Annotated in this window: 54 protein-coding genes (2 of these 54 cut by a window edge); 25 read left to right on the forward strand and 29 right to left on the reverse strand. The window is 66.0% G+C overall.

Going from position 1 to position 56,227, the window contains the following annotated elements; genetic code table 11:
• The 8 genes in view from PotMrB4_RS26105 to PotMrB4_RS26140 are tightly spaced (at most 54 nt apart) and all read right to left on the reverse strand, a layout consistent with a single transcriptional unit that may run on beyond the window.
• Positions 1-541, reverse strand: the beginning of a protein-coding gene (locus tag PotMrB4_RS26105) for an SPOR domain-containing protein (protein ID WP_172434849.1). The gene continues 1,127 nt to the left of window position 1, outside the view; the window shows 541 of its 1,668 coding nt (coding positions 1-541); its start codon is at positions 539-541; the stop codon falls past the left edge of the window.
• Between the two features lie 10 nt (positions 542-551).
• Complete coding sequence (aroB, locus tag PotMrB4_RS26110; RefSeq protein WP_142013730.1) at positions 552-1,655, reverse strand: 3-dehydroquinate synthase; 1,104 nt, start codon at positions 1,653-1,655, stop codon at positions 552-554.
• Positions 1,656-1,707: 52 nt separating this feature from the next.
• On the reverse strand, positions 1,708-2,226 hold the full coding sequence (aroK, locus tag PotMrB4_RS26115; RefSeq protein ID WP_074973697.1) for a shikimate kinase AroK: 519 nt from the start codon (positions 2,224-2,226) through the stop codon (positions 1,708-1,710).
• A 5-nt stretch (positions 2,227-2,231) separates the two neighbouring features.
• Positions 2,232-4,358: a type IV pilus secretin PilQ gene (gene pilQ / locus PotMrB4_RS26120; protein ID WP_172434850.1), complete on the reverse strand. Its 2,127-nt coding sequence runs from the start codon at positions 4,356-4,358 to the stop codon at positions 2,232-2,234.
• Between the two features lie 54 nt (positions 4,359-4,412).
• Positions 4,413-4,943 (reverse strand): type 4a pilus biogenesis lipoprotein PilP, encoded by a 531-nt coding sequence (gene pilP, locus PotMrB4_RS26125; protein WP_172435161.1) that lies wholly within the window; start codon positions 4,941-4,943, stop codon positions 4,413-4,415.
• On the reverse strand, positions 4,943-5,566 hold the full coding sequence (pilO, locus tag PotMrB4_RS26130; RefSeq protein ID WP_142013726.1) for a type 4a pilus biogenesis protein PilO: 624 nt from the start codon (positions 5,564-5,566) through the stop codon (positions 4,943-4,945). The genes pilP and pilO overlap by 1 nt, the downstream gene beginning before the upstream one ends.
• Entirely contained in the window at positions 5,563-6,135 is a 573-nt protein-coding gene (gene pilN / locus PotMrB4_RS26135; protein ID WP_172434851.1) for a type 4a pilus biogenesis protein PilN, read from the reverse strand. The genes pilO and pilN overlap by 4 nt, the downstream gene beginning before the upstream one ends.
• Positions 6,135-7,199 (reverse strand): pilus assembly protein PilM, encoded by a 1,065-nt coding sequence (locus PotMrB4_RS26140; RefSeq protein ID WP_074973682.1) that lies wholly within the window; start codon positions 7,197-7,199, stop codon positions 6,135-6,137. The genes pilN and PotMrB4_RS26140 overlap by 1 nt, the downstream gene beginning before the upstream one ends.
• A 373-nt stretch (positions 7,200-7,572) precedes the next feature.
• On the opposite strand from PotMrB4_RS26140, the gene PotMrB4_RS26145 reads away from it, so the two are divergent.
• Positions 7,573-9,804 (forward strand): penicillin-binding protein 1A, encoded by a 2,232-nt coding sequence (locus PotMrB4_RS26145; RefSeq protein ID WP_394354048.1) that lies wholly within the window; start codon positions 7,573-7,575, stop codon positions 9,802-9,804.
• Between the two features lie 105 nt (positions 9,805-9,909).
• Here PotMrB4_RS26145 and PotMrB4_RS26150 read toward each other — a convergent pair whose 3' ends face one another.
• From PotMrB4_RS26150 to rpmE, 3 genes are all read right to left on the reverse strand, one after another.
• On the reverse strand, positions 9,910-11,178 hold the full coding sequence (locus PotMrB4_RS26150; protein ID WP_172434852.1) for a malic enzyme-like NAD(P)-binding protein: 1,269 nt from the start codon (positions 11,176-11,178) through the stop codon (positions 9,910-9,912).
• 99 nt (positions 11,179-11,277) lie between these two features.
• Positions 11,278-12,711, reverse strand: coding sequence for a M48 family metalloprotease (locus PotMrB4_RS26155; protein ID WP_172434853.1), 1,434 nt, complete (start codon positions 12,709-12,711; stop codon positions 11,278-11,280).
• A gap of 156 nt (positions 12,712-12,867) precedes the next feature.
• The gene (gene rpmE / locus PotMrB4_RS26160) at positions 12,868-13,080 is read right to left on the reverse strand and encodes a 50S ribosomal protein L31 (RefSeq protein ID WP_003453200.1); all 213 of its coding nucleotides are present in this window, start codon (positions 13,078-13,080) and stop codon (positions 12,868-12,870) included.
• Positions 13,081-13,274: 194 nt separating this feature from the next.
• Between rpmE and PotMrB4_RS26165 the strand changes: the two genes are divergently transcribed.
• The 10 genes from PotMrB4_RS26165 to PotMrB4_RS26210 all read left to right on the forward strand — a co-directional run bounded on the left by PotMrB4_RS26165 (position 13,275) and on the right by PotMrB4_RS26210 (position 26,018).
• On the forward strand, positions 13,275-15,494 hold the full coding sequence (locus PotMrB4_RS26165) for a primosomal protein N' (protein ID WP_142013721.1): 2,220 nt from the start codon (positions 13,275-13,277) through the stop codon (positions 15,492-15,494).
• Positions 15,495-15,617: 123 nt separating this feature from the next.
• Complete coding sequence (argS, locus tag PotMrB4_RS26170) at positions 15,618-17,357, forward strand: arginine--tRNA ligase (protein WP_142013718.1); 1,740 nt, start codon at positions 15,618-15,620, stop codon at positions 17,355-17,357.
• 7 nt (positions 17,358-17,364) lie between these two features.
• Positions 17,365-18,075: an SPOR domain-containing protein gene (locus PotMrB4_RS26175; RefSeq protein ID WP_044406706.1), complete on the forward strand. Its 711-nt coding sequence runs from the start codon at positions 17,365-17,367 to the stop codon at positions 18,073-18,075.
• Positions 18,076-18,172: 97 nt separating this feature from the next.
• A complete protein-coding gene (gene hslV / locus PotMrB4_RS26180; protein WP_044406703.1) occupies positions 18,173-18,703 on the forward strand; it encodes an ATP-dependent protease subunit HslV in 531 nt (176 codons plus the stop codon).
• A gap of 29 nt (positions 18,704-18,732) precedes the next feature.
• Positions 18,733-20,070 (forward strand): ATP-dependent protease ATPase subunit HslU, encoded by a 1,338-nt coding sequence (gene hslU / locus PotMrB4_RS26185; protein WP_044406700.1) that lies wholly within the window; start codon positions 18,733-18,735, stop codon positions 20,068-20,070.
• A 71-nt stretch (positions 20,071-20,141) separates the two neighbouring features.
• The gene (locus PotMrB4_RS26190) at positions 20,142-20,513 is read left to right on the forward strand and encodes a gamma-butyrobetaine hydroxylase-like domain-containing protein (protein ID WP_074973668.1); all 372 of its coding nucleotides are present in this window, start codon (positions 20,142-20,144) and stop codon (positions 20,511-20,513) included.
• 290 nt (positions 20,514-20,803) lie between these two features.
• Positions 20,804-22,483, forward strand: a complete 1,680-nt coding sequence (gene phaC, locus PotMrB4_RS26195) for a class II poly(R)-hydroxyalkanoic acid synthase (protein WP_172434854.1) — start codon at positions 20,804-20,806, stop codon at positions 22,481-22,483.
• A gap of 152 nt (positions 22,484-22,635) precedes the next feature.
• Positions 22,636-23,493 (forward strand): poly(3-hydroxyalkanoate) depolymerase, encoded by an 858-nt coding sequence (gene phaZ, locus PotMrB4_RS26200; RefSeq protein ID WP_044406694.1) that lies wholly within the window; start codon positions 22,636-22,638, stop codon positions 23,491-23,493.
• A gap of 168 nt (positions 23,494-23,661) precedes the next feature.
• A complete protein-coding gene (gene phaC, locus PotMrB4_RS26205) occupies positions 23,662-25,344 on the forward strand; it encodes a class II poly(R)-hydroxyalkanoic acid synthase (RefSeq protein ID WP_044406691.1) in 1,683 nt (560 codons plus the stop codon).
• A 56-nt stretch (positions 25,345-25,400) separates the two neighbouring features.
• The gene (locus tag PotMrB4_RS26210) at positions 25,401-26,018 is read left to right on the forward strand and encodes a TetR/AcrR family transcriptional regulator (RefSeq protein ID WP_044406688.1); all 618 of its coding nucleotides are present in this window, start codon (positions 25,401-25,403) and stop codon (positions 26,016-26,018) included.
• A 47-nt stretch (positions 26,019-26,065) separates the two neighbouring features.
• On the opposite strand, the gene PotMrB4_RS26215 is transcribed toward PotMrB4_RS26210, so the two are convergent.
• From PotMrB4_RS26215 to PotMrB4_RS26225, 3 genes are all read right to left on the reverse strand, one after another.
• Positions 26,066-26,887, reverse strand: coding sequence for a phasin family protein (locus tag PotMrB4_RS26215; RefSeq protein WP_172434855.1), 822 nt, complete (start codon positions 26,885-26,887; stop codon positions 26,066-26,068).
• A gap of 10 nt (positions 26,888-26,897) precedes the next feature.
• A complete protein-coding gene (locus tag PotMrB4_RS26220; protein WP_044406681.1) occupies positions 26,898-27,338 on the reverse strand; it encodes a phasin family protein in 441 nt (146 codons plus the stop codon).
• 111 nt (positions 27,339-27,449) lie between these two features.
• Complete coding sequence (locus PotMrB4_RS26225) at positions 27,450-27,725, reverse strand: polyhydroxyalkanoic acid system family protein (RefSeq protein ID WP_044406678.1); 276 nt, start codon at positions 27,723-27,725, stop codon at positions 27,450-27,452.
• Between the two features lie 127 nt (positions 27,726-27,852).
• Between PotMrB4_RS26225 and ubiE the strand changes: the two genes are divergently transcribed.
• From ubiE to PotMrB4_RS26285, 12 genes are all read left to right on the forward strand, one after another.
• A complete protein-coding gene (gene ubiE, locus PotMrB4_RS26230) occupies positions 27,853-28,623 on the forward strand; it encodes a bifunctional demethylmenaquinone methyltransferase/2-methoxy-6-polyprenyl-1,4-benzoquinol methylase UbiE (protein ID WP_044406675.1) in 771 nt (256 codons plus the stop codon).
• Positions 28,623-29,240 (forward strand): ubiquinone biosynthesis accessory factor UbiJ, encoded by a 618-nt coding sequence (locus PotMrB4_RS26235; protein WP_044406672.1) that lies wholly within the window; start codon positions 28,623-28,625, stop codon positions 29,238-29,240. Before ubiE ends, PotMrB4_RS26235 begins: the two co-directional genes overlap by 1 nt.
• Complete coding sequence (ubiB, locus tag PotMrB4_RS26240; protein WP_044406669.1) at positions 29,237-30,832, forward strand: ubiquinone biosynthesis regulatory protein kinase UbiB; 1,596 nt, start codon at positions 29,237-29,239, stop codon at positions 30,830-30,832. The genes PotMrB4_RS26235 and ubiB overlap by 4 nt, the downstream gene beginning before the upstream one ends.
• 73 nt (positions 30,833-30,905) lie before the next feature.
• The gene (gene hisI, locus PotMrB4_RS26245) at positions 30,906-31,307 is read left to right on the forward strand and encodes a phosphoribosyl-AMP cyclohydrolase (RefSeq protein WP_044406666.1); all 402 of its coding nucleotides are present in this window, start codon (positions 30,906-30,908) and stop codon (positions 31,305-31,307) included.
• Positions 31,300-31,635 (forward strand): phosphoribosyl-ATP diphosphatase, encoded by a 336-nt coding sequence (locus PotMrB4_RS26250; RefSeq protein ID WP_044406663.1) that lies wholly within the window; start codon positions 31,300-31,302, stop codon positions 31,633-31,635. The genes hisI and PotMrB4_RS26250 overlap by 8 nt, the downstream gene beginning before the upstream one ends.
• Positions 31,636-31,659: 24 nt before the next feature.
• Positions 31,660-31,923, forward strand: a complete 264-nt coding sequence (locus PotMrB4_RS26255) for a twin-arginine translocase TatA/TatE family subunit (RefSeq protein ID WP_044406660.1) — start codon at positions 31,660-31,662, stop codon at positions 31,921-31,923.
• A 6-nt stretch (positions 31,924-31,929) separates the two neighbouring features.
• Complete coding sequence (tatB, locus tag PotMrB4_RS26260; protein WP_172434856.1) at positions 31,930-32,424, forward strand: Sec-independent protein translocase protein TatB; 495 nt, start codon at positions 31,930-31,932, stop codon at positions 32,422-32,424.
• Positions 32,421-33,206: a twin-arginine translocase subunit TatC gene (gene tatC / locus PotMrB4_RS26265; RefSeq protein ID WP_172434857.1), complete on the forward strand. Its 786-nt coding sequence runs from the start codon at positions 32,421-32,423 to the stop codon at positions 33,204-33,206. The genes tatB and tatC overlap by 4 nt, the downstream gene beginning before the upstream one ends.
• Positions 33,203-33,910 (forward strand): 16S rRNA (uracil(1498)-N(3))-methyltransferase, encoded by a 708-nt coding sequence (locus PotMrB4_RS26270; protein ID WP_142013704.1) that lies wholly within the window; start codon positions 33,203-33,205, stop codon positions 33,908-33,910. Before tatC ends, PotMrB4_RS26270 begins: the two co-directional genes overlap by 4 nt.
• 86 nt (positions 33,911-33,996) lie before the next feature.
• Positions 33,997-35,916 (forward strand): methyl-accepting chemotaxis protein, encoded by a 1,920-nt coding sequence (locus PotMrB4_RS26275; RefSeq protein WP_172434858.1) that lies wholly within the window; start codon positions 33,997-33,999, stop codon positions 35,914-35,916.
• Between the two features lie 205 nt (positions 35,917-36,121).
• Positions 36,122-38,062 carry a HAMP domain-containing methyl-accepting chemotaxis protein gene (locus tag PotMrB4_RS26280; protein WP_172434859.1) on the forward strand — a complete coding sequence of 647 codons (1,941 nt, stop codon included), beginning with the start codon at positions 36,122-36,124 and terminating at the stop codon, positions 38,060-38,062.
• A gap of 55 nt (positions 38,063-38,117) precedes the next feature.
• Positions 38,118-38,540, forward strand: a complete 423-nt coding sequence (locus tag PotMrB4_RS26285; protein WP_069565327.1) for a UPF0158 family protein — start codon at positions 38,118-38,120, stop codon at positions 38,538-38,540.
• A gap of 490 nt (positions 38,541-39,030) precedes the next feature.
• Here the strand turns inward: PotMrB4_RS26285 and PotMrB4_RS26290 are convergent, their stop codons facing one another.
• The 6 genes from PotMrB4_RS26290 to pip form a co-directional block, all read right to left on the reverse strand.
• Positions 39,031-39,711, reverse strand: a complete 681-nt coding sequence (locus tag PotMrB4_RS26290) for a hypothetical protein (protein ID WP_172434860.1) — start codon at positions 39,709-39,711, stop codon at positions 39,031-39,033.
• A gap of 201 nt (positions 39,712-39,912) precedes the next feature.
• Entirely contained in the window at positions 39,913-40,647 is a 735-nt protein-coding gene (locus tag PotMrB4_RS26295; protein WP_044405493.1) for an amino acid ABC transporter ATP-binding protein, read from the reverse strand.
• A complete protein-coding gene (locus PotMrB4_RS26300; RefSeq protein ID WP_074973645.1) occupies positions 40,640-41,602 on the reverse strand; it encodes an amino acid ABC transporter permease in 963 nt (320 codons plus the stop codon). The genes PotMrB4_RS26295 and PotMrB4_RS26300 overlap by 8 nt, the downstream gene beginning before the upstream one ends.
• Positions 41,603-41,696: 94 nt before the next feature.
• Positions 41,697-42,488, reverse strand: a complete 792-nt coding sequence (locus PotMrB4_RS26305; protein WP_044405490.1) for a transporter substrate-binding domain-containing protein — start codon at positions 42,486-42,488, stop codon at positions 41,697-41,699.
• A 157-nt stretch (positions 42,489-42,645) separates the two neighbouring features.
• Complete coding sequence (gene dtd / locus PotMrB4_RS26310) at positions 42,646-43,083, reverse strand: D-aminoacyl-tRNA deacylase (RefSeq protein ID WP_044405489.1); 438 nt, start codon at positions 43,081-43,083, stop codon at positions 42,646-42,648.
• The gene (pip, locus tag PotMrB4_RS26315) at positions 43,083-44,057 is read right to left on the reverse strand and encodes a prolyl aminopeptidase (RefSeq protein ID WP_044405487.1); all 975 of its coding nucleotides are present in this window, start codon (positions 44,055-44,057) and stop codon (positions 43,083-43,085) included. Before pip ends, dtd begins: the two co-directional genes overlap by 1 nt.
• Before the next feature lie 95 nt (positions 44,058-44,152).
• On the opposite strand from pip, the gene PotMrB4_RS26320 reads away from it, so the two are divergent.
• Positions 44,153-44,584 (forward strand): hypothetical protein, encoded by a 432-nt coding sequence (locus PotMrB4_RS26320; RefSeq protein ID WP_172434861.1) that lies wholly within the window; start codon positions 44,153-44,155, stop codon positions 44,582-44,584.
• 155 nt (positions 44,585-44,739) lie between these two features.
• Here the strand turns inward: PotMrB4_RS26320 and hutG are convergent, their stop codons facing one another.
• The 8 genes from hutG to hutC form a co-directional block, all read right to left on the reverse strand.
• On the reverse strand, positions 44,740-45,543 hold the full coding sequence (hutG, locus tag PotMrB4_RS26325) for an N-formylglutamate deformylase (protein WP_172434862.1): 804 nt from the start codon (positions 45,541-45,543) through the stop codon (positions 44,740-44,742).
• Entirely contained in the window at positions 45,536-46,744 is a 1,209-nt protein-coding gene (hutI, locus tag PotMrB4_RS26330) for an imidazolonepropionase (RefSeq protein ID WP_172434863.1), read from the reverse strand. The genes hutG and hutI overlap by 8 nt, the downstream gene beginning before the upstream one ends.
• 87 nt (positions 46,745-46,831) lie before the next feature.
• Positions 46,832-48,226 (reverse strand): amino acid permease, encoded by a 1,395-nt coding sequence (locus PotMrB4_RS26335; RefSeq protein WP_172434864.1) that lies wholly within the window; start codon positions 48,224-48,226, stop codon positions 46,832-46,834.
• A 76-nt stretch (positions 48,227-48,302) separates the two neighbouring features.
• The gene (gene hutH, locus PotMrB4_RS26340) at positions 48,303-49,835 is read right to left on the reverse strand and encodes a histidine ammonia-lyase (RefSeq protein WP_044405477.1); all 1,533 of its coding nucleotides are present in this window, start codon (positions 49,833-49,835) and stop codon (positions 48,303-48,305) included.
• A gap of 6 nt (positions 49,836-49,841) precedes the next feature.
• The gene (gene hutU, locus PotMrB4_RS26345; protein WP_160482137.1) at positions 49,842-51,512 is read right to left on the reverse strand and encodes a urocanate hydratase; all 1,671 of its coding nucleotides are present in this window, start codon (positions 51,510-51,512) and stop codon (positions 49,842-49,844) included.
• A 38-nt stretch (positions 51,513-51,550) separates the two neighbouring features.
• A complete protein-coding gene (locus tag PotMrB4_RS26350) occupies positions 51,551-52,876 on the reverse strand; it encodes a YjiH family protein (protein WP_172434865.1) in 1,326 nt (441 codons plus the stop codon).
• Between the two features lie 319 nt (positions 52,877-53,195).
• Positions 53,196-53,768: a HutD/Ves family protein gene (locus PotMrB4_RS26355; protein WP_165664929.1), complete on the reverse strand. Its 573-nt coding sequence runs from the start codon at positions 53,766-53,768 to the stop codon at positions 53,196-53,198.
• Positions 53,765-54,517, reverse strand: coding sequence for a histidine utilization repressor (gene hutC, locus PotMrB4_RS26360; protein ID WP_069559931.1), 753 nt, complete (start codon positions 54,515-54,517; stop codon positions 53,765-53,767). Before hutC ends, PotMrB4_RS26355 begins: the two co-directional genes overlap by 4 nt.
• 162 nt (positions 54,518-54,679) lie before the next feature.
• Here hutC and PotMrB4_RS26365 point away from each other — a divergent pair, with 162 nt between their 5' ends.
• Positions 54,680-56,038 carry a formimidoylglutamate deiminase gene (locus PotMrB4_RS26365; protein ID WP_172434866.1) on the forward strand — a complete coding sequence of 453 codons (1,359 nt, stop codon included), beginning with the start codon at positions 54,680-54,682 and terminating at the stop codon, positions 56,036-56,038.
• 16 nt (positions 56,039-56,054) lie between these two features.
• On the opposite strand, the gene PotMrB4_RS26370 is transcribed toward PotMrB4_RS26365, so the two are convergent.
• Positions 56,055-56,227, reverse strand: the end of a protein-coding gene (locus tag PotMrB4_RS26370) for a lipocalin family protein (RefSeq protein WP_172434867.1). It continues 379 nt past the right edge of the window; the window shows 173 of its 552 coding nt (coding positions 380-552); its start codon lies beyond the right edge, outside the window; the stop codon is at positions 56,055-56,057.

Genomic DNA, 56,227 nt, shown 5'->3' on the forward strand with positions numbered 1-56,227 from the left:
AGCGTTCTTCACCATCGGCGACCAGTTCCAGGCGCGGCAGCAGCGAGGAGTCGGCGAAGAGGAAGACATGGGGACGCGATTCGCCGCTGCCGGCCGCCAGGGCCAGCAGGTTGTCGACGCCGGTGTCGTCCAGGTCCTCGGCATCATCGACGAGGAGGTAGACCTCCTGGCCGGTCAGGGCCAGTTGGCCGACCTGGGCGAGGATGGAGCGGCTGTCTGCCTGCGGAATGCCGAGCGCCTGGGCGATGAGGCGCATCAGACCACCGGCCTCGGCGGCGCCGCGCGCGGACACGACCACGCTCTGCACGGCCTGCTTGTTGGTGCTGGCAACCAGGGCCTGGCGCAGCAGGGTCTTGCCGGCGCCGTTGGGCCCGGTCACGACCAGCAACAGCTGGCTGTAGCGGGCCAGGTGGTGCAACTGGCCGAGGACGGGCTTGCGCTGGGCCGGGTAGAACTTGAAGCCGGGGACCCGCGCGGCGAACGGGTCATGGGTGAACTGGTAATGGGCCAGGAAGGCCTCTTCAGCGTGCAGGCTGCTCATGGGACTGTTTTTACTCTCCAAGCTCTTCGGCCAGGGCGCGGTAATCGGCGCTCAGGGTCTCGTCCAGAATGTTGCCCGGGTAATCGGCGGTGACTACCGCCTCTCCGAGCCGGCTCAGCAGCACAAGGCGCAACTGGCCATCGATCACTTTCTTGTCTACGGCCATGTGCTCCAGGAAATGGGCGGGAGTCATCTCCTGGGGCGGTACGATCGGCAGGCCCGCTGCACGCAGAAGGCGCATGGAGCGGTCGCGCTCTGCGGCGTCGATCCAGCCGAGGCGACGGGACATTTCCAGGGCCATGACGGTCCCGGCGGCTACCGCCTCACCATGCAGCCAGACGCCGTAGCCCATGTGGGTCTCGATGGCGTGGCCGAAGGTATGCCCCAGGTTGAGGGTGGCGCGGATGCCGGATTCGCGTTCATCGGCACCCACTACGCGGGCCTTGGCAGCGCAGGAGCGCTCGATGGCCTCGGTCAGCGCCGTCGGCTCGAGGGCCAGCAGAGCCTCCATGTGCGTTTCCAGCCAGTCCAGGAATGGCGCATCGCAGATCAGGCCGTATTTGATCACTTCGGCGAGCCCGGCGGAGAGTTCGCGAGGCGGCAACGTGCGCAGGGTCGCAGTATCGATCAGCACGGCCTTGGGCTGGTAGAAGGCACCCACCATGTTCTTGCCGAGGGGGTGGTTGATGCCGGTCTTTCCACCGACCGAGGAATCCACCTGGGACAGGAGGGTGGTCGGGACCTGGATGAAGTCGACGCCACGCTGGTAGCAGGCGGCGGCAAAGCCGGCCATGTCGCCGATGACGCCGCCACCCAGCGCGATGATGGTGGTGCGGCGGTCATGACGTGCGGTGAGCAGGCCGTCGAAGATGAGCTGGAGGGTTTCCCAGTTCTTGAAGGACTCGCCATCAGGCAGAACGATTGGCTGGACCTTGTAGCCGGCGAGGGTCTGGGTCAGCCGTTCGAGATAAAGCGGGGCGACGGTTTCGTTGGTGACGATGGCCACCTGCTTGCCCGCGATATGCGGCGCAAACAGCTCGGCCTTCGACAACAGGTCGGCACCGATGTGGATGGGATAGCTACGCTCGCCGAGATCGACCTGAAGTGTCCGCATGAGGCCCCCACTATGAAAAAGGGCACTAGGATAGCGCAGTTCCGCCCGCCCTTTAACGGGGCGGAAGGCCCTGTAGTCGCTCAAGTATTTCCTGCACCACCATCCGCGGCGGACGTTCATCGGTCTCGATGATGATGTCGGCGATCTCACGGTAGAGCGGATCACGAATGGCCATGAGGTCACGGAGGACCTTGGCCGGATCTGCCGTCCGCAGAAGCGGCCGGTTGCGGTCCTTGGACGTCCTGCCGATCTGCTGGTCGACAGAGGTGTGGAGGTAAACCACCCGACCGCCCGATCGCAGCGCTTCACGGTTGGCAGGCCGAAGCACGGCCCCCCCACCCGTCGCCACGACCAGCCCATCGGCTTCGCAAAGCTCCTGGATCATGGCCTGTTCGCGGTCACGGAAGCCCTGCTCCCCCTCCACATCGAAAATCCAGGGAATATTCGCCCCAGTTCGCTGTTCGATCTCCTTGTCGGAGTCCTTGAACGGCAAACGGAGTTCCTTGGCAAGCAAACGCCCGATGGTGCTCTTTCCAGCTCCCATCGGGCCAACGAGGATCAGATTGTGCACTGATATCAGCGACTCACAGCGATAGCCTGGTTGTTCATGATACGCGGAGTCAGGAATACCAGCAGCTCGGATTTCTTGTCTTGGACTATGTCTCTTCTGAACACACGCCCTACAAACGGCAGGTCACCGAGGAACGGCACTTTGTCCACAGATTTAGTCTGTGTATTAGAGAAGACACCGCCAATTACGATTGTCTCGCCATCACTCACCAACACTTTGGCATTTACCTCGTTCTTATTGATCGGAGGCACACCATTGAGTTGGTTTGCAAAGTCCGGAGCATCCTTATTGACCTTAACCTCCATGATGATCCGATTGTCTGGCGTAATTTGCGGAGTGACCTCCAGAGAAAGAGCGGCTTCTTTAAAAGTCGTGGTAGTCGCCCCACTGGAACTAGCTTCCTGATATGGAATCTCCGCGCCTTTCAGAATTTTTGCAGTCTCCTTGTCAGAGGTAACTACTTTAGGCTGGGAAACAATCTCGCCGTTACCGGTCTTCTCCATAGCGGAAAGCTGCAAATCGAGGATTGCATGACTGGAAATGAAGCCTATACCGATGCCAGAGGTGCTATTAGAAACCCCCATATCGACGAAGGGAGTCGGGCTATTATTAGTAACAGGCAGTGAGCACTGGCCCTGAAAAGGACCACAGGAAGCACCAGCGACACCATCCTTAATCCCAACATTACCGCTCTTCCCGAAATTCCGCCAATTTCCATTACTGTAAGCGCCACCCCACCTCACCCCCAGAGCCTTATCGTAATCAACATTAGCCTCAACAATACGGGCTTCAATCATTACTTGGCGCACAGGAATATCAAGCTGAGTAACAATACGACGCAATTCATCCAGCTTCTCTTGAGTCTGGTAAGCGATAATACTGTTGGTCCGATCATCAACAGTTATCGAACCGCGCTCATCTGTAACATTCGGCTCACCACTAGTAACAGACTGAAAGAGCTTGGCGATATCAGCAGCTTTGGCGTAGTTGACCTGTATGAGCTCGCGGCGCAGCGGAGCCAATTCGGAAATCTGCTTCTGAGACTCCAGTTCTTGGCGTTCACGGGCAGCGATCTCGTCCGCCGGTGCAACCAGCAGCACGTTACCGACCTTGCGCTTGTCCAACCCCTTGGTTTTCAGGACGAGGTCAAGTGCCTGATCCCAAGGTACATTCTGCAGGCGGAGCGTGATGTTGCCTTGTACGGTATCGGACGCAACCAGGTTCAGATCGGTGAAGTCAGCGATCAGCTGCAGTACCGAGCGGACATCAATATCCTGGAAATTGAGCGAGAGCTTTTCGCCGGAATAGGCAAAGCGCTCGGTCTTGCGCTTCTCCATATCTTCTTGGGTAAGCGGTTTGATACTGACAGTCAGCTTGTTTTCAGTCTGGTAGGCCAGGTAGTCGTAGAAGCCCGCCGGCTCGATCACGATACTGGCATCACCCGAGCTGCCAGAGGCACTGACGAACTGGACCGGGGTCGCGAAATCCTTTACATCAAGACGAACACGCAGAGACTCCGGGATTTGAGTCTTGGAAAAGTCCAGGCGGATCTTTCCACCCTGCTCCTGGATGTTGGGACTCACACTGGGGTCGGATAGGGTAATGACGACATTACCTTCGCCCTGCTCGCCTCTCTGGAAATCAATGTTGCTGATTGCCTTGCCCGCAGGCGCGAACGCTTTGACAGGTGCGACAGGCTGTGACGGAGCCGCTACCAGCGCACTGGTGCGTGCAGCCTGTTGAGCAGCGCCGGCAGCGTCGCCAACCAGAACGTAAAGGTTGTTACCCTCGACTCGCGTGCTGTAAGGCACCAACGTCGACAGGTTGATGATCATGCGAGTGCGATCTTTTGCCTCGACAAGAGTGACGCTCCGAGCATTACCTACCCCGAGCTCGCGGTTCTTGCTGCCAAGTTTGTTGGCAACGCCAGGCAGGTCCAATGCGATCCTTGCAGGCTGCTCAATCGTGTAGCCTCTCGGCTGTACAACGGGGCCGTCGAAACCGAGTTTCAGCTCGACCTTTCCGCCCGGCAGGGCCGCGACGTCTAGGGCCTTGAGGTCAGCAGCCAGCAACATAGGTGAAAACATGGCCGCCAGAAGAGAAAGTCCAAGGCGCGTTAGGGAGCTGTTCATTGTCAAATTCCGTTGTGCAGACCGGTGTTTGTAGTTCATAAAGTCACCCCGCCCTTAAGAGCGTTCCATGAGCGTGAGACTCCGAGGACGCTCAAGCCAGCCACCCTCTCCATCCGGGACGATCTCGACGACATCGATCTTGCCTTCGCTGATAGAAACAACCTTGCCGTCATTTCGCCCCAGATAATCGCCAACCTTGATCCGGTGCACCCCTCCTGCCCCACGGACCAACGCGAACATCCCACCGTTATTGGAAAGCGTACCCACCATTTCGAAGGTCTCGATATTGAACCCTTCGAGGAATTGCTTGACCCGGGTTTCATCCGGGTGGACATCCTTGCTGCCTTTCACCTTGTTAGCCAGATCGATTTTCACCGGAGGCTGGAAGGGACTCCGTAGTGCAGCGGCACTATAAGTAAAGGCCTCATAGGGCTGAAACTTCGGCAACGGCTCAATGGTCCCCTTGGGACGCGCACGAACCTCATCCATGTAGGTCTGAAGATCCGAGAAATCACCGCTATTCCCGCACCCCGACAAACTGGAAAACACCACTAAGGCAAGAACAGCCTTGGAGCTGACGCGCATCATTTCTGCAGCCCCTTGTCGTTGTATCGGTAAGTTTTGGCCAAAATACTCATACGCAGTTTGGAAGTACTTTCCGGGCTGAGCGGAGCAATACTGAAATCATGCAGTGTGACAATACGCGGCAAGCTGGCGACGCCACTCACAAATGTCGCTAAGTCGTGATAGCTGCCCACTACCGATATCTGGATAGGCAGTTCGATATAGAACTGCTGAACCACTTCCGGCTGGAGCTTGATCTCTTCGAACTCCAAACCACTACCCAGTCCAGTGCGCGTAATGTCCTCAAGCAAACCAGGAACTTCGGTGTCGCTTGGAAGCTGACGAAGAAGCGCGCCGAAGGAAGTCTCCATTTCCTTCATCTGGTCCTTGTAGGCTTCTAGGTTAGCGGCCTGGAAAGCCTTGGTGGTGAACTGCTGCTTCAGCGACTCTTCTTCAGCACGCTGCTGGTCGAGCTGCACCTCAAGATCCTTGAGGTGAAAGTTGTAACCCAGTGCCAAGATCGCAGCCATCACCAAAATGCAGGCTATGACCTTAACGGCAGACGGCCAGGAACCGACGTTATTCAGGTCAAGATCGTTGAGGTCGATCTTGCGCAGACTTTCCAGAGAATCAGCCAGACTCATTTCTTGGCTCCGGCATTGTCCGCAGCAGGCTGTGTCTGCTGCACGGTCAGTTGAAACACGTTCGCTTGATCAACAGCACCGGCGGTGATCGCCTTGACTTCTGTCAGGTTCGGTGCGGTCAACCACTCGGAGGCATCCAGATTCCGCATCAAGTTGGAAACACGGTTGTTGGATTCAGCTGCTCCAGTGATGGCAATACTGGACCCTGACATCTTCACGGTCGTGAAATACACACCATCGGGCAGAGTGCGAACAAGCTGATCAAAGACACGACCAATGATCGGGCGGTTGCCCTGCAGGTCCTGAATGATCTTCATACGTTCCAGCAACTGCTGCCGGCGTGTCTTGAGCTCGCTGATTTCCTTGATACGCGTATCCAGAACGGAAATTTCCTTGCGTACGAATTCATTCCTGGCGTTCTGGTTATCGATCTCGCCATTGAGGTATTGGTCGCCAAGGAACACGAGGCCTGCAGAAATAACGACCACACCGCCCAAGGCCACTAGGAATCGCTGCTTGCGCTCTTCCCGCAGCTGCTCACGCCACGGTAGCAGGTTAATACGCGCCATCAGTCGAAGCTCCTCATTGCCAAGCCACAAGCGATCATCAAGGCCGGCGCATCACTTGCCAGCGCACCTGCGTTGACTTTGCCGCTCAGTGCCATGTCGGCGAAGGGGTTTGCGACCAGCGTCGGCGTTCCGATCTTCTGCTGGATCAGGCGATCTAAATCGGGAATAGAGGCTGTACCGCCGGCCAGGAGGATGTAGTCGACATCGTTGTACTGACCCGCTGCGAAAAAGAACTGCAGCGACCGCGAGACTTGCTGGACAACTGCCTCTTTGAACGGTTGCAAAACCTCGCTGTCGTAGTCATCCGGAAGACCGCCCTGCTTCTTGGCCAAACCCGCTTCCTCGACAGACAGGCCATAGCGGCGCTGAATTTCTTCGGTCAACTGGCGACCTCCGAACAACTGCTCGCGACTGTATATGGTGCGACCATTATTCAAGACGCTCAGGGTGGTCATCGTCGCGCCGATGTCCACGATCGCAACCGTCAGGTCCTCCGATCCATTCCCCAGCTGGGAAGCAAGGAGCCCATAGGCGCGCTCAAGCGCATAGGCCTCGACATCCACGACTTTCGCGGTGAGCCCGGCGAGAGCAAGCGCTGCCTCGCGCACTTCAACGTTCTCGCGACGGCAGGCTGCCAGCAGCACATCCATTCGCTCGGGGTTTCGTGCAGAAACGCCCTGAACCTCGAAATCGATGGCTACTTCTTCAAGGGGATAAGGAATGTACTGATCAGCTTCGATCTTGAGCTGGTTCTCCAGCTCGTCATCGGACAACCCCGCATCCATCTCGATCGTCTTGGTGATGACGGCCGAACCCGCCACAGCAACGGCTACCAGCTTGGAGCCTGCCTTCGCCTTGGCGACCACACGCGACAGTGCCTGGCCGACGCCTTCCAGCTCAGCAATGTTCTTTTCGACGACAGCATTTGGCGGGAGCGGCTCGACGGCGTAGGCCTCTACCTTGTAGCGGCCACCCGAGCGACTCAATTCGAGGAGCTTGACCGAGGTCGAGCTTATGTCGATCCCCAGCAGCGAATTCGCTTTCTTGTTGAAGAGCCCTAGCACGACCGATTTCCTATCAGCGTCCGTGACTTACGGACGATTTATGTTTTTCCACATTAAATAACAGTCTTGACAGAAGCGCAAATGGCTCCCCGGGAAAAAAAACGCTTATAATGTGATCAGTTTTTCCCTTTTCAGATCTGTTTTCGCTTAACTCATTCTTTTGCCTGGAAATCCAAGAATCTTGATACGCCTGCTGAAGTTTTTCTGGTGGTCTTGCGTTGCTGTTTTTTGTGGGCTGTTGCTCAGTTTCAGCGGCGCTTATCTCTACCTTAGCCCGAGTCTTCCGTCTGTCGATTCCCTACGCAGCATCCAGCTGCAGATACCGCTGCGCGTGTATAGCAGCGATGGGAAGCTGATCGCCGAGTTCGGCGAGATGAGGCGGGCACCGATCCGTTTCGCGGACATCCCCCCGGAATTCATCCAGTCCCTGCTGGCGGCGGAAGACGACAACTTTGCCAACCATTATGGCGTCGACCTCACGAGCCTGGTGCGCGCTGCCACTCAATTATTGAAAAGCGGGCATATCCAGAGCGGCGGCAGCACCATCACCATGCAGGTGGCGAAGAACTACTTCCTCACCAGCGAGCGGAGTTTCTCCAGAAAGATCAACGAGATACTTCTTGCCCTGCAGATCGAACGAGAGCTCAGCAAAGACGAGATCCTTGAGCTCTACGTCAACAAGATCTACCTGGGCAACCGCGCCTACGGCATCGAAGCCGCTGCACAGGTCTACTACGGCAAGTCGATCCGGGAGCTGAGCCTGGCCCAGATGGCCATGATCGCCGGCCTTCCGAAGGCGCCTTCTCGCTTCAACCCACTGGTCAACCCGACCCGCAGCAAGGAGCGCCGCGACTGGATCCTCGGGCGCATGTTCAAGCTAGGCAAGATCGACCAGGCGCGCTACCAAGCCGCCATCAGCGAACCGATCGACGCGAGCTACCATGTTCCGACCCCAGAAGTGAACGCACCCTACATCGCAGAGATGGCGCGCGCCGAGATGGTCGGACGTTACGGCAGCGATGCCTACACCGAAGGTTTCCGCGTCACTGTCACGACACCGAGCGACCTGCAGGAAGCCGCCAACGTCGCCCTGCGCAGCGGCCTGATGGAGTACGACCAGCGCCACGGCTATCGCGGCCCGGAAACCCGACTTCCCGGCATGACCCGCGAAGGATGGGGTCAGGAGCTTGCCAAGCAGCGCACGATTGGCGGCCTTGAGCCCGCTATCGTCACCCAGGTCGAGCAGAGCGGCATCCTCGTGCTGACTCGCAGCGGCAATGAAGAGGCAGTCAGCTGGGACAGCATGAAGTGGGCACGCCCCTACTTGAACACCAACAGCCTCGGCGCCCGCCCGCGCCAGCCGGCAGACGTGGTACAGGTCGGCGACCTGATCCGCGTACTGCGCCAACCCGACGGTGCCCTACTGTTCAGCCAGCAGCCTTCAGCCCAGAGCGCCCTGGTTTCACTCGACCCTTACAGCGGCGCCATCCTCTCCCTGGTCGGCGGCTTCTCGTTCGAGCAGAGCAACTACAACCGCGCCACCCAGGCCAAGCGCCAACCCGGCTCGAGCTTCAAACCCTTCCTTTATAGTGCAGCGCTGGATAACGGCTTCACTGCCGCCAGCCTGGTCAACGACGCCCCCATCGTCTTCGTCGACGAATACCTGGACAAGGTGTGGCGCCCCAAGAACGACAACAACACCTTCCTCGGCCCCATCCGCATGCGGGAAGCGCTGTACAAGTCGCGCAATCTGGTTTCCATCCGCCTTCTGCAGGCCGTGGGGATCGACTACGCGATCAATTACATCAGCCGTTTCGGCTTCAACAAGGATGAACTGCCGCGCAACCTCTCCCTCGCCCTGGGCACTGCCACCCTCACCCCGATGGAGATCGCGACCGGCTGGAGCACCTTCGCCAACGGCGGTTACAAGATCCAGCCCTACCTCATCGAGCGAATCGAAAACCGGGAAGGCAAGGTCATCTTCACCGCCAACCCGCCCCGCGTACCACAGGACGACAAGCCCAGCGCCAGCATGGCCCAGGTCAACGCAGCGCCCGACACCCAGCTCAACCATGATGCAACCGCGGAGCCGGCCACCGCCGAACGCATCGTCGATGCCCGCACCACCTACATCCTGACCAGCATGCTGCAGGACGTAATAAAGCGCGGCACCGGTCGACGCGCCCTGGCCATGGGGCGTGGCGACATCGCGGGCAAGACCGGCACCACCAACGAGTCCAAGGACAGCTGGTTCTCCGGCTACAACGCCGACTACATCACCACGGTTTGGGTCGGCTTCGACCAGCCCGAGAGCCTGGGCCGGCACGAATACGGCGGCACGGTCGCCCTGCCGATCTGGATGAGCTACATGAGTGCAGCCCTGAAGGACAAACCGGAGCACGTCCAGCCAGAACCCGAGGGGATTCTCACGCTGCGCATCGACCCCCTGAGCGGGCGTGCAGCAACACCGGGAACGCCCAATGCATTCTTCGAACTGTTCAAGAGCGAAGACTCGCCCCCGCCCATGAGCGAACTCGACCCGGGCTCCAGCATTCCAGGCAGCCCCCTGCCAGCGGACGAAGCTGCCCCTATCGATCTGTTCTGAGCAAACGAGAAGAGCCCGCGATCAGCGGGCTCTTCCTTTCCAGCCGAACACATCCACCAGACATGAAAAACCCGCCAGCAGGCGGGTTCTTCACATCAGCGGCGATCAGCCCTGAAACACATCATCCACCGATTTCAGCGGGTAGTGCTTCGGATAAGGCAGGGTTGCTACGCCGGACTCGATGGCCGCCTTGGCAACCGCGTTGGAAACCACGGTGATCAGGCGCTTGTCCATCGGCTTCGGAATGATGTACTCACGGCCGAACTCCAGGGAAGCTACGCCGTAGGCATCGCAGACATCCTTGGGCACCGGCTGCTTGGCCAGGTCACGCAGCGCCAGCGCTGCTGCGATCTTCATTTCTTCGTTGATACGGGTGGCACGAACATCCAGCGCACCGCGGAAGATGAAGGGGAAGCCCAGCACGTTGTTCACCTGGTTCGGGTAGTCCGAACGGCCAGTGGCCATGATCACGTCGCTGCGAGTCGCATGGGCCAGTTCCGGCTGGATTTCCGGATCCGGGTTGGAGCAGGCGAAGACGATCGGGTTGGCCGCCATGCGCTTGAGGTCTTCCGCGCTCAGCAGGTTGGCGCCGGAGAGACCGACGAACACGTCCGCACCTTCCAGGGCATCGGACAGGGTGCGCTTGGGGGTCTCGTGGGCGAAGACCGCCTTGTACTGGTTCAGGTCATCGCGGCCGGAGTGGATCACGCCCTTGCGGTCGACCATGTAGATGTTCTCGACCTTGGCACCCATGCTCACCAGCAGCTTCATGCAGGAGATGGCGGCAGCACCGGCCCCCAGGCAGACGATCTGGGCTTCCGGCAGAGTCTTGCCGGCGATTTCCAGGGCATTGAGCATGCCGGCGGCCGTGACGATGGCGGTACCGTGCTGGTCATCGTGGAAGACCGGGATGTCGCATTGTTCGATCAGGGTGCGCTCGATCTCGAAGCACTCGGGCGCCTTGATGTCTTCGAGGTTGATGCCGCCGAAGGTGATGGAGATGCGCTTGACGGTGTCGATGAAGGCCTGGGGGCTCTCGGCGTCCACCTCGATGTCGAACACGTCGACACCGGCGAAGCGCTTGAACAGAACACCCTTGCCTTCCATGACCGGCTTGGAGGCCAGCGGGCCAAGGTTGCCGAGGCCGAGGATGGCGGTGCCGTCGGAAATCACTGCCACCAGGTTGCCCTTGCCGGTGTACTTGTAGGCCAGCTCGGGATCACGGGCGATCTCGCGCACCGGCTCGGCGACGCCCGGGCTGTAGGCCAGCGAGAGGTCGCGGGCGGTGGCGGTGGGCTTGGTCAGCTCGACGCTCAGTTTCCCGGGGCGGGGTTGGGCATGGTATTCGAGAGCGGCAGTTTTCAGATCAGACATGTTGGCATTCCGCTTTTACTGTTATGACAGACGGACGGGCGAGCATACGCAAGAAGCAAGGGGCCTACAAGACTAGGCAGTCACGGCTCGTCAACCCCTCTAACGTACGACTTTCAGCCAATCCCCAGGTTGCACATCACCGATTGGATACAGATTGTTGAGCAATCGTATCCTATTTTCCAGGTCATGGGTGGAAACCGCAGCGTTTCCGACGGAAATGAAATCTGTCAGATGCTGCCCCTTCCCCACCTTAACCGTACGAATCCGTACCGGTTCGGCGAGGGACGCATCCTGCTCCGTCACTCCACGGAGACTAAGAACGGTGGCCAACACCTGTGCATCGGCATCCCGCAGGGCCGCGTCCTTCTCGGCCCCGGCGACGAAGAGATACGCGCGCGCGTCTCCGAAAGCCACCGCCACGCGTCGGGCCGGCGGGCCGGCGATCCAGGCCGTCGCCCCGGGCAAGGCGGCGCAGTCCAGGGTGCGCGCCTCCAGTAGATGCCGATCCCCCACGCGAGCACCGAGGAATGCCATCGGCGATAGCCCTGGCTCGACAGGTTCCGAACGCAACCCGAGGTAGACGACCCCATCTGGCGAGTAGGCCGTCACGGAATCCGGCTCGCTGACCACTCGCCACCCCGGCGGATAGTCGAGCGCCACCCCCAGCGGCCCGTGCGAGAGATGCCGACCACGCAGCACGCCCTGCCCCACCGGCCCACCGATGACCAACCCATCCAGCGCCTGGAAGTAGGCATCGCGATTCCAGACCCCCGAGCCCGTTTCTCGACTCATCAATTGGCGCAGGCGCGCCTCGTGGGCCGGATGCGAATCGAACAGCCCGTGGTAGCCGCCAGCCTGTCGACCGGGATCAGCACGCTCCGAGCGGAGGAAAGCATCCTGGGCCTGGAGCACCTCGATGACCCTCACCAGCGCCTGCGGGTCATAGCCACTGCGCGCGAGGTACTGCAGCGCCAACTCGTCGGCCTGCAACTCCATCTCCCGGCCGTAGCCACGCACCAGCGCCCCGCCCAGGAGTTGCGTCGCATCCGCCACGGCCCCCACCCCGGTGCCCAGCGCCGCCACCTGGCCGATTGCACCCCAGGCCTGGGACTGACTCCGCTGTCGCGCACCATGGCGCGCCGTGACGTGGCCGATCTCATGGGCCAGCACCGCCGCCAGCTCCGCCTCCGACCCCAGGTAGGCCAAAAGCCCCCGGTGCACATAGATGTAGCCGCCCGGCAGGGCAAAGGCGTTGAGATCCGGCGAATCGATCACCGTGAAGATGAAGGCCAGGTCAGGACGATGGCTGTGCCGGGCCACCCGCTCCCCGACCTGCTGGACATAGGCCTGGAGCTGCGCATCCGGGTAGCGGGGGTAGCGTTGTTGCACGTCCTGGTTGTAGCGGATGCCAAGCTCCTGCTCGGCCGCCTCGTCCATCAGCACGAAGTCGTCCCGCCCCGTGGCCGGGTTCACCGCGCATCCGCTCGCCAGTGCCATGCACACGACCAGCAGCAGCCAGGGAAGAAAGGGCATCGCCACCTCGTTGAGGTCCACCGTGCCAGGAGCCGCGGTTCTACGCCGCCCGGCGGTACAGCGTCAATGCCCGGAAGACGGGCATGAAAAAGGCGCCCCTCGGGGCGCCTTTTCGTGCAGCTGGGAGCTCGTTGCGAGCCTCCCGGCGAACGGGCCTTATTTGGCGCCGAACACGCCGAAGCGCTGCTTGAAGCGATCGATACGGCCGCCGGTGTCCAGGACCTTCTGCTTACCGGTGTAGAACGGGTGGCACTCGGAGCACACGTCGAGGCTGATGTTCTTGCCCAGGGTGGAGCGGGTCTTGATGACGTTACCGCAGCTGCAGGTAGCTTCGATCGCTACGTATTCGGGATGGATTTCCGGTTTCATGGCTTGATCCTCAGGTCTGGCGTGCCGCCACCCGACCCTATGTCGAGTACCGCACGGAAACAGGCGCGAGATGATACCAGACCTTCCCCGACGCGCAAGCGCAGCCTGCGCCGAGCGACGCACGGCACCCATCCCGCCGCTTGCGACGGGAACGGCATCCCCCTAGCATCCCCGGGCCCCCACCGGAGTTCCCCGTGCCCAGCCCCATCCTGCGACTCGCCCTGCCCTCGCCCCTGCGCCGCCTGTTCGACTACCGCGCCCCTGCCGGCGTGGCCCCGGCCGCCTTGCAGCCCGGTATACGCGTGCGGGTGCCGTTCGGCCGTCGCGAAGTCATCGGCGTGCTGGTGGAAGTCACCGACCGCAGTGAAGTCCCGGAGGACAAGCTCCGCCCCGCGCTCGCCCTGCTGGACCGCCAGCCGCCATTGCCGGCGCCGCTGTTCCAGCTCTGCCTGTGGACGGCCCAGTACTACCAGCACAGCCTCGGCGACACCCTCAGCTGGGCACTCCCCGTGCTGCTGCGCCAGGGCGAACCGGCCGAAGCCCGCCAGGAGCGCTTCTGGCACGCCTGCGAAGGCGCCCGCGCCGACGACCCGCGCCTGGCCCGCGCACCACGCCAGCGCCAGGCCCTGGCCATCCTCGCCCAGCACCCCCATGGCGTCGCCCACCAGCTGCTCGCACAGCTGCAGCTGAACAAGGACAGCCTCGACCTGCTGCTGGAAAAGGGACTGGCGCGCGTGGAGACCCGCCGCCATGCCCCCGCGCCACGCCACGAACACTGGCTGGCCCAGGCCGAACTGCCACTCAACGGCGAGCAGCGGGCCGCCTTCGACGCGGTGCAGTCCTCCTTCGGCCAGTTCAACGCCTTCCTGCTCGCCGGCGTCACCGGCAGCGGCAAGACCGAGGTCTACCTGCAACTGATCCGCGAGACCCTGCAGGCCGGCAAGCAGGCCCTGGTGCTGATCCCCGAGATCAACCTCGGCCCGCAGACCCTCGAACGCTTCTCCCGGCGCTTCAACGCCCGCGTCGCCCTGCTGCACTCCGCCGTCAACGACCGCGAACGCCTGGACGCCTGGCTCGCCGCCCGCGATGGCGAGGCCGACATCATCATCGGCACCCGCTCGGCCCTGTTCACCCCCATGAAGAACCCGGGGCTGATCATCGTCGACGAAGAACACGACGCTTCCTATAAACAGCAGGAAGGCCTGCGCTACCACGCCCGCGACCTGGCCATCGTCCGCGCCCGCCAGGAGAACGTGCCGATCCTGCTGGGCTCCGCCACCCCCTCGCTGGAAAGCCTGCAGAACGCCTACGCCGGCCGCTACGGCCTGCTGCGGCTGACCCAGCGCGCAGGCGGCGCCCGGCAGCCGCGCTTCCTGCGCCTAGACGTGAAGAGCCGCCCGCTCGACAGCGGCATCTCCGGCCCATTGCAACAGGCCATCCAGCAGACCCTGGAGGCCGGCCAGCAGGTGCTGGTCTTCCTCAACCGCCGAGGCTTCTCACCCACCCTGCTGTGCCACGACTGCGGCTGGATCAGCCAGTGCACCCGCTGCGACGCCCGCATGACCCTGCACCAGCGCCACAACGAGCTGCGCTGCCACCACTGCGGCCATGTCCAGCGCCGCCCGGACAACTGCCCCGACTGCGGCAAGGTCGACCTGCGCCCCATCGGCGCCGGCACCGAACGCGCCGAAGAACGCCTCGGCATCCTCTTCCCGCAGTTCCCCGTGCTGCGCATCGACCGCGACAGCACCTCGCGCAAGGATGCGATGGCCCAGCTGTTCGGCACCATCAACAAGGGCGAGCCCTGCATCCTCGTGGGCACCCAGATGCTCGCCAAGGGTCACCACTTCCCCCGGGTCACCCTGGTGGCGATCCTTGACGCCGATGGCGGCCTGTTCTCCGCCGACTTCCGCGCCAGCGAGCGCATGGCCCAGCTCATCGTTCAGGTGGCCGGTCGCGCCGGCCGCGCGGAGGAACCGGGCCGGGTGATCATCCAGACCCACCTGGCCGACCACCCGCTGCTGGTGCAGCTCACCGAAGAGGGCTACTTCGCCTTCGCCGAGCAGGCCCTCTCCGAGCGCCGCGCCGCCGGCCTGCCGCCCTTCGCCCACCTGGCCCTGCTGCGGGCCGAAGCGCACAAGCCCGGGCAGGCCGAAGCCTTCCTCGACAGCGCCTGTGCCGAAGCCGAACAGCAGCTGGCCGAGCTGCACCTCAGCGGTGTCGAGCTGCTCGGCCCCGTCCCCGCACCCATGGAGCGCCGCGCCGGCAAGCACCGCGCCCAGCTGCTGCTCCAGGCCAACAGCCGCGCCACCCTGCACCGCCTGCTCACGCCCTGGTCCCAGGCCCTGGAACAGCTCCCCGGCGGCCGGGCCGTACGCTGGTCCCTGGATGTCGACCCGATCGACCTGTTCTGACGCGACCCACCGTCACAGGCGCCCCTCGGCGCCTGGCGCTTGAAGCGGCGGGCACTGCACGCCGATAATGCGCGGTTTTCAACCAGCGCCACGGCGCCGCCGACTTCCGGCCGAGAGCAGAACATGAAAGACACCATTCGCCAGCTGATCCAGCACGCCCTGAACCGTCTCGCCAGCGAAGGCGTACTGCCCGAAGGCCTGACCCCCACCATCCAGGTGGAAAACACCAAGGACAAGACCCACGGCGACTTCGCCAGCAACATCGCCATGATGCTGGCCAAGCCCGCCGGCCTGAAGCCGCGCGACCTGGCCGAGAAGCTGATCGCCGCCCTGCCCCAGGATGACCAGGTGAGCAAAGTGGAGATCGCCGGCCCCGGCTTCCTCAACTTCTTCCAGAACACCCAGGCCCTGGCCCAGCGCCTGGACGCCGCCCTGGCTGACGCCCACCTCGGCGTGCGCAAGGCCGGCCCGGCCCAGCGCGTGGTGGTCGACCTCTCCGCCCCCAACCTGGCCAAGGAGATGCACGTCGGTCACCTGCGCTCCACCATCATCGGTGACGGCGTGGCCCGCGTGCTGGAGTTCCTCGGCGACGAGGTGATCCGCCAGAACCACGTGGGCGACTGGGGCACCCAGTTCGGCATGCTGCTGGCCTACATGCAGGAGCAGCCGGTGGACAGCGACGCCGAGCTGTCGGACCTGGAAGGCTTCTACCGCGCCGCCAAGAAGCGCTTCGACGAATCCAGCGAATTCGCCGACCGCGCCCGCGAACTGGTGGTCAAGCTGCAGGCCGGCGATGCCGAGTGCCTGCGCCTGTGGAACCGCTTCAACGACATCTCACTCAGCCACTGCCAGGCCGTCTACGACCGCCTGGGCGTGAAGCTGACCATGGCCGATGTGAAGGGCGAGAGCGCCTACAACGACGACCTGCCCAACGTGGTCGCCGACCTGCGCGCCAAGGGACTGCTCACCGAAAGCGACGGCGCGCTGTGCGTGTTCATGGACGAGTTCAAGAACGCCGAAGGCGACCCGCTGCCGCTGATCGTGCAGAAGGCCGGCGGTGGCTACCTCTACGCCACTACCGACCTCGCCGCCACCCGCTACCGCAGCGGCGTGCTCAAGGCCGACCGCGCCCTCTACTTCGTCGACCAGCGCCAGGCCCTGCACTTCCAGATGGTCTTCGCCGCCGCGCGACTGGCCGGCTTCGTACGCCCCGACTTCGAGATGGAGCACATGGGCTTCGGCACCATGAACGGCGCCGACGGCAAGCCCTTCAAGACCCGCGACGGCGGCACCATCAAGCTGATCGACCTGCTCAACGAGGCCGAAGAGCGCGCCTATGCCCTGGTCAAGGAGAAGAACCCGGAGCTGGACGAGGCCGAACTGCGCCAGATCGCCCGCGCCGTCGGCATCGGCGCCGTCAAGTACGCCGACCTCTCCAAGCACCGCACCAGCGACTACAGCTTCAACTTCGAGCAGATGCTGAGCTTCGAAGGCAACACCGCGCCCTACCTGCTCTACGCCTACACCCGCACCGCCAGCGTGTTCCGCAAGCTGGGCAAGGGCGTCGACGAGATCGGCGGGCAGATCATCCTCGCCGCCGAGCAGGAGCAGGCCCTGGCCGCCAAACTGGCGCAGTTCGCCGACATCCTCAACAACGTTGCCGCCAAGGGCGTTCCGCACATCCTCTGCACCTACCTCTACGACCTGGCCGGCCTGTTCTCCAGCTTCTACGAGAACTGCCCGATCCTCGCCGCCGAGGACGAAGCCACCCAGCAGAGCCGCCTGCGCCTCGCCGCCCTCACCGGTCGCACCCTCAAGCAAGGCCTGGAACTCCTCGGCCTGAACACCCTGGAACGCATGTAACGGACCCATGGCGAAGAAGAAAGCAGCCCCCAAACGCGGAGCCAGCCGCTACCAGGCACCGGCGAAGAAACCGGTGCCTGGCTGGGTCTGGCTGGCCATCGGCCTGGTCATCGGCGGCTTCGTGGTCATGCTGATGAAGCTCGAGCCCGGCCGCGACGACATCCGCCGCGCCAAGCCCGAGCAACAGCAGCAGGCCGCCGGCGGCAAGCCCAAGCCCCAGGGCCAGGCCCAGCCCGCGCAGCCCCCGGCGGAGAGCGAGCCGGCCAAGCCGAAGTACGACTTCTACACGCTGCTGCCGGAGTCCGAGGTCATCGTGCCGCCGGACGCCCTGCCCAAGGAGACGCCGGCCACCCCGCCGACGCCCCAGCAGCCGGTGACCCCGGAAGAAGCCGCGAAGATCGACAAGGCACGGGCCGAAGCCGCCCTCGCCGGCCAGGTACCGCCGCCTCCGCCCACCGTGGCCAAGGCGCCGACCACCACCCAGTTCTTCCTCCAGGCCGGCTCCTTCCGCAAGAAGGAAGACGCCGACCGCGTCCGCGCCCAGATCATCCTGCTGGGCCAGAACGTCCAGGTGGAGTCCGGCACCGTGCGCGAGGAAACCTGGTACCGCGTGCTGGTCGGCCCCTTCGCCAGCCGCGAGCAGCTCGCCACCGCGCAGAAACAGCTGGCCGGCAGCGGCTTCGGTAATCTCCTGTTGCAACAGCGGCAGGCACGCTGATCGACGAATCACCCCCGCGCGGTTGAAAAGCCGCGCGGGCTCCCCCATCTGGGTTTCCATTCGGGCATTTTCGCCCCGCTGCGTGGAGACTCCTCCCTTGACCACCATCGTTTCAGTCCGCCGCAACGGCAAAGTCGTCATGGGCGGCGACGGCCAGGTTTCCCTCGGCAACACCGTCATGAAAGGCAACGCCAAGAAGGTGCGCCGGCTGTATCACGGCCAGGTGCTGGCCGGCTTCGCCGGCGCCACCGCCGATGCCTTCACCCTGTTCGAGCGCTTCGAAGGCCAACTGGAGAAACACCAGGGCCACCTCGTGCGGGCAGCCGTCGAACTGGCCAAGGACTGGCGTACCGACCGCTCCCTGAGCCGCCTGGAAGCCATGTTGGCCGTGGCCAACAAGGACGCCTCGCTGATCATCACCGGCAATGGTGACGTGGTCGAACCCGAGCACGGCCTGATCGCCATGGGCTCCGGCGGCGGTTTCGCCCAGGCCGCGGCCACCGCCCTGCTGCAGCGCACCGACCTCTCCGCGCGGGAAATCGCCGAGACCGCCCTGAACATCGCCGGCTCCATCTGCGTGTTCACCAACCAGAACCTGACCATCGAGGAGCTGGACAGCGCCGAATGAGCGCCCTGTCCAGCCCCGGAGCGACATCCATGTCCATGACCCCCCGCGAGATCGTCCACGAACTCAACCGCCACATCGTTGGCCAGGAAGACGCCAAGCGCGCCGTCGCCATCGCCCTGCGCAACCGCTGGCGGCGCATGCAGCTGCCCGCCGAACTGCGGGCCGAGGTAACGCCGAAGAACATCCTGATGATCGGCCCCACCGGCGTCGGCAAGACCGAGATCGCCCGCCGCCTGGCCAAGCTGGCCAACGCCCCGTTCATCAAGGTCGAAGCCACCAAGTTCACCGAAGTGGGCTACGTCGGCCGCGACGTCGAGTCGATCATCCGCGACCTGGCCGATGCCGCCGTGAAGATGATGCGCGAACAGGAGATCCACAAGGTCCGCCACCGCGCCGAAGACGCCGCCGAGGAGCGCATCCTCGACGCCCTGCTGCCGCCGGCGCGCAGCGGCTTCGGCGACGAGCCGCAGCGCGAGGACACCAACACCCGCCAGCTGTTCCGCAAGCGCCTGCGCGAAGGCCAGCTGGACGACAAGGAAATCGACATCGAAGTGGCCGAGAACCCGGCCGGCGTCGAGATCATGGCCCCGCCCGGCATGGAGGAGATGACCAGCCAGTTGCAGAACCTGTTCTCCAACATGGGCAAGGGCAAGCGCAAGAGCCGCAAGCTCAAGGTCAAGGACGCGCTGAAGATGGTCCGTGACGAGGAGGCCGCGCGCCTGGTCAACGAGGAAGAACTCAAGGCCCGCGCCCTGGAAGCCGTGGAGCAGAACGGCATCGTCTTCATCGACGAGATCGACAAGGTCGCCAAGCGCGCCAACGTCGGTGGTGCCGACGTCTCCCGCGAGGGCGTGCAGCGTGACCTGCTGCCACTGATCGAAGGCTGCACCGTCAACACCAAGCTCGGCATGGTCAAGACCGACCACATCCTGTTCATCGCCTCCGGCGCCTTCCACCTGGCCAAGCCCAGTGACCTGGTGCCCGAGCTGCAGGGCCGCCTGCCGATCCGCGTGGAACTCAAGGCCCTCTCCCCGGAGGACTTCGAGCGCATCCTCACCGAACCCCATGCCTCCCTCACCGAGCAGTACACCGCATTGCTGAAGACCGAGGGCCTGAACGTCGAGTTCGCCCCCGAGGGCATCAAGCGCCTGGCCGAGATCGCCTGGCAGGTCAACGAGAAGACCGAGAACATCGGGGCCCGTCGCCTGCACACGCTGCTGGAGCGCCTGCTGGAGGAAGTCTCCTTCAGCGCCGGCGACCTCGCGGCCCAGCACGAGGAGGCCCCGATCCGCATCGACGCCGCCTACGTCAACGGCCACCTGGGCGAGCTGGCCCAGGACGAAGACCTGTCGCGCTACATCCTCTAAGCTGTGCGACACACTCGCGTGCCAGCCGCGGCATCCCGCCCGGCTGGCCGCCCCGGTCCGGAGCCCCGCCCATGCGCATCCCCACCGCCATCGCACTGCACAAGGCATCCCGCACCCTGGTGCTCAGCTACGGCACTGAACGCCACAGCCTGCCCGCCGAATTCCTCCGCGTGCATTCCCCCTCCGCCGAGGTACAGGGTCACGGCCAGCCGGTGCTGCAATACGGCAAGCAGAACGTCGCCCTGGTGAAGGTCGAACCCGCCGGCAACTACGCCCTGAAACTGACCTTCGACGACGGCCACGACAGCGGCCTGTTCACCTGGGACTACCTCTATGAACTCGCCACCCGCCAGGACGAACTCTGGAAGGACTACCTGGCGCAGCTCCAGGCCGCCGGGCGCTCCCGCGACCCCGACGAAAGCGTCGTCCGCCTCATGCTCTGAAGCGGTGCAGGCCCTGGCCCCATCCTGGCCAGGGCGCACGCGGTTAGAGCGCATTTTCTAGATCCCGCCGCCATACTCTTCGACGCACGCCAGCCCCCGGGCCAGCTTGCGCATTCACCTAAACTCGGGTAACCAGAACTGGCAGGTTCCATGCATTTGGCAACCAAAGGTTCACAGAAACAGGCGAAGTTCTCTTCGCACCCCCGGTAACCCGAGCAGTACCAGGCCACGCTTAACTGTCCCGTACAGCAGTTCGCCGGTATCCGTCTCAGGACAATGGAGCGTCGTAGATGAGCAACAAGAACAACGAAGACCTGCAGCGACAAGCCTCGGAGAACACCCTGGGCCTGAACCCGGTGATCGGCATCCGCGGAAAGGACCTGCTGACCTCCGCACGCATGGTCATGCTGCAGGCCGTCAAGCAGCCCTTCCACAGTGCCAAGCATGTCGCCCGTTTCGGCGTCGAACTGAAGAACGTGCTGCTCGGATCCTCCGACCTGCACCCCGAAGCGGACGATCGCCGCTTCAACGACCCGGCCTGGAGCCAGAACCCGCTCTATCGCCGCTACCTGCAGACCTACCTCGCCTGGCGCAAGGAACTGCATCAGTGGATCGAGCACAGCAACCTGTCCGAGTCCGATACCAGCCGCGGCCACTTCGTGATCAACCTGATGACCGAGGCCATGGCCCCCACCAACACCATGGCCAACCCGGCGGCGGTCAAGCGCTTCTTCGAGACCGGCGGCAAGAGCCTGCTCGACGGCCTTTCCCACCTGGCCAAGGACCTGGTCAACAACGGCGGCATGCCGAGCCAGGTGAACATGGACGCCTTCGAGGTCGGCAAGAACCTCGCCACCACCGAAGGCGCCGTGGTGTTCCGCAACGACGTGCTGGAGCTGATCCAGTACAAGCCCATCACCGAGCAGGTGCATGAACGCCCGCTGCTGGTGGTGCCGCCGCAGATCAACAAGTTCTACGTCTTCGACCTTTCCCCGGAGAAGAGCCTGGCGCGCTTCAATCTGCGCAACGGCATCCAGACCTTCATCGTCAGCTGGCGCAACCCCACCAAGGCCCAGCGCGAATGGGGCCTGTCGACCTACATCGAGGCCCTCAAGGAAACCATCGAGGTGGTGCTGAAGATCACCGGCGCCAAGGACCTCAACATGCTCGGCGCCTGCTCCGGCGGCATCACCACCGTCGCCCTGCTGGGCCACTACCAGGCCATCGGCGAGGAGAAGGTGCACGCCTTCACCCAGTTGGTGAGCGTGCTGGACTTCAACCTCGACACCCAGGTCGCGCTGTTCGCCGACGAGCAGACCCTCGAAGCCGCCAAGCGCCGCTCGTACCAGTCGGGCGTGCTCGAAGGCAAGGACATGGCCAAGGTGTTCGCCTGGATGCGGCCCAACGACCTGATCTGGAACTACTGGGTGAACAACTACCTGCTGGGCAACGAGCCGCCGGTGTTCGACATCCTCTACTGGAACAACGACACCACGCGCCTGCCCGCTGCCTTCCACGGCGAGCTGGTGGAGATGTTCAAGACCAACCCGCTGACCCGACCCGACGCGCTGGAAGTCTGCGGCACCCCGATCGACCTGAAGAAAGTCACCTGCGACTTCTTCTGCGTGGCCGGCACCACCGACCACATCACCCCCTGGGAAGCCTGCTACCGCTCGGCCCGCCTGCTGGGAGGCAAGTGCGAGTTCGTACTGTCCAACAGCGGCCACATCCAGAGCATTCTCAACCCGCCCGGCAACCCCAAGGCGCGCTTCTCCACCGGCAGCGACATGCCCGCCGACCCGAAGGCCTGGCAGGAGAACGCCACCAAGCACGCCGACTCCTGGTGGCTGCACTGGCAGGCCTGGCTGGCCGAGCGCTCGGGCAAGCTGAAGAAAGCCACGCTGACCCTCGGCAACAAGGCCTACCCGGCCGGCGAGGCGTCCCCGGGAACCTATGTCCACGAGCGCTGATCGCGCCTCGCGCGCATCGTCGCCCCGGCACCCGGACGTGCCGAACCGGTTCGCCGCCCGAATGGGCGGCGGCCTGAGCCGGCTCATCCCCGGCAGTCCAGGCGGAGCCCCAGCCGGCGCCGCCCGCCGTATCCACCCATAGGGGCTCGCGCATGCCGCAACCTTTCGTCTTCCGCACCATCGACCTCGACGGCCAGACCATCCGCACTGCGGTACGTCCGGGCGGCGAACACCTGACGCCGCTGCTGATCTTCAACGGCATCGGCGCCAACCTCGAGCTGGTCTTCCCCTTCGTCCAGGCGCTGGACCCGGACCAGGAAGTGATCGCCTTCGACGTCCCCGGCGTCGGCGGTTCCTCCACCCCCAGCACGCCCTACCGCTTCCCCGGCCTGGCGAAGCTCGCCGCGCGGATGCTGGACTACCTCGACTACGGCCAGGTCAACGCCATCGGCGTCTCCTGGGGGGGTGCGCTCGCCCAGCAGTTCGCCCACGACTACCCCGAGCGCTGCAAGAAGCTGATCCTCGCCGCCACCTCCGCCGGCGCGGTGATGGTGCCCGGCAAGCCCAAAGTGCTGATGCGCATGGCCAGCCCGCGGCGCTACATCCAGCCGTCCTACGGCGTGCACATCGCCCCGGACATCTACGGCGGCGCCTTCCGCCGCGACCCCGGCCTGGCCATGGCCCACGCGAGCAAGGTGCGCTCCTCCGGCAAGCTGGGCTACTACTGGCAACTGTTCGCCGGCCTCGGCTGGACCAGCATCCACTGGCTGCACCGCATCCGCCAGCCGACCCTGGTGCTGGCCGGCGATGACGACCCGATCATCCCGCTGGTGAACATGCGCCTGCTGGCCTGGCGCATCCCCAATGCGGAGCTGCACGTGATCGACGACGGCCACCTGTTCCTGGTGACACGCGCTGAAACAGTCGCGCCGATCATCATGAAGTTCCTCGCCCAGGAGCGGCGGCGGGCAGTCATGCACCCCAAGCCGCTGCTGCCCCGCACCCCCTGAGCCAAATCGCGCCCCAGGATGGGGCCCTTCCCTACCTGAGCGCCGGCACGGTGCAGCCCGCCCGGACTTGAATTTCCCGGGAACTGGTCTGGAATGCACCTGTCGTGCTCGTGGTACGAGCCTTGCTGACCCTCCATGACGATGGACTGATTACGGAGTGTTGCCCCCATGCGAGAGAAAAAGGACTCGGGCGCCTTGCCGGTCCCCGCTAACTTCATGAACGTGCAGAGCGCCATTGTCGGCCTCCGAGGCAAGGACCTGGCCTCGACCGTCCGCACCCTGGCCGTGCACAGCGCCAAGCGCCCGGTGCACAGCGCCCGCCACCTGCTCAAGCTGGGCGGCAAGCTCGGCCGTGTGCTGCTGGGAGACACGCCCTACACCCCCAACCCGCAGGATGCGCGCTTCGCCGACCCGTCCTGGCGGCTCAACCCCTTCTACCGGCGCGGGCTCCAGGCCTACCTGGCCTGGCAGCAGCACCTGATGGAGTGGATCGACGACAGCGAGCTGTCCCCGGACGACCGCACCCGCGCACGCTTCGTGCTGTCGCTGCTCAGCGATGCCGTGGCCCCGTCCAACAGCCTGCTCAACCCACTGGCGGTCAAGGAGCTGTTCAACACCGGCGGCCTCAGCCTGATCAACGGTGCGCGCCACCTGTTCGACGACCTGCTGCACAACAACGCAATGCCCAGCCAGGTCAGCAAGCACGCCTTCGAAGTCGGGCGGAACCTGGCCACCACACCGGGCTCGGTGGTGTTCCGCAACGAGATGCTGGAGCTGATCCAGTACAAGCCCATGAGCGAGAAGCAGTACCTCAAGCCCCTGGTGATCGTTCCCCCGCAGATCAACAAGTTCTACATCTTCGACCTGACGCCGGAGAAGAGCTTCGTCCAGTACGCCCTGAAGAACGGCCTGCAGGTGTTTGCCATCAGCTGGCGCAACCCCGACGCGCGTCACCGCGAGTGGGGCCTGTCCAGCTACGTGCAGGCCCTGGAGGAAGCCACCGATGTGTGCCGCGCCATCACCGGCAGCAAGGACCTCAACCTGGTCGGCGCCTGCGCCGGCGGCCTGACCATCGCCGCCCTGCAAGGCCACCTGCAGGCCAAGCGGCAGTTGCGCAAGGTCAGCAGCGCCACCTACCTGGTCAGCCTGCTGGACTCCCAGGTGGAAACACCGGCCGCGCTGTTCGCCGACGAACAGACCCTCGAAGCCGCCAAGCGCCGCTCCTACCAGGCCGGCGTGCTGGATGGCCGCGACATGTCGAAGATCTTCGCCTGGATGCGTCCCAACGACCTGGTGTGGAACTACTTCATCAACAACTACCTGCTGGGCCGCCAGCCACCGGCCTTCGACATCCTCTACTGGAACAACGACAACACCCGGCTGCCGGCCGCCATGCACGGCGACATGCTCGACCTGTTCAAGCACAACCCGCTGACCCGCCCCGGCGCACTGGAAGTGTGCGGCACGCCGATCGACCTGAAGAAGGTCACCGTCGACAGCTTCAGCGTGGCCGGCATCAACGACCACATCACGCCCTGGGAGTCGGTCTACCGTTCCGCCCTGCTGCTGGGGGGCGAGAGCCGCTTCGTGCTCTCCAACAGCGGCCACATCCAGAGCATCCTCAACCCGCCCGGCAACCCCAAGGCCACCCACCTGGAGAACCCCACCCTCAGCTCCGACCACCGCGCTTGGTACTACGACGCGGAGAGCGTCGCCGGCAGTTGGTGGCCGAAATGGCTGGAGTGGATCCAGGCGCGCTCGGGCGAGCAGCGGGAAACCCAGGTGGCGCTGGGCAACCCGGACTACCCGCCGATGGAGGCCTCGCCCGGCACCTACGTACACGTACGCTGAACAGGAAGTCGCCGGGCCCGGTGGGCGGGTCCGGCAGAACAGAACAAGAAGGCAGGATGAAGACCCGCGACCGCATACTCGAATGCGCCCTGGCGCTGTTCAACCAGGAGGGCGAACCCAACGTCACCACCCTGGAGATCGCCACCGAGCTGGGCATCAGCCCCGGCAACCTCTACTACCACTTCCACGGCAAGGAGCCGCTGGTGATGGCGCTGCTGGAGCGATTCCAGGCCGAGACCGAGCCCCTGCTCGACCCACCCGATGGCGCCCGGCTGGACGTGGAGGAGTACTGGCTGTTCCTGCACCTGATCGTCGAGCGGGTGGCGCGCTACCGCTTCCTCTTCCAGGACCTGTCCAACCTGGCCGGGCGCCTGCCCCGGCTCGCACGCGGCATGCGCCACTGGCTGAACGCCCTCAAGCGCACCCTGGCCGCCCTGCTGGCCCGCCTGAAGGCGGACGACCAGCTGGTGAGCGACACTCCTGCACTGGGCCAACTGGTGGAGCAGATCACCCTCACCCTGCTGTTCTCGCTGGACTACCAGCGCATCCTCGGCAACGGCGCCGGCGAGAGCCAGCTGGTGGTCTTCCAGATCATGATGCTGGTGGCGCCCCACCTGCGCCCGGAGGCGCGGATGGCAGTCGAAGGCCTCGCCCGTCGCTACCTGGAAGCCTGAAACGAGAACGCCCGGCATGGGCCGGGCGTTCAAGTGACCTGGGGTGATCAGGCCTGGGGCGTTGCCGCACTCGGCGCATCCGCAGCAGCCGGAGCCGGTGCTGCCGGAGCAGTGGGCGCAGCTGCCGGGGCCGGAGCCGCCGCTTTCGCCGGAGCCGGCTTCTTGGCCGGAGCCTTCTTCGCAGCCGGCTTGGCAGCGGCAGGCTTGGCTGCAGGTTTTGCAGCGGCAGCCTTGGCGGCCGGTTTGGCAGCGGGCTTCGCAGCAGCCGGTTTGGCAGCCGCGGGCTTGGTGGCCGGCTTGGCAGCGGCGGCTTTCGCCGGAGCAGCCTTGGCGGCAGGCTTGGCCGCCGGTTTGGCAGCAGGCTTAGCGGCCGGCTTGGCTGCAGCGGCCTTCGCCGGGGCTGCCTTGGCGGCGGGCTTGGCTGCCGGCTTGACCGCCTTGGCGGATACACCGGTCAGCTTCTCGATCTGCTTGGTCAGTGCCTCGACCTTGCCGTGCAGCTCCTTCACCTCGTTGCGGCTGGGCACGCCCAGGCGGGAGATGGCGCTGTTCAGGCGCTTGTCGAAGGCCTCTTCCAGCTCGCTCCACTTGCCGAGCGCCTTGTCCTTCACTTCATCGACCCGGGACTTGGCCGAATCCACGCGCGAACCGACACGGGACTTGACGGCATCGACCTGCTTGTCGACTTCGGTCTTGGCCTGCTTCTCGGCCTTCTCGCCATCCTTGACCAGGGTATCGAACAGCTTGGTGCCGTCGTTGCTGATCTTGGAATAGGCCCCGAGGCCCGCCAACCAGATCTGGCGCGAGTATTTCTCGATCTCGCCGATCCAGGAGTTGGTTTCTTTTGCGGTTTTCTTCTTACCAGCCATCCTGCTCTCCTTATTTGGTTCGCGCGACGTGTTCGAGCAATGCGCTCAACTCATCGAGCTTAGCAGAGAGTGCCTCAACGTCCTGGCGGGAGGGAATCCCGAGGCGATTGAGTGCCACTGCTACGCGGTTGTCGAATGCTTTCTCGATGCGGTCGATCTGGACCTCGACCTTTTCCTTCACGCCCGCCACGCTCTCGAGCACGCTGCCCTTGACCGAATCGAGCTGGCTGTTGGCCGCCTCGACACCGGCATCGACGCTCTTGCGGCCGCGCTTCTCGACGCCTTCGCCGGCCTTGACCAGCTCACGCAGGTAGTCGACGCCTTCCTGGCCAGCCTTGGCGTAGGCGCCCAGGCCTGCCAGCCAGATCTTCCTGGCATAGAGGCGTACGTCGGAAAGAACGGGGGTCTTCTCTACTTCGACTTTCTTCTTGGCGGTGGCTGCCTTGGCCATGGTGCACCTCACGCGGATTGTGGGGGACTCGCCCGGAATCGGGGCTTGGGGTGCACGTTAGCCAGGAAAATTAGAAACCGCATACTAGCCGCAGGACGGGTGCGGCGGCCGTCAGGCCAGGTATTCGTCCAGGGCCTTCTCGATCTCGCGCTTCACGCTGCCGCCCATGGCCGACAGCAGCAGACCCAGCTTCACCTCGACATTGACCCTGTCGTCGCTCACCTCGATGCGCCCGTCAGCCCCGCTGCGGCTGAATTCCAGGGTGTCGCCGCGCCACTGGTAACGCACGTCGTACTCGCGCGCCAGGCGCTCGGCGAGCTGCTCGGCCTTCTCCCGCACGGCGGCTTTTCCGAGCTGGTGGGAACGTTCGACGTGGATGCGTGCCATGGGTGTCTCCGGACTGCGACTTAAGGTCGCGCGACTATAGCAGGCCACTCCAGGCGCCGGGCGCAGCCCAAGACAAACCAGGCCGACAAGCCTAGAATGGCCGCCAATTCTATTCCGGGGCAGCGACATGAACGAACCGCGCAAAGGCCACGATGCCGAACCCACCACCCACTTCGGCTACCAGAACGTGCCGGAGAGCCAGAAGGCCGCCAAGGTCGCCGAAGTGTTCCACTCGGTGGCCGCCAAGTACGACCTGATGAACGACCTGATGTCCGGCGGCGTCCACCGGCTGTGGAAGCGCTTCACCATCGAACTGTCCGGCGTGCGCCCGGGCAACCGCGTGCTGGACATCGCCGGCGGCACCGGCGACCTCACCCGCCAGTTCTCCCGCCTGGTCGGCCCCACCGGTGAAGTGGTCCTCGCCGACATCAATGCCTCCATGCTCCAGGTCGGTCGCGACAAGCTGCTGGACAGCGGCGTCGCCGGCAACGTCAGCTTCGTCCAGGCCGATGCCGAGAAGCTGCCCTTCCCCGACAACCACTTCGACGTCGTCACCATCGCCTTCGGCCTGCGCAACGTCACCCACAAGGACGCCGCCCTGCGTTCCATGCTGCGCGTGCTCAAGCCCGGTGGCCGCCTGCTGGTGCTGGAGTTCTCCAAGCCCACCAGCAACCTGCTGAGCAAGGCCTACGACGCCTACTCCTTCACCCTGCTGCCGCTGATGGGCAAGCTGATCACCAACGACGCCGAGAGCTACCGCTACCTGGCCGAATCGATCCGCATGCACCCCGACCAGGAAACCCTCAAGGCCATGATGGTGGAAGCCGGGTTCGAACGGACCACCTTCCACAACATGACCGGCGGCATCGTCGCCCTGCATCGCGGCATCAAGCCCTGATGCTCACCCAGGCCCTGCTGGCCGGCGCCGAACACGGCCTCAACCGGGTCCTGCGCCTCGACGCCACCGCCCTGCCCCGGCTGTCCCGCCTGGAAGGCAAGGTGATCCGCATCGACTGCCAGGCCCCCGCGCTGGAGCTCTACCTGCTGCCCGGTGGCGACGGCCTGGTCCTCGCCGCCCACTGGGCCGCACCGGCCGACTGCACCCTGCGCGCCCCCGCCGCGAGCCTGCTGCGCCTGGCCCTGAGCAAGGAGAAGACCGCCGTCCTGCACCGCCCCGAGGTGGAACTGGAAGGCGACAGCGCCGCGCTCATGGAACTGGCCGCGGTGCTGCAGGACCTGGAGCTGGACTGGGAATACGAAGTCTCCCGCTGGCTCGGCCCGGTGGGCACCCAACTGCTCGCCGGCCACCTGCGCAGCCGCGCCGGCTGGGCCGGGCAGAGCCTGGACAGCCTGCGCCAGAACCTCGCCGACTACCTCGCCGAGGAATCCCGCACCCTGGTGGGCCAGCGTGAAGCGGAAGCCCGCTTCGCCGAACTGGACCGTCTCAAGATCGATCTCGACCGTCTCGAAGCCCGCATCGGTCGCCTGACCCGGAAAAGTCCCCCAGACGCATGAAGCTGCTCGCCGTCCGCCGCCTGTTGCGCATCCAGAGCGTGGTCATCCGCTACCGCCTCGACGACCTGATATTCGACCTCCCGCTGCCCTGGTGGCTGCGCATGCTCGGCTGCCTGCTGCCCTGGCGCTGGTTCCCCCGGCGCGACCTGCAGCTGACCCGTGGCGAGCGCCTGCGCCTGGCCCTCGAAGGCCTCGGGCCGATCTTCATCAAGTTCGGCCAACTGCTCTCCACCCGCCGTGACCTGCTGCCGCCGGACATCGCCGATGAGCTGGCACGCCTGCAGGACCAGGTCCCCCCCTTCGACCCCGAGCAGGCCGTGCGCCTGATCGAAGAGCAGCTCGGCGCCCGCATCAGCGACGTCTTCACCCGCTTCGACGTCGCCCCGCTGGCCTCCGCCTCCGTGGCCCAGGTCCACGCCGCACGCCTGAAGAGCGGCGAAGACGTGGTGGTCAAGGTGGTGCGCCCGGGCCTCAAGCCGGTGATCCGCCAGGACCTCGCCTGGCTGTTCCTCATCGCCCGCCTGGCCGAGCGCCTCTCCAGCGACGCCCGCCGCCTGCGCCCGGTGGAAGTGGTCAGCGACTACGAGAAGACCATCTACGACGAGCTCGACCTGCTGCGCGAGGCGGCCAACGCAAGCCAGCTGCGGCGCAACTTCGAGGGCTCGCCGCTGCTCTACGTGCCCCAGGTCTACTGGGACTGGTGCCGCCCCAAGGTGCTGGTGATGGAGCGCATCTACGGCGTCCCGGTCACCGACCTGGCCACCCTTGCCGACCAGCGCACCGACCTCAAGCTGCTGGCCGAACGCGGCGTGGAGATCTTCTTCACCCAGGTGTTCCGCGACAGCTTCTTCCACGCCGACATGCACCCCGGCAACATCTTCGTCAGCACCCGCCAGCCCTGGAACCCGCAGTACATCGCCATCGACTGCGGCATCATCGGCAGCCTCACCCCCGAGGACCAGGACTACCTCGCGCGCAACCTCATCGCCTTCTTCAAGCGTGACTACCGCCGCGTCGCCCAGCTGCACATCGACTCCGGCTGGGTCCCGGCGGAAACCCGGGTGAACGACTTCGAAGCGGCCATCCGCACCGTCTGCGAACCCATCTTCGAGAAGCCGCTGAAGGACATCTCCTTCGGCCAGCTGCTGCTGCGCCTGTTCCAGACCGCACGCCGCTTCAACATGGAAGTGCAGCCGCAACTGGTATTGCTGCAGAAGACCCTGCTCAACATCGAAGGCCTCGGCCGCCAGCTCTACCCCGACCTCGACCTCTGGAGCACCGCCCAGCCCTACCTGGAGCGCTGGATGCGCGAGCGCGTCAGCCCCAAGAGCCTGCTGTCCAACCTGCAGGCCCAGGTCGAGCAGGTGCCGCACCTGGCCGGCATGACCCGCGACCTGCTGGAGCGCATGAGCCAGCCCCATGCCAGCGACCCGCCACCGCCCTGGCGCCGTGCCAGCGACGGCCTCGCCCCGCGCCTGATCGGCGCCGCCCTGCTGGTGGGCGCGGCCAGTACCGGCCTGGAGCAGCACCTCGCCGCCTGGCCGGCCTGGCTGATGCTGGCCAGTGGTCTGTATCTCGTACTTCGCCGATAGCCAAGGCCGCGCCAGCGCTGGCACACTACTGCCCCCGGCCGGGCCCGCACCCGGCCTGCTCGTGGAAACCGACATGAACGACTGGCTGGAAGACATCCACTGGAACGCCGACGGCCTGGTCCCGGCCATCGCCCAGGACCACAAGACCGGACGCATCCTGATGATGGCCTGGATGAACCGCGAATCCCTGGCCCTGACCGTGGCCGAGAACCGTGCCATCTACTGGTCACGCTCGCGCGGCAAACTCTGGCGCAAGGGTGAGGAATCCGGCCATGTGCAGAAGCTCCACGAGTTGCGCCTGGACTGCGACGCCGACGTGATCGTGCTGATGGTCGAGCAGATCGGCGGCATCGCCTGCCACACCGGCCGCGAAAGCTGCTTCTACCGCGTCTACGAGAACGGCGGCTGGAAGACCGTCGACGCGGTCATCAAGGACCCCGACGCGATCTACCACGCAGGACATGCACATGAGTGACACCCTTTCCCGCCTCGCCGAGGTGCTCGAAGCCCGCAAGAACGCGCCGGCCGACTCCTCCTACGTGGCCAGCCTGTACCACAAGGGGCTGAACAAGATCCTCGAGAAGGTGGGCGAGGAATCGGTTGAAACCATCCTGGCCGCCAAGGATGCCGCCACCAGCGGCGACTGCAGCGACCTGATCTACGAAACCGCCGACCTCTGGTTCCACAGCCTGGTCATGCTCGCCGCCCTCGGCCAGCATCCCCAGGCCGTACTGGACGAACTGGAGCGTCGCTTCGGCCTGTCCGGGCACGCTGAAAAAGCCGCCCGCCAGCCTTCCGCCTAACGAATCGATACGCAGGAGCAAACCATGGGTATTTTCGACTGGAAACACTGGGTGGTCATTCTGATCGTCGTCGTCCTGGTCTTCGGCACCAAGCGCCTGAAGAACCTCGGCTCCGACGTCGGCGAAGCCATCAAGGGCTTCCGCAAGGCCATGAACACCGAAGACGAGCAGAAGGCCGAGCAGCCCCAGCAGCCCGCCGCCCAGCCGACTGCCGCCCCGCTGAACCAGCCGCACACCATCGACGGCCAGGCGCACAAGGTCGAAGAGCCGACTGTGCGCAAGGACTGATGCGCCATGTTCGGCATCAGCTTTGGTGAATTGCTGCTGATCGGCCTCGTGGCCCTGCTGGTGCTCGGCCCCGAGCGCCTGCCGGGTGCTGCACGTACGGCAGGCCTGTGGATCGGCCGCCTGAAACGCAGCTTCAACGCCATCAAGCAGGAAGTGGAGCGCGAGATCGGCGCCGACGAGATCCGTCGCCAACTGCACAACGAGCAGATCATGGCGATGGAGCGGCAGATCAAGGAAAGCATCGTGCCGCCCAGCCTGGAGAACCTGCTGGCCGACCCGGCGCAGCGTGACGACGCCGCCGAGGCCTCGCCCACCCCCGCCGCCCCGCAGCCGGCACCGGCTCCCGCCCCGGCAGCCAGCGCTCCACCGTCGCCTGCTGCCCAGCCCGTGCCCGGCACGACACCCGCCGCGTCCGGCGCCACGGTCGCCACCCCGCTGGCGACCCCGCAGGCTGCCACGACCCCCTCCGCCGAACCGCCACAGCCGCCCCGCCCCCTATGAGCGACCAGAAGCCGGAATACGACCAGGAGATGCCCCTGGTCTCGCACCTCGCCGAACTGCGTACCCGCCTGCTGCGTTGCGTCGCGGCGGTGTTCCTGATCTTCGCCGGGCTGTTCTACTTCGCCCAGAAGATCTACACCCTCGTTTCCGCACCGCTGCGCCAGTACCTGCCGGAAGGCGCGACGATGATCGCCACCGATGTGGCCTCGCCCTTCCTCACCCCGTTCAAGCTGACCATGGTGGTGGCGCTGTTCCTCGCCATGCCGGTGATCCTGCACCAGGTCTGGGGCTTCATCGCACCCGGCCTGTACAAGCACGAGAAGCGCGTGGCCATGCCCTTGCTGGTGTCCAGCATCGTGCTGTTCTACTCCGGGATGGCCTTCGCCTACTTCCTGGTGTTCCCGCTGATCTTCCACTTCTTCGCCAGCGTCACCCCAGAAGGCGTGTCGATGATGACGGACATCGCCAGCTACCTCGACTTCGTCATGACGCTGTTCTTCGCCTTCGGCGTCGCCTTCGAGATCCCCGTCGCGGTGGTGCTGCTGATCTGGATCGGCGTGGTCGACGTGGCCTACCTGAAGAAGATCCGCCCGTACGTGATCATCGGCTGCTTCGTGGTCGGCATGATCCTCACCCCGCCGGACATCTTCTCCCAGACCCTCCTGGCCGTGCCCATGTGGCTGCTGTTCGAGGTCGGCGTGTTCTGCGGCGGCCTGGTGCGCCGGCGCAACGACACGCCGGAAAGCGAGCCCGAAGACCAGCCGCCCGCCACCCGCCCGTGAACCTCCTGCTGCTGGAAGAGGGCGACTTCGTCGCCCCCGGCCACGCCCTCCTGCGTGGCCGCCGCCTCAAGCACCTGCATGACGTGCACCGCGCCGAAGCCGGTGACAGCCTGCGGGTCGGCCTGCTCGGCGGCGCCATGGGCGAAGGCCGGCTGACCGTCCTGGAGGCCGACCATGCCGAACTGCAGGTGAGCCTCGACCAGCCGCCGCCGGCCAAGCTGCCGCTGACCCTGCTGCTGGCCCTGCCACGCCCGAAGATGCTCCGCCGCGTGCTGCAGACCGTCGCCACCATGGGCGTGCCACGCCTGGTGCTGCTCAACAGCTACCGGGTCGAGAAGAGCTTCTGGCAGACCCCCTTCCTCGAACCCGCCGCCATCCGTGAGCAACTGATCCTCGGCCTCGAACAGGGCCGCGACACGGTGCTCCCCGAAGTCGTCATCGAGAAACGCTTCAAGCCCTTCGTCGAAGACCGCCTGCCCGCCCTCGCCGCCGGCACCCGTGCCCTGGTCGGCCACCCCGGCCCCTGGCCGGACTGCCCCCGTGCCGTGGAAGGCCCCGTCACCCTCGCCATCGGCCCCGAAGGCGGCTGGATCCCCTACGAAGTCGAGAAGCTGCAAGCCACCGGATTCGAAGCGGTGCAACTGGGCGAACGCATCCTGCGGGTCGAGACGGCGGTTACCGCTCTGCTCGCCCGCCTGTTCTGACAGGCGCCCCATCAAGCGCCCCGGCAATCCGCCGATAAACTTCCACCTCCCTCAACCTCTCTGCCGCGTTCGCCAGGAGAAGAAGCATGTCACGCTGGTTCGGTAACCTCAGTGTCAGCCTCAAGCTCGCCATCGGCTTCGGCCTCGTCCTGCTGCTCACCCTGCTCATCACCCTCACCGGTTGGCTCGCCATCGACGAAACCCTGGATCGAGGCCAGAAACTCCAGGACTCGGCCAACCTCAGCGAGCTGGCCAAGGACCTGCAGATCAGCCAGCAGGCCTACCAGCTCAAGCAGGACGCCAACAACGCCGAGCGTGTACGCGCGCGCGTGCAGGCCATCAACGACCACACCCGCACCCTCGAACAGCACTTCACCGACGCCCGCGACCGCGAGCACATGGAGCAGGCCCGCCAGGCGACCCAGGCCTACCAGGCCGCCTTCACCGAGCTCGGCAAGGCCTACCAGACCCGCGAGGGCGCGCGCAGCCAACTGGGCACCAGCGCCGACGCCGCCATGGCCTCAATCGGCAACCTCATTGAGCGCGTCCTCGCCGACATCACCCTCGACGATGCCGGCCGCCTCACCCAGTTCCACGAACTGGCCGACCTGCGCCTCTCGGTAATGCAGGCCCGCTTCCAGGTCCGTGGCTACACCTTCAGCAACGACCCCAGCTTCCAGGACGCCGCCCTGCAAGCCGTGGATGCCGCCCTCGGCAACCAGGCCAAGCTGGCCGCCACCCTGGGCAACGACGACACCGACCTGGCCCGCGTTGGCAGCAACCTCAAGACCTACCGCGACGCCATCAGCGCCTATCGCCGCGCCAACGACAACGCCCAGGCCCAGTTCGACGCCATGGGCCAGCAGGGCCAGCGCCTGCTGGAGATCAGTGCGCGCCTGTACACACAACAGAACGCCAAGCTCGAAGCCGAGACCCGCCAGACCCACGTCATGCTGCTGGTGGCCTCGATCATCACCCTGGTGCTCGGCCTGTTCGCCGCCCTGCTCATCACCCGGCAAATTACCCAGCCCCTGCGCGACACCCTCGACGCCGCCGAACGCATCGCCGCCGGCGACCTCAGCCGCGACCTGGTGGTGCAACGCAGCGACGAACTCGGCCAGTTGCAGGGCAGCATCCAGCGCATGAACGCCAGCCTGCGCGACCTGATCGGCCGCATCCGTGACAGCGTCACCCAGCTCGCCAGTGCCGCCGAAGAACTGTCCGCCATCACCACCCAGACCAGCGCCGGCGTGAACGCCCAGAAAGTCGAGACCGACCAGGTCGCCACCGCCATGAACGAGATGGCCGCCACCGTCCACGAGGTCGCCCGCAACGCCGAAGACGCCTCCCAGTCCGCCAGCGCTGCCGACCGCCAGGCCCGCGAAGGCGAGACGGCCGTCAACGACGCCGTGCAGCAGATGGACCGCCTGGCCGACGAGGTCACCCGCTCCAGCGATGCCGTCACCCACCTCAAGCAGGAGAGCGAGCGCATCGGCAGCGTGCTGGACGTGATCAAGACCGTGGCCGACCAGACCAACCTGCTGGCCCTGAACGCCGCCATCGAAGCCGCCCGAGCCGGCGAAGCCGGTCGCGGCTTCGCCGTGGTCGCCGACGAAGTGCGCGGTCTGGCCCAGCGCACCCAGCAATCCACCCAGGAGATCGAAGCGCTGATCGCCGGCCTGCAGAGCGGTGCCCAACGCGCCGCCAGCCTGATGGAAACCAGCCGCGAGCTGACCGACAGCACCGTCGAACTGACCCGCCGCGCTGGCCGCCGCCTGGGCGCCATCGCCGAATCGGTGTCCACCATCCAGGCCATGAACCAGCAGATCGCCGCCGCCGCCGAGCAGCAGGGCGCCGTGGCCGAAGAGATCAACCGCAGCGTGGTCAGCGTGCGCGACATCTCCGAGCAGACCGCCTCCGCCAGCCACCAGACCGCCACCTCCAGCGTCGAACTCGCCCGCCTGGGCGGCAGCCTGCAGGACTTGGTCAGCCGCTTCCGCGTCTGATAGCAGGCCGCCCGGGCCGGCTATCAGACGAAATATCAAACTGCCACCATGTTCTTGCCGGCGCCCCGGGGCGCCGGCTACTCTCCCGCCCCCGCGTCACAGGCCGCCGTCTCGGCAGCGCCTTTCCCAATAACTCCAACAGACGCCTCACCCGCCACGGCGATGCCCCGCGCACCGCCGGGCTTACGCATTCCCGGGAGAAACCATGTACCACTGGTGCACACAACGGCTCGCCGACCTGCGGGTCGGCCGCAAACTTGCCTTCGGCTTCGGCCTCGTCCTGCTCCTCACCCTGGCGGTGATGTTCACCGGCATCCGCGGCATCGACCGCATGATCGACAGCAGCGACCAGATGGTCACCGTCAGCGAGCTGGAAAACACCATCAAGGACGCCCGCGCCCAGCGCCTGCAGTTCGTCAGCACCGGCGACCTGCAGCACGCCCGCAACATCGAACAGCTGATCGACGCCATGCTCGCCATCAGCGACCGCCTGGAGGCCGACGCCCACACCGCCCAAGGCCGGACCCGACTGGAGCAACTGCGCAGCGAGATCAACGCCTACCGCCAGTCCCTCGCCGCCCTGATCCGCGCCCAGGAGGACCGCAACGCCGCCCGAGCCGTGCTGATCAAGTCCGCCGAGGCCGTACTCGCCCAGTTCGCCGAACTGCAGAAACGGCGCTTCGACGACCTCGCCCGCGACCCGACCAACCCCGAACTGCTGGCCGAAACCCGCACCATCACCGGGCTCAACCAGCAGTTGCTGTCCATCCGCTACCTGGTGCGCGGCTTCGTCTTCCAGCAGACCCCGGAATCCGAGCAACCGGCCCAGGCCGCCCTGGCGCAGTTGCAGCGCGACCTCGACGCACTCAAGCAGCAGGCCACCGGCGACTTCGCCGACTACCTGGCCCGCGCCCGCCCCTCCTTCGATGCCTACCTCAGCGCCGTGCGCCAGTTCGGCCAGGGCGTCGAGGCCAGCCGCGCCGCCATCGACACCATGGGCAAGCACGCGGAGACCATGCGCGACCAGGGCAACCGGATCTACGAGCTGCAGGTGAAGGCCCGCAGCAGCGACGCCACCAGCGCCCGCAGCCAGCTGCTCGTCACCACCCTGTTGGCCATCAGCCTCGCCGTGTTCGCCGCCTGGTCCATCAGCCGGCAGATCCTCGACCCGCTGCGCCAGGCGCTGGCCTTCGCCTCGCGCATCGCCGACGGTGACCTGCGCGCCGAACTGCAGGCCAATCGCCAGGACGAACTGGGCCAACTGCAGCGCGCCCTGCAGGCCATGGCCGGCAACCTGCGCCAGCTGATCGGGCGCATCGGCGACGGCGTCACCCAGATCGCCAGCGCCGCCGAAGAACTCTCCGCCGTCACCGAACAGACCAGCGCCGGCGTGAACGCGCAGAAGGTCGAGACCGACCAGGTCGCCACCGCCATGAACGAAATGGCCGCCACCGTCCACGACGTGGCGCGCAACGCCGAGCAGGCCTCCGAAGCCGCCGCCTCCGCCGACCGCGAGGCGGCCCAGGGCGACCGCCTGGTGCGCCAGGCCCTCGGCCAGGTGGACCGCCTCGCCGCCGAAGTGGGCCGCTCCACCGAGTCCGTGCAGCAGCTGCGCCGCGAGAGCGACAAGATCGGCAGCGTGCTGGACGTGATCAAGACCGTCGCCGACCAGACCAACCTGCTGGCCCTCAACGCCGCCATCGAAGCCGCCCGTGCCGGCGAGGCCGGGCGCGGCTTCGCCGTGGTGGCCGACGAAGTGCGCGGCCTGGCCCAGCGCACCCAGCAGTCCACCGAGGAAATCCAGGAGCTGATCGCCGGCCTGCAGAACGGCAGCCAGCAGGCCGCCGGCATGATGGAAAGCAGCCTGGAGCTGACCGAAGACACCCTGCGCCTGGCCCGCGAGGCCGGCGACTCGCTGACCTCCATCACCGGCGCCGTCTCGGCCATCCAGTCGATGAACCAGCAGATCGCCGCCGCCGCCGAGCAGCAGAGCGCCGTGGCCGAGGAGATCAACCGCAGCGTCCTCAACGTGCGCGACATCTCCGAGCAGACCGCCGCCGCCAGCGACCAGACCGCCGCGTCCAGCGTTGAGCTGGCACGCCTGGGCAACGAACTGCAACAGATGGTCGGGCGCTTCCGGGTCTGACACCGCCCGCCGGAGGGCGTAGGATCGGGCCTTCCCCCTTGCCGAGGCCCGAGCCATGCGCCCCCTGACCATCGACCTCGACCAACTGGCCTTCGCCCTCTCCACCGAGGGCCTGGACCACTACCTGGACCTGCTCACCGGCAAGGTCCTGCTGATCCCTGAAGAGGATGCCGATCCCCAGCTGGAAACCCTCCTGCGCGAAGAGCCGGAGCGTTTCCTGCTGGTGGAACCCCTCACCCACGGCGACGAGCTGCGGCTGATGGAGGAATTCCTCCACGAAGTCGTCCACCCCCACGCCTACACCGCCCTGCAACAGGCCCTGGCCGGCCGCAAACCGGCCCGCGCCTTCCGCCACGTGCTGATGGAGTACCCGGTCCTGCTGGAAGCCTGGCACCACTTCGAAGCGGCCCGCCTGAGGGAACTGGCGCAGGACTGGCTGGAGGACAACGAATTGCAGGCGGCGGTGCCTTTGCATTGAGCCGAATCTGGCGTGCGCACGAGACGTCAACCCAGGCTGGTTTTCGCGTTCTGCGGACGTCCCCTGTTTCGCCTTGCCTGGCGAGTTTCTTTTTTCAGTCGGTCGCCAAAAAAGAAACCAAAAAGGCTCGCCCCAGCATACGGGTCCCGCTTCGCGGGACTCCGCTCGGCCTCCTGAAGGGGCATTCATCCCCGCCCCACCTCAGGCGCCGCCATCATTTCGGTGTATGCACCATCCTCAAACCCAAAGCAAAAGGGCCGCATCGCGCAAGCCGTTCGCTTAAAGTGTTGAAGCTCATAACCACATGTGGGGCTATGTGCTTCATTTTTTCGGATATGCAAAGCGCAGAAAAATCTTCTGAAAGACAGGGTATTTCCCAAAAAATGGATAACGGGCACAGGGATTTTCCTCCCAGGCCTGCCAAGCTGTGGCTTCTATGAATAGACTTTTCACTTGGATTGACACTTTTTCTTGACCAGTTTTTGGCCGCTCATTTTTTCTTTCCCTGTCCCGCCAGCAGGCGTCGAGCATCCTTCTCTGCCGCCAATCGAGCCTTCGCGGCGGCGAGATTTGATGAAGCACGCCTGTGTCGCTCAAAAAGGCCCTGATAGTCGCGCCTGACACCATCGACGCCACCTTTTTCAAGGAGCCTGCAAATCGTCCAGTTCACGGCGATCTGATGCTCTAGATCAGCAATTCGACGTTCCTTTTCCCAACTCGCAATTCCGGTGGCAAAGAAGGCGCGATCACTAACTTCCGTAGATTTGACTTCGTTGAGCCGTTTAATGAGTTCCAGACGCGCGCTGACACTGTAGCGTGCCTGGAACGCGGAATCGGGGATATCTGCCAATTGGTGGAAACGCTGTGGTACTGCGTCGTGATAGCACCAACGGCGAACCTTCTTGCGTCCGTACAGGTAGTCACCAACCTTGGTTTCGTCGTCTGGATAACTAGGCTCGAATTGGTGGAATGTTCCGCAGTGAAGCGCTGCCTCAAATACATGAGAGACCCGTTCCTTCATGGCTTCACTGATGGTGTCGAACTCCGCATCCAGACTCTTCAGAACCGCTTCCCAGTGTCCGACGAAGCTTGATGATATCTGTTGCTCTTGGGCGGCTTTCTCCGAGAGTTTTACGGCCCATTCATAACTGGGCTTAAACCTGCGCGCCATGTGCCCTCCAAAGCCCTTTACCGAGGGATAATTGTTACCAGCTTGGCAAAGCGCTTAATTACATCACTTGCTCCACTAAATAGCGATTATGACTAATCATTTGATTTAAAAGAATGTAAAAAGAAAAATCCCGGCACATATAGCCGGGATTCTTTAACACTTTAAGCGAACGAATTGCGCATCGCGGCCCTTTCCATTCCCTTACAGCACCTGCCTGAGGAACGCCTGCGCACGCGGGTCCCGGGGCTGGTCGAAGAACTGCGCCGGCGGCGCATCCTCCAGCAACTTGCCATGGTCGAAGAACAGCACCCGGTCGGCCACCTCGCGGGCGAAGCCCATCTCGTGGGTGACGCAGACCATGGTCATGCCCTCCTGGGCCAGCTGCTTCATCACGTCCAGCACCTCGCCGACCATCTCCGGGTCCAGCGCCGAGGTGGGCTCGTCGAACAGCATCACCTTCGGCTCCATGCACAGCGCCCGGGCAATGGCCACGCGCTGCTGCTGCCCGCCGGACAGGCGCGAGGGGTACTCGCCGGCCTTCTGGGCGATGCCCACCTTGGCCAGCAGCGCCCGGGCCTTCTCCTCGCGCTCGGCCTTGCCGCGCTTGCGCACCACCTTCTGCGCCAGGCAGAGGTTCTCCAGCACGGTCATGTGCGGGAACAGGTTGAAGTGCTGGAACACCATGCCGACTTCGCGGCGGTAGGCATTCACATCGGTCTTCGGGTTGGCCAGGTCGACGCCGTCGATGCTCACCGAGCCCGCGTCCAACTCCTCCAGGCCGTTGAGGCAGCGCAGGAAGGTGGACTTGCCGGAGCCGGAGGGGCCGATCACCACCACCACCTCGCCGCGCTTGACCGAGGTGGTCACGTCGTCGACGGCGCGCACTTCCTGGCCGCGGGCGTCGAAGACTTTCATCAGGTTGCGGACTTCAATCACTTTTCCCGAGCCTCCGCTCCAGTCGGTTGGCGATCTGCGACAGCGGCAGGTTGATGACCAGGTACAACGCGGCGACGCAGAACCAGATCTCGAAGGTGGAGAACGACGTCGTGATCGCCTCGCGGCCGCTCTTGGTCAGCTCGGTGATGGCGATCACCGACACCAGCGAAGTGTCCTTCACCAGGCTGATGAACTGCCCGGCCAGCGGCGGCAGCACGCGCTTGAACGCCTGGGGCAGGATCACGTAGCGCATCGACTGGCCGCCGGTGAGGCCGAGGGAACGCGCGGCCTCGTTCTGTCCACGGGCGATGGACTGCACGCCGGCGCGGACGATCTCGCCCACGTAGGCCCCGGTGAACAGCGCCAGGGCGGCGACGCCGGCGAACTCCCGGGAGAGGTCCAGCACGGTGCCGATGAAGAAGTAGAAGATGAAGATCTGCACCAGCAGCGGGGTGCCCCGCACCAGCTCGACGTACACGGTGGAGAGGTCGCGCAGTGTGGGGTTCTGCGACAGCCGGCAGAGCCCGGTGAAGAGGCCGATCACCAACCCCAGCGCGCCCGAGAGCACGGATATCCACAGGGTGGTCCAGAGGCCCCAGAGCAGCGGGCCGGCCGCCCAGTGGCGGGTCACGCCGACCACGTCACCTTCGGAGAGGTCGTCGCCCTGGCTGACCTGCAGGCTGTCCTTGGCCACCTGCAGCTGTTGCTCCTCGCCGCCCTCGGTGACCAGGGTCACCCGGGCGTTGGCGCCTTCCTCGGCAATGGCCTCGACCCGCGCGTAGTCGGCCGCGCGCTGGGCCTCTTCGGCCTGGTAGGCGAAATACTGCGGCACCCGGTTCCAGCGCCACTCGTAGGAGATCAGGGAGGTGGAGTACCAGAGGCCGTAGGCGACCACCAGCAGGATCAGGCCCGTCAGCAGGTGCCAGGGCCAGGTACGGCGGTGTTTTCTAGTCACGATGGGTCTCGCTCATGGCGATGCCTGGGGGGCGAAAAAGACAGGTCCGGCCTCGTGGGCCGGACCTGTCGCGTGCAGCGGGGAGCGCGTCCCGTTATTCCATGTCTTTCAGCCAGGCGGTGTTCTTGAACCACTTGGCATGGATGCGCTCGTAGGTGCCGTCCTTCTGGATCTGGTGCAGCCAGTTGTTGATCCAGTTGATGCTGTCGTAGTCACCCTTCTTCAGACCGAAGGCCAGGGGCTCGTAGGTGAAGGGCTCTTCCAGGTACACCAGCTTGCCGGCGCCGGCCTTGTTCACCGCGACCACGTTGTAGGGGGCGTCGTAGATGAAGGCATCGGCCTTGCCGTTGACCACGTCCATCACCGCTTCCTGCTCGTTGTCGAAGCCGTGGTACTGGGCCTTGGCGATCAGCTTCTTGGCGACCATCTCGCCGGTGGTGCCGATCTTGGAGGTGATGCGGTACTGGCCGTCGTTGAGGTCCTTGTAGGACTTGATCTTGCCTTCCAGGTCCTTGCGGATCAGCAGGGTCTGGCCGACCACGATGAAGGGCTCGGAGAAGTTGATGCGCAGGTTGCGCTCCTGGGTCAGGGTCATGCCGGAGCCGATCATGTCGAACTTGTCGGTCAGCAGGGCCGGGATGATGCCGTCGTAGCTGGTGGACACCAGCTCCAGCTTCACGCCCATGGCCTTGGACATGGCCTTGAGCAGGTCCACTTCGAAGCCGATGATTTCGCCGCGCTTGTTGGTCATTTCGAAGGGCATGTAGGTCGGGTCCATGCCGACCCGCAGGGTGCCGCGCTTGACCGCGTCATCGACGACGCCGGCGTGGGCCAGGCCGGTGAAGGCGCAGGCGGAGAGCAACAGGGATGCGAGAAGCTTCTTCATTCTTACTCCTGACAGGGCAGATCGTTATTGTGTGAAGCGGCGCCCACGGACCCGACGGGCATGGCGCGAAATCCTAACCGCCCGGACCGTGGATGGCGAGTCAACCCGAAGCAACAAGCACGCCACAATCGGACAGGCGGCGCGGAGCGAGACGGGCTCAGCTTTCCAGCAGGAAGGTGACCGGGCCGTCGTTGACCAGGTGCACCTGCATGTCGGCGCCGAAACGCCCGGTGGCGACCTGGGCGTGCTGGGCACGGGCCCGCGCCACCAGGTAGTCGAACAGGCGCTCGCCCTGGGCCGGCGGCGCGGCGCTGGAGAAGCTCGGGCGCAGGCCGCTGCGGGTGTCGGCGGCCAGGGTGAACTGCGAGACCAGCAGCAGGCCGCCCTCCACGGCACCGAGGGACAGGTTCATCTTCCCTTCGGCATCGCTGAACACGCGGTAGTTGAGCAGCTTGTGCAGCAGTTTGTCGGCGCTGGCCTCGGTGTCCTGGGGCTCTACGCCCACCAGCACCAGCAGGCCGCGGTCGATGGCGCCGACGGTCTCCCCGGCGACGTCCACCCGGGCGGCGGAGACCCGTTGCAGCAGCGCCTTCATCAGGCTTCCTCTTCCGGCGGCAGGTCCAGCAGGCGGCGGGCGATGCTGTCCGTGGCGCGCAGCAGGGCATCGGTAATGCCCGCTTCGGAGGCGGCGTGGCCGGCGTCGCGGACGATCTGCAGCTCGCTGTTGGGCCAGGCCTTGTGCAGCTCCCAGGCGTTCTCCAGGGGGCAGATGGCGTCATAGCGACCGTGCACGATCACCCCCGGCAGGTGGGCGATGCGCGGCATGTCGCGCAGCAGCTGGTTGGGTTCGAGGAAGGCGTTGTTGACGAAGTAGTGGCACTCGATGCGGGCGATGGACAGCGCGCGCATCGGCTCGCTGAAGCGCTCCACCACCGAGGCGCTGGGGCGCAGGGTGGCGGTGCGGCCTTCCCAGGTGGACCAGGCCTTGGCGGCGTGCATCTGGGCGATCTGGTCGGTGCCGATGAGGCGCTTGTAGAAGGCCTGGATCAGGTCGTCCTGCTCGTCCGCCGGGATGGGCGCCAGGTAGTCTTCCCAGTAGTCGGGGAACAGCCGGCTCGCGCCCTCCTGGTAGAACCACTTCAGCTCCTGGGGACGGCACAGGAAGATGCCCCGCAGGATCAGTGCCCGCACCCGGTCCGGGTGGGCCTGGGCGTAGGCCAGCGACAGGGTGGAGCCCCAGGAACCGCCGAACAGCACCCAGCGGTCGATGCCCAGGTGCTCGCGGATGCGTTCGAGGTCGGCGACCAGGTCCCAGGTGGTGTTGTTCTCCAGGCTGGCGTGGGGGGTGGAGCGGCCACAGCCACGCTGGTCGAAGGTGACGATGCGGTACAGGGTCGGGTCGAAGAAACGCCGGCTCAGGGCATCGCAGCCGGCGCCCGGGCCGCCGTGGATGAACACCACCGGCAGGCCGTCGGGGGTACCGCTCTCGTCGATGTAGAGCACATGCGGTTCGTCCACAGCCAGTTCGTGGCGGGCGTAGGGCTTAATTTCCGGATACAAAGTCAGCATGCTGGGCTCCGATTCTGTGCTCTAGGCCAATGCCCCCCGGGACATCCGCCGCCTAATGTGCCCGGCATCATAAACGAGGGAAATGGAGTTCGAATATGTCAGCGAGGCTGTTCACCCTACCGATCGTACTGTTCCTGGCCCTGCTCGCCGGTTGCGGCCGCGAAGACCCGGCCGCCGAGCTGGAGGCAGCGGTCAAGGCCCTGCAGGCCAACCTGGAAGCGAAGGACACCGGCGCGGTGATGAAGCAGTTGCACCCGCAGTTCGCCACCGCCGACGGCAACGACCGCGAATGGGCACGGCGCACCATGGCGCTGCTGTTCATGCGCCACAAGAACGTGTCGATCATCGCCCTGAGCCAAGACAGCCGCCTCGACCCCACCTACCGCGAGAAGGGCCACACCGACGCCCGCGTCGCCCTCACCGGCGCCGAAGGCCTCATCCCCGACGCCGCCCGCCAATACGCCGTGAAGCTCGAATGGTGGCGCGACGACGGCGACTGGAAGCTCGCCCGCCTCAGTTGGGAGTGATCCCGGCCTGAGCACTCCCCCACGCCTGACAGCGTACCGGTGGGCTGGCCCGGCCCACCCTACGCGCAGGCCCCGGCCAACAAGCCTGTAGGGGCAAATTCATTCGCCCAAGGGCCGCAACGTGGCCTCGGTCTCATGTATGTACCCGGTTTGGCTCAACACCCATAGCGCTCCCGCCCCCAGGCGAGCATCGCCAGCAGCAGCTGGCGGATGACCTTGCGGGTGGGGACGGCGAGGTCTTCGCGGAAGGCGAAGGGTGCCTCTTCGTTCATGTAGGTGCGCTGGGCCAGCTCCAGTTGCACGGCATGGATGTGCTGGGCCGGCTGGCCGTAGTGACGGGTGATGTGGCCGCCCTTGAAGCGGCCGTTGAGCACATGGCTGTAGCCCTCGGCGCGGGTGCAGACGCTGACCAGCGCGTCGGCGAGGCCCGGGTCGCAGCTGGCGCCGGCGTTGGTGCCGAGGTTGAAGTCCGGCAGGTGGCCGTCGAACAGGCGGGGGATGAAGGCGCGGATGGAGTGGGCGTCGAACAGCAGCGCATAACCGAACTCGCGCTTCAGCCGCTCCAGCTCCTCGGCGATGCGCCCGTGGTAGGGCGTCCAGATGCGTTCCAGGTAGCCGGCGCGCTCTTCGGCGGACGGTGCCGCGCCTTCGCGGAACAGCGGCTGGCCGTCGAACATCACGTCGGGGAACAGGCCGGTGGTGGCGGTGGCGTAGAGCGGCGCGTCGTCCGCCGGGCGGTTGAGGTCGATGACGTAGCGCGAGTAGCGCGCCGCCAGGGTCGCGGCCCCCAGTTCGGCAGCGAAATCGTAGAGCAGCGGGATGTGCCAGTCGGTGTCGATCAGCGAGCGCGCGGCATCGCTCAGGCCGGCCTCCACCGCCGGGGTCAGGCGGGTGCCGGGGTGCGGCATGCTGATCAGCAGCGGCACGCGGCCGGGGGTGAAGTCGAGGACGTTATCCAAGGTCGATCTCCTGTCCATGGCGCACCACCCGGTTGGGCAAGGTGCCGCCGAGCCAATAGGCCAGCTCCGCCGGGCGCTGGATGTCCCAGGCGACGAAGTCGGCGAGCTTGCCCGCTTCCAGGCTGCCGCAGCGCTCGGCCAGGCCCAGGGCGCGGGCGGCGTTGAGGGTGACGCCGGCCAGGGCCTCTTCCGGGGTCAGGCGGAACACGGTGCAGGCCATGTTGAGCATCAGCCGCAGGGACAGCGCCGGTGAGGTACCGGGGTTGAGGTCGCTGGCCACCGCCATGGTCACGCCGTGGCGACGCAGGGCATCGATGGGCGGCAGCTGGGTCTCGCGCAGCAGGTAGAAGGCGCCCGGCAGCAGCACGGCGACGGTGCCGGCATCGGCCATGGCGATGGCGTCGTCCTCGGTCATGTATTCCAGGTGGTCCGCCGACAGGGCGTCGTAGCGCGCCGCCAGGCTGGAACCATGCAGGGGCGACAGCTGCTCGGCGTGCAGCTTCACCGGCAGCCCCAGCCCGCGCGCGGCCTGGAACACCCGCTCGACCTGGGCCGGGGAGAAGGCCAGGTGCTCGCAGAAGGCGTCCACCGCATCCACCAGGCCCTCGGCGGCCAGTGCCGGCAGAATTTCGGTGCAGACCACCTCGATGTAGTCGTCGGCGCGGCCGGCGTATTCCGGCGGCAAGGCGTGGGCGGCGAGGCAGGTGGTCTTCACCGTCACCGGCAGCACCTCGCCCAGGCGCCGCGCGACCCGCAGCATCTTGCGCTCGCTGGCCAGGTCCAGCCCGTAGCCGGACTTCACCTCCAGGGTGGTGACGCCGTCGCGCAGCAGATGCCGGGCGCGTGTCACCGCGCTGGCCAGCAGCTCGTCCTCGCTGGCCTCGCGGGTGGCGCGCACGGTGCTGGCGATGCCGCCGCCCCGGGCGGCGATCTCGGCGTAGCTGACGCCCTCCAGGCGCTGCTCGAACTCGGCGCTGCGGTCACCGCCGAACACCAGGTGGGTGTGGCAGTCGATCAGCCCCGGGGTGACCCAGGCGCCACCGAGGTCGACCTGCCTGGCATCGCCGGTATCCGGGGCCTCGGCCAGCGGGCCGACCCAGCGGATCAGCGCGCCTTCGGTGAGCAGCGCGCCGTGCTCGATGATGGAGTAGCGCCCGTCCCGCAGGGTGGCGATGTGGGCGTTGTGCCAAAGCGTCTTCATGATCGTGGGCCCTTTGCATGGCTGGAATGGGCGAGGGTCATGGGTCCTCCATGGATGAGGCCGCCCGCATTGCGGGGGGCACGGGGTTCAAGGCAGTTCGGCGACCGGCTCGGGCTCGCGGCCCGACGGACGCACCCAGAGCCAGTAGGCGAGCACCAGCAGTGCAATCCACACCAGCCCCACCAACAGCGCCATCTGGGTCTTCGGGAACCAGCCCAGCACGGCGAAGATGAACAGCATGAAGGCGATGGCCAGGACCGGTCCCACCGGCCAGAACGGCACCTTGAACGCCAATGCCTGCTGTTCGGCCGGGCTCATGCGCCGACGCATGGCCACCTGGGAAACGAGGATCATCAGCCAGACCCAGACAGTGGCGAAGGTGGCGATGGAAGCGATCAGCAGGAACACCCGCTCCGGGATCAGGTAGTTCAGCACCACGCCGATCAGCAGTGCGCCAGCCATCACCACCACGGTCAGCCAGGGCACGCCATGGCGCGAGACCCGGGCGAAGCCGGACGGCGCCTGGCCTTGCAGCGCCAGGCCATAGAGCATGCGACCGGCGCCGAATACGTCGCTGTTGATGGCCGACACGGCGGCGGAGATCACCACCAGGTTGAGGATCATGGCGGCCGAGCCGATACCCAACCCGTCGAAGATCTGCACGAAGGGGCTGCCCTGGGTGCCGATCTGCGGCCAGGGGAAGATCGCCATGAGCACGAACAGGGTCAGCACGTAGAACAGCAGGATGCGCACCGGCACCGCGTTCACCGCGCGGGGGATGACCTTCTGCGGGTCGCGGGCTTCGGCAGCGGTCACGCCGATGATCTCGATGCCGCCGAAGGCGAACACCACCACGGCCAGTGAGGCCACCAGGCCACCGAAGCCATGGGGCATGAAACCGCCGTGCTGCCAGAGATTCTCGAGACCGGTGCCGGCATGGCCGGTCTCCAGGCCGAAACCGTAGAGCATGATGCCGAAGCCGCCGAGGATCATGGCGACGATGGCCCCGACCTTGATCAGCGACAGCCAGAACTCCAGCTCACCGAAAACCTTCACCGTGCACAGGTTCAGCGCGCCGATGAAGCAGATGATCGACAGCACCCAGATCCACCGGGGCACGTCGGGAAACCAGAACCCCATGTAGATGCCGAAGGCGGTCACGTCGGCGAGGCAGACGATCACCATCTCGAACGCATAGGTCCAGCCGGTGATGAACCCGGCCAGCGGACCGATGTAGGTGCTGGCGTATTCGGCGAAGGCGCCGGGCGTGGGGTTGCGCACGGCCATTTCACCGAGGGCGCGCATCACCATGTACACCGCGACACCGGCCACCAGGTAGGCCAGCAGCACGGAAGGGCCGGCCATCTGGATGGCCGAGGCGGAGCCGTAGAACAGGCCGGTGCCGATGGCCGAGCCCAGGGCGATGAAGCGGATGTGGCGGGCGCTCAGGCCTCGCTGGAGGGAAGCGTGTGACGTGGTCATTCCATTGCTCTCCTGATTGTTCTTGTCATGCAGAGGCAGGCATGGAGCCGCCCCGGGACCGGGGCGGCGAAGGGGCTCAGAAGCTCGGCAGCAGGCCGGCCGGCACCAGGGCGTTGAGGCAACCGCTGGCCAGCAGGTCGCTGGCGGCCTCGATGTCGGGGGCGAAGAAGCGGTCCTCCTGGTAGTAGGGCACCTGCTGACGCAGGGTGGTGCGGGCCTGCTCCAGCTTCGGCGAGGTCTTCAGGCCGGTGCGGAAGTCCAGCCCCTGGCAAGCCCCCAGCCACTCGATGGCGAGGATGCCGCGCACGTTCTCGGCCATGGCCCAGAGGCGCTTGCCGGCGTTCGGCGCCATGGACACGTGGTCCTCCTGATTGGCCGAGGTGGGCAGGCTGTCGACGCTGTGGGGATGGGCCAGGGCCTTGTTGTCACTGGCCAGGGCGGCGGCGGTGACCTGGGCGATCATGAAGCCCGAGTTGACCCCACCGTTCTCCACCAGGAAGGGCGGCAGCTGGGACATGTGCATGTCCATCATCAGCGAGATGCGCCGCTCGGACAGCGAGCCCACTTCGGCGATGGCCAGGGCCAGGTTATCGGCGGCCATGGCCACCGGCTCGGCGTGGAAGTTGCCGCCGGACACCACGTCGCCTTCCTCGGCGAACACCAGGGGGTTGTCGGAAACCGCGTTGGCTTCGATCTCCAGCACCTCGGCGGCCTGGCGCAGCTGGGTCAGGCAGGCGCCCATGACCTGGGGCTGGCAGCGCAGGGAATACGGGTCCTGGACCTTGTCGCACTTCTCGTGGGAGCGGGCGATCTCGCTGCTGGCGGTGAGCAGCTCGCGGTACGCCGCCGCCACATCCACCTGGCCGCGCTGGCCACGGGCGGCATGAATGCGCGCGTCGAACGGTGCCCGCGAGCCGAGCATGGCCTCGACGCTGAGGCTGCCGCAGACGGTGGCGGCGGCGAACAGGTCCTCGGCCTCGAACAGCCCGCGCAGGGCGTAGGCGGTGGACGCCTGGGTGCCGTTGAGCAGTGCCAGCCCTTCCTTGGCGGCCAGGGTCAGCGGCTCCAGCCCGGCGATGGCCAGGGCCTCGCGGGCGGGCAGCCACTGGCCCTTGTGGCGGGCGCGGCTCTCACCGAGCAGCACCAGGGACATGTGCGCCAGCGGCGCCAGGTCACCGGAGGCACCGACCGAGCCCTTGAGCGGGATGTGCGGATAGACCTCGGCGTTGAGCAGCGCCACCAGGGCGTCGATCACCGTACGGCGGATGCCGGAGAAGCCGCGCGCCAGGCTGTTGACCTTGAGCAGCATGATCAGCCGCACCATAGCGTCGTCCAGCGCCTCGCCAACACCGGCGGCGTGGGACAGCACCAGGGAACGCTGCAGCTTCTCCAGGTCGTGGGGGGCGATGCGGGTGGAGGCCAGCAGGCCGAACCCGGTGTTGATGCCATAGGCGGTGCGGCCCTCGGCGATGATCGCTTCGACGCAGCCGACGCTGGCGGCGATGGGCGCATCGGCCGAGGCGTCGAGGGTGATGCGCTGGGGCTGCTGGAAGGCGGCGCGCAGCTGGGCCAGGGTCAGGTGGCCGGGAGTGAGGTGCAAGGCATTCATTTCGGCTTATTCCCCCTTGCCGATCATGGGCAGGTTCAGGCCCTGCTCGCGGGCGCAATCGATGGCCACAGCGTAGCCAGCATCGGCATGGCGCATGACGCCGGTGGCCGGGTCGTTGGTCAGCACGCGGGCAATGCGCGCGGCGGCGGCGTCGGTGCCGTCGCAGACGATCACCACGCCGGAGTGCTGGGAGAAGCCCATGCCCACGCCGCCGCCATGGTGCAGCGACACCCAGGTGGCGCCGCTGGCCGTGTTCAGCAGGGCGTTGAGCAGCGGCCAGTCGGAGACGGCGTCGGAGCCGTCGGCCATGGCTTCGGTCTCACGGTTGGGGCTGGCCACCGAGCCGGAGTCCAGGTGGTCGCGGCCGATCACCACCGGTGCGGACAGCTCGCCCGAGCGCACCATTTCGTTGAAGGCCAGGCCCAGCTTGGCGCGCAGGCCCAGGCCGACCCAGCAGATGCGTGCCGGCAGGCCCTGGAAGGCGATGCGCTCGCGGGCCATGTCCAGCCAGCGGTGCAGGTGGGCGTCGTCGGGGATCAGCTCCTTCACCTTGGCGTCGGTCTTGTAGATGTCCTGCGGGTCGCCGGAGAGCGCGGCCCAGCGGAACGGGCCGATGCCCCGGCAGAACAGCGGGCGGATGTAGGCCGGGACGAAGCCGGGGAAGTCGAAGGCGTTGGTCACGCCCTCGTCCTGGGCCATCTGGCGGATGTTGTTGCCGTAGTCGAAGGTGGGGATGCCCTGCTTCTGGAAGTCGAGCATGGCGCGCACGTGCACGGCCATGGACTGCTTGGCGGCCTTGACCACGCCGGCCGGGTCGGTCTGCGCGCGGTCGCGGTACTGCTCCCAGGTCCAGCCGGCGGGCAGGTAGCCGTTGAGCGGGTCGTGGGCGCTGGTCTGGTCGGTGACCATGTCCGGGCGCACGCCCCGGCGCACCAGCTCCGGGAGGATCTCGGCGGCGTTGCCGTGCAGGGCGATGGAGATGGCCTTGCCTTCGGCGGTGTAGCGGGCGATGCGCGCCAGGGCGTCATCGAGGTCCTTGGCCTGCTCGTCCACGTAGCGGGTCTTCAGGCGGAAGTCGATGCGGCTCTGCTGGCACTCGATGTTCAGCGAGCAGGCCCCGGCCAGGGTCGCGGCCAGGGGCTGGGCGCCGCCCATGCCGCCCAGGCCGGCGGTGAGCACCCAGCGGCCCTTGAGGTCGCCGTTGTAGTGCTGGCGGCCGGCCTCGACGAAGGTTTCATAGGTGCCCTGGACGATGCCCTGGCTGCCGATGTAGATCCAGCTGCCGGCGGTCATCTGGCCGTACATGGCCAGGCCCTTGGCATCCAGTTCGTTGAAGTGTTCCCAGGTGGCCCAGTGCGGCACCAGGTTGGAGTTGGCGATCAGCACGCGGGGGGCGTCGGCGTGGGTGCGGAACACCCCCACCGGCTTGCCGGACTGCACCAGCAGGGTCTCGTCGTCGCCGAGCTTCTTCAGGCTGTCGACGATGGCGTCGAAGCATTCCCAGTTGCGCGCGGCGCGGCCGATGCCGCCGTACACCACCAGCTCCTTCGGGTTCTCCGCCACCTCGGGGTCGAGGTTGTTCATCAACATGCGCAGCGGGGCTTCGGTGAGCCAGCTCCGGGCGTTGAGGGTGGTGCCGCGCGGGGCGCGGATCTCGATGTCGCGGTACTTGGTCATGGCAGTCTCCAGCGAAGGTGGATGGATGTTCGGGCGGCTCACAGCCAGCCCAGGAATTGCGCCAGGTAGGCCAGCGGCACGCTGAACACCAGGCTGAGAAGGGTGCGCTGCAGCCAGACCAGCAGCAGGTCCCGCAGGCGGAGCGGGATCCGCGTGGCCAGCACGCAGGGGATCGAGGCGGACAGGAACAGCACGCTGCTGACGGACACGATGGCGGTGACGAAGCGCACCAGCACGTCGGCGTCCTTGAGCAGCATCGCCGGCAGGAACATCTCGGCCAGGCCGGCGGCGAGGGCGCGGGCCACCACCATCGGTTCGCCCAGGCCCAGCAGCCAGGTGACGGGATAGAGCAGCAGGCCGACGGCGTCGAACAGCGGCGTGTAGCGGGCGGCCAGCAACCCGAGGAGCCCGACGGCGAGGATGCTGGGCAGGATGGCGGCGGTCATGCGCAGGCCATCGATGAAGGTTTCCCGCAGGGCGGATGCCAGCGTCGGGGCCTGGGCGGCCTGCTCCAGCCCAGCGCGCCAGGCACTGGCCAGGCGGCTGGCACCGGGTGCCAGCAGCGGTTCGGCCCGGCTCTCGGACGGCAGCCGCGACAGCGGGTAGATCCGCGCGCTGACGGCGGTCACGGCGAAGGTCACCAGCATGGCGCCCCAGAAGTAGAGGTTCCATTGCCCCATCAGGCCGAGGGTCTTGGCGATGATCACCATGAAGGGCGCCGACACCGTGGAGAACCCGGTGGCGATGATGGCGGCCTCGCGCACACTGTAGTGGCCCTGCTGGTACATGCGGTCGGTGATCAGCAGGCCGACGGAGTAGCTGCCGACGAAGGAGGCCACGGCGTCGATGGCCGACTTGCCCGGGGTCCGCCAGATGGGGCGCATCACCGGCTGCATCAGCACGCCCACCAGCTCCAGCAGGCCGAAGCCGATGAGGAACACCAGCGCCAGGGCCCCCAGCGGCACGATCAGGGCCAGGCTCAGCACCAGCTTGTCGAAGAGGAACGGCAGCATGCCCGGCTCATAGACGGCGGCGGGCCCCACCTGGAACAGGTAGGCGACCCCGACCAGCAAGCCGACGCCCTTGAGAACGCTGAACACCAGGTGGGTGACGCCCTGGCGCCAGCGCCCGCTGCGCCAGGGCTCGATGGCGCCGTAGAGCATGAAGAGCAACGCCAGACCGATGACCAGCGGGCGCGCGTGCACCTGCAGGGCCGAGGCGGCGTGGTCGATCAGGATGGTGGAACGGCCGGCGATCTCGAACGGGACGAAGAACAGCACGAGGCCGATGGCGCTGTAGCCCAGCAGGCGGACGAGTGCCAAGGTGCGGTTCGGCTGTGCAGTCGCTGAAAGGTTGCCAGGCATCGCGCGTCTCCGGTTACAGGGTGTTCAGGGCTCAGGAACAGACACGTATCTACTTGTACATACAAGCATATGCAATTCAGGGACCAACCCGCTCCGCTGCGCCTGCATGACGGCGAGAAGCGCCGGATTACCTGGGCTCGGGCAGGCATCCACGGTTTGCACGGACGCAACCGATCCGACCGCTACCTGGGGCAGCGGCGCATCATTCGGGAGCAGCACCGCACACCGTTGAGGCGTTCGGTAACAGTGGGAGGCAGGCAGACGGGGGGGCCCGGCAAGGGCGAGCAGCGCGGGGAACGCAGGGAAGGTCGGGCGCGCCTCAGCGCGCCAGCAGCTCGATCAGGCAGAGGGTGCCGGCCCCCTCGAGACGGACCTCGGACAGGCCGCCCGAGCGCTCCAGGTGCAGGCAGTCGTGGCGCTCCAGCAGCGGGCCGCCCTGGAGGCCGGCGCCTGCTTCGGCGGCGAACAGCAGCAGGTGGTCGGCATCGCTGAACAGCGACTGCGGCCCGTCGAGGCGCAGCCACTGCAAGCGGGCGGCGTAGCGCGCGGGGGCGTAAATGAGGTTGAAGTCGCGGATCGGCCCGTCGATGAGGGTGCAGTCCACGGCCGCCCCGCCGTCGAAGGCGAAGGCATCCAGGGGGCCCAGGTCGCGGGAAGGCTGGCCGTCCACGGTCAGGCGCATGCCGGCACCTTCGAGCACGGTGATGACGCGCTGGTAGCCGGTGAAGGCGGAAAACGGGCCGGACTGGCCGACATCGGCGATGGACAGGCGCCAGCCGAAGCCGTCGAGGCCGTCCCCGGCATCCCGGAGGATCTCCAGGGTGGAGCCGGCGCCATTCTTCCACGGCATGCGCGGGTAGTCGGCTGCCTTGAGCAGGCGGATGCGGTTCATGAGCCGAAGCGTCCTTCGAGGCGGTAACGCGAGCCGGGGTACAGCAGGCGGGCGCTGGTGACGGTGTTGCGCCCGGACCAGGTGCGGCGGCGGATCAGCAGGCAGGGCTCGCCCCGTTCGATCTGCAGCAGGCGGCACTCGTCGGCGTCGGCGAGGATGGCCTCCACCACGTGCTCGCCCTCGGTGAGCGGGGCGATCTGGGACAGGTAGGCGTGGGGCGTCTGGCGGGTGAAATCCTGGGCCAGGTAGTCGGGGGCCACGGCGGGGTTCACGTAGCGGTCCTCGATCTGCACCGGCACGTCGTTCTCGAAGTGCACGATGCGCGAATGGAACACCCGCTGGCCTTCGCGCAGGTCCAGCGCCAGGGCACGCTCGGGGCCGGCCTGCTCTTCCTGCAGGCTGACCACCACGCAGTGGTGACGGTGGCCACGGGCAGCGATCTCCTCGGCGATGTTGTGCACCTCGAACAGCGCCGCCTGGCCCTTGGGCTCGGCGACGAAGGTGCCCACACCCTGCATGCGCACCAGCAGGCCGTCGGCGGTCAGCTCGCGCAGGGCGCGGTTGATGGTCATGCGACTGAAGCCCAGCTCGCTCACCAGCTCGCTCTCCGACGGCACCCGGTAGTGCGGCGGCCAGGCGCCGGACTGGATCTGCTGGGTGATCATCTGCTTCACCCGGGCGTACAGCGGCGCGGGGGCGTCACCGATCTGGGCGGCCAGGGAGGACGGCGCGGAGGGCGATGGGGACACGGGAATCTCCTTGTGGAAACGGCGGGCACCAGGCAGGCGCCCGCTACCGGCATGTACCGGATTCGACACCGGCGGACAAGCACGGACAGGCGCAAGTTTACGGCGCCCTACAACGTCTGTATATGTATATACAAATAAGACCACTCACCGGGAGCCCGCGCCATGCCTGCCTTCCACGCTGAACGAGCCCTCCTGCCCTCGGGCTGGGCACGTAATGTCCGCTTCGAGGTCGGGGCTTCCGGCCTGCTTGAACAGGTCCTCCCCGATGCCGGTTCCGAGGGCGCCGAGCGGCTCCATGGGCCGGTGCTGCCGGGCATGCCCAACCTGCACTCCCACGCCTTCCAGCGGGCCATGGCCGGCCTGGCCGAGGTGGCAGGCAACCCCAATGACAGCTTCTGGACCTGGCGCAAGCTGATGTACCGCCTGGTGGGCCGCCTCAGCCCCGAGCAGATGGAGGTGATCGCCCGCCAGCTCTACGTGGAGATGCTCAAGGCCGGCTACACCGCCGTGGCCGAGTTCCACTACGTGCACCACGACCCGGCCGGCCGGCCCTATGCCGACCCTGCGGAGCTGGCGCTGTGCATCAGCCGCGCCGCCCGCGACAGCGGCATCGGCCTGACCCTGCTGCCGGTGCTCTACAGCCACGCCGGCTTCGGCGGCCTGCCACCCAACGAGGGCCAGCGCCGTTTCATCCACAGCACCGACAGCTACCTGGCCCTGCAACAGCGCCTGCGCGAGGCACTGCCGGCGGATCAGGGGCTGGGGCTGTGCTTCCACTCCCTGCGGGCGGTGACGCCCGACCAACTGGCCACGGTGCTGGCCGCCGAAGACGGGGCCCGGCCGATCCACATCCACATCGCTGAGCAGCAGAAGGAGGTGGACGACTGCCTGGCCTGGAGCGGCCGTCGTCCCTTGCAGTGGCTGTACGAACACGCGCCGGTGGACACGCGCTGGTGCCTGGTGCACGCCACCCATGCCGAAGCCGATGAGGTGCAGGCCATGGCCCGCAGCGGTGCGGTGGCGGGTCTGTGCCTGACCACCGAGGCCAACCTGGGCGACGGGATCTTCCCGGCGGTGGACTTTCTCGCCCGGGGCGGGCGCCTGGGCATCGGCTCCGACAGCCATGTGTCGGTGAGCGTGGTGGAGGAACTGCGCTGGCTGGAATACGGCCAGCGCCTGCGTGACCAGCGGCGCAATCGCCTGTATCGCCCGGAGCAGCCCCAGGTGGGCCGCACCCTGTTCGACGCGGCCCTGGCCGGCGGCGCCCAGGCCCTGGGCCAACCGGTGGGGGCGCTGGCCGTGGGCAGCCGGGCCGACTGGATCGTGCTGGACGGCACCGACCCCTACCTGGCCACCGCCGAGGGGGATGCGCTGCTCAACCGCTGGCTGTTCGCCGGCGGCGACCGCCAGGTGCGGGATGTGATGGTGGCCGGGCGCTGGGTGGTGCGCAACGGCCACCACCCAGCCGAGGAAGCGACGGCCTGGGCCTTCGCCGAGGTGCTGCGGACCGTCCTGGGCTGACGGCCCGCCGCCGGGGTCAGGGCATCTGGCTGTCGGGCGTGCGCCAGATCAGCCGGTCGGTGTCGTAGCCCTGGGACTGGGCCAGGCGCACCAGGCGCGCGCGGGTCTTCTCCGAAACCACCGGGGTGCGCGAGAGCATCCACAGGTATTCGCGGTTCGGGTTGCCCACCAGCGCGGTGGTGTAGCCCT

Origin of the sequence: Metapseudomonas otitidis (genome assembly GCF_011397855.1) — a bacterium.
Taxonomy (GTDB): Bacteria; Pseudomonadota; Gammaproteobacteria; order Pseudomonadales; family Pseudomonadaceae; genus Metapseudomonas; species Metapseudomonas otitidis.

Excerpts from the sequence above, each read along its gene's own strand:
- argS (WP_142013718.1), top strand. The coding sequence starts at position 15,618 with ATGAAAGACACCATTCGCCAGCTGATCCAGCACGCCCTGAACCGTCTC.
- PotMrB4_RS26335 (WP_172434864.1), bottom strand. The coding sequence starts at position 48,226 with ATGACCACGTCACACGCTTCCCTCCAGCGAGGCCTGAGCGCCCGCCAC.
- rpmE (WP_003453200.1), bottom strand. The coding sequence starts at position 13,080 with ATGAAACCGGAAATCCATCCCGAATACGTAGCGATCGAAGCTACCTGC.
- PotMrB4_RS26280 (WP_172434859.1), top strand. The coding sequence starts at position 36,122 with ATGTACCACTGGTGCACACAACGGCTCGCCGACCTGCGGGTCGGCCGC.
- PotMrB4_RS26215 (WP_172434855.1), bottom strand. The coding sequence starts at position 26,887 with ATGGCTGGTAAGAAGAAAACCGCAAAAGAAACCAACTCCTGGATCGGC.
- hisI (WP_044406666.1), top strand. The coding sequence starts at position 30,906 with ATGAACGACTGGCTGGAAGACATCCACTGGAACGCCGACGGCCTGGTC.
- pilP (WP_172435161.1), bottom strand. The coding sequence starts at position 4,943 with ATGCGCGTCAGCTCCAAGGCTGTTCTTGCCTTAGTGGTGTTTTCCAGT.
- PotMrB4_RS26220 (WP_044406681.1), bottom strand. The coding sequence starts at position 27,338 with ATGGCCAAGGCAGCCACCGCCAAGAAGAAAGTCGAAGTAGAGAAGACC.
- aroB (WP_142013730.1), bottom strand. The coding sequence starts at position 1,655 with ATGCGGACACTTCAGGTCGATCTCGGCGAGCGTAGCTATCCCATCCAC.
- PotMrB4_RS26275 (WP_172434858.1), top strand. The coding sequence starts at position 33,997 with ATGTCACGCTGGTTCGGTAACCTCAGTGTCAGCCTCAAGCTCGCCATC.
- phaC (WP_172434854.1), top strand. The coding sequence starts at position 20,804 with ATGAGCAACAAGAACAACGAAGACCTGCAGCGACAAGCCTCGGAGAAC.
- PotMrB4_RS26225 (WP_044406678.1), bottom strand. The coding sequence starts at position 27,725 with ATGGCACGCATCCACGTCGAACGTTCCCACCAGCTCGGAAAAGCCGCC.
- PotMrB4_RS26155 (WP_172434853.1), bottom strand. The coding sequence starts at position 12,711 with ATGCCCTTTCTTCCCTGGCTGCTGCTGGTCGTGTGCATGGCACTGGCG.
- ubiE (WP_044406675.1), top strand. The coding sequence starts at position 27,853 with ATGAACGAACCGCGCAAAGGCCACGATGCCGAACCCACCACCCACTTC.
- PotMrB4_RS26355 (WP_165664929.1), bottom strand. The coding sequence starts at position 53,768 with ATGAACCGCATCCGCCTGCTCAAGGCAGCCGACTACCCGCGCATGCCG.
- PotMrB4_RS26255 (WP_044406660.1), top strand. The coding sequence starts at position 31,660 with ATGGGTATTTTCGACTGGAAACACTGGGTGGTCATTCTGATCGTCGTC.
- PotMrB4_RS26290 (WP_172434860.1), bottom strand. The coding sequence starts at position 39,711 with ATGGCGCGCAGGTTTAAGCCCAGTTATGAATGGGCCGTAAAACTCTCG.
- PotMrB4_RS26350 (WP_172434865.1), bottom strand. The coding sequence starts at position 52,876 with ATGCCTGGCAACCTTTCAGCGACTGCACAGCCGAACCGCACCTTGGCA.
- PotMrB4_RS26365 (WP_172434866.1), top strand. The coding sequence starts at position 54,680 with ATGCCTGCCTTCCACGCTGAACGAGCCCTCCTGCCCTCGGGCTGGGCA.
- PotMrB4_RS26145 (WP_394354048.1), top strand. The coding sequence starts at position 7,573 with ATGAGGCGGGCACCGATCCGTTTCGCGGACATCCCCCCGGAATTCATC.
- phaZ (WP_044406694.1), top strand. The coding sequence starts at position 22,636 with ATGCCGCAACCTTTCGTCTTCCGCACCATCGACCTCGACGGCCAGACC.
- PotMrB4_RS26235 (WP_044406672.1), top strand. The coding sequence starts at position 28,623 with ATGCTCACCCAGGCCCTGCTGGCCGGCGCCGAACACGGCCTCAACCGG.
- PotMrB4_RS26320 (WP_172434861.1), top strand. The coding sequence starts at position 44,153 with ATGTCAGCGAGGCTGTTCACCCTACCGATCGTACTGTTCCTGGCCCTG.
- PotMrB4_RS26150 (WP_172434852.1), bottom strand. The coding sequence starts at position 11,178 with ATGTCTGATCTGAAAACTGCCGCTCTCGAATACCATGCCCAACCCCGC.
- pilO (WP_142013726.1), bottom strand. The coding sequence starts at position 5,566 with ATGAGTCTGGCTGATTCTCTGGAAAGTCTGCGCAAGATCGACCTCAAC.
- PotMrB4_RS26190 (WP_074973668.1), top strand. The coding sequence starts at position 20,142 with ATGCGCATCCCCACCGCCATCGCACTGCACAAGGCATCCCGCACCCTG.
- pilQ (WP_172434850.1), bottom strand. The coding sequence starts at position 4,358 with ATGAACAGCTCCCTAACGCGCCTTGGACTTTCTCTTCTGGCGGCCATG.
- PotMrB4_RS26285 (WP_069565327.1), top strand. The coding sequence starts at position 38,118 with ATGCGCCCCCTGACCATCGACCTCGACCAACTGGCCTTCGCCCTCTCC.
- pip (WP_044405487.1), bottom strand. The coding sequence starts at position 44,057 with ATGCTGACTTTGTATCCGGAAATTAAGCCCTACGCCCGCCACGAACTG.
- pilN (WP_172434851.1), bottom strand. The coding sequence starts at position 6,135 with ATGGCGCGTATTAACCTGCTACCGTGGCGTGAGCAGCTGCGGGAAGAG.
- phaC (WP_044406691.1), top strand. The coding sequence starts at position 23,662 with ATGCGAGAGAAAAAGGACTCGGGCGCCTTGCCGGTCCCCGCTAACTTC.
- PotMrB4_RS26210 (WP_044406688.1), top strand. The coding sequence starts at position 25,401 with ATGAAGACCCGCGACCGCATACTCGAATGCGCCCTGGCGCTGTTCAAC.
- PotMrB4_RS26250 (WP_044406663.1), top strand. The coding sequence starts at position 31,300 with ATGAGTGACACCCTTTCCCGCCTCGCCGAGGTGCTCGAAGCCCGCAAG.
- hutI (WP_172434863.1), bottom strand. The coding sequence starts at position 46,744 with ATGAAGACGCTTTGGCACAACGCCCACATCGCCACCCTGCGGGACGGG.
- hslU (WP_044406700.1), top strand. The coding sequence starts at position 18,733 with ATGTCCATGACCCCCCGCGAGATCGTCCACGAACTCAACCGCCACATC.
- dtd (WP_044405489.1), bottom strand. The coding sequence starts at position 43,083 with ATGAAGGCGCTGCTGCAACGGGTCTCCGCCGCCCGGGTGGACGTCGCC.
- PotMrB4_RS26305 (WP_044405490.1), bottom strand. The coding sequence starts at position 42,488 with ATGAAGAAGCTTCTCGCATCCCTGTTGCTCTCCGCCTGCGCCTTCACC.
- PotMrB4_RS26175 (WP_044406706.1), top strand. The coding sequence starts at position 17,365 with ATGGCGAAGAAGAAAGCAGCCCCCAAACGCGGAGCCAGCCGCTACCAG.
- hutH (WP_044405477.1), bottom strand. The coding sequence starts at position 49,835 with ATGAATGCCTTGCACCTCACTCCCGGCCACCTGACCCTGGCCCAGCTG.
- ubiB (WP_044406669.1), top strand. The coding sequence starts at position 29,237 with ATGAAGCTGCTCGCCGTCCGCCGCCTGTTGCGCATCCAGAGCGTGGTC.
- tatC (WP_172434857.1), top strand. The coding sequence starts at position 32,421 with ATGAGCGACCAGAAGCCGGAATACGACCAGGAGATGCCCCTGGTCTCG.
- tatB (WP_172434856.1), top strand. The coding sequence starts at position 31,930 with ATGTTCGGCATCAGCTTTGGTGAATTGCTGCTGATCGGCCTCGTGGCC.
- hutU (WP_160482137.1), bottom strand. The coding sequence starts at position 51,512 with ATGACCAAGTACCGCGACATCGAGATCCGCGCCCCGCGCGGCACCACC.